The organism is Streptococcus oralis subsp. tigurinus (genome assembly GCF_002093545.1).
Taxonomy (GTDB): Bacteria; Bacillota; Bacilli; order Lactobacillales; family Streptococcaceae; genus Streptococcus; species Streptococcus oralis_C.
The window spans coordinates 1-43,627 of the sequence record NZ_LNVF01000011.1 but is presented as its reverse complement, the minus strand read 5'-3'; the positions used below and the strand labels follow the sequence as shown (position 1 = coordinate 43,627).

General features: G+C 36.3%; 40 protein-coding genes and 3 tRNA genes. 20 read left to right on the top strand and 23 right to left on the bottom strand.

Going from position 1 to position 43,627, the window contains the following annotated elements; translation table 11 throughout:
- Positions 1–159 precede the first annotated feature (159 nt).
- The 12 genes from tsf to yfmF all read right to left on the bottom strand — a co-directional run bounded on the left by tsf (position 160) and on the right by yfmF (position 11,369).
- A complete protein-coding gene (tsf, locus tag ATE34_RS09635) occupies positions 160–1,200 on the bottom strand; it encodes a translation elongation factor Ts (RefSeq protein WP_061599230.1) in 1,041 nt (346 codons plus the stop codon).
- A 78-nt stretch (positions 1,201–1,278) separates the two neighbouring features.
- On the bottom strand, positions 1,279–2,058 hold the full coding sequence (gene rpsB, locus ATE34_RS09630) for a 30S ribosomal protein S2 (protein ID WP_000268477.1): 780 nt from the start codon (positions 2,056–2,058) through the stop codon (positions 1,279–1,281).
- A 224-nt stretch (positions 2,059–2,282) separates the two neighbouring features.
- Entirely contained in the window at positions 2,283–3,524 is a 1,242-nt protein-coding gene (pcsB, locus tag ATE34_RS09625) for a peptidoglycan hydrolase PcsB (RefSeq protein ID WP_084911887.1), read from the bottom strand.
- Between the two features lie 93 nt (positions 3,525–3,617).
- Positions 3,618–4,112, bottom strand: a complete 495-nt coding sequence (gene mreD, locus ATE34_RS09620; RefSeq protein WP_001237923.1) for a rod shape-determining protein MreD — start codon at positions 4,110–4,112, stop codon at positions 3,618–3,620.
- A gap of 2 nt (positions 4,113–4,114) precedes the next feature.
- Entirely contained in the window at positions 4,115–4,930 is an 816-nt protein-coding gene (mreC, locus tag ATE34_RS09615) for a rod shape-determining protein MreC (protein ID WP_061599228.1), read from the bottom strand.
- Positions 4,931–4,990: 60 nt separating this feature from the next.
- A complete protein-coding gene (locus ATE34_RS09610) occupies positions 4,991–5,785 on the bottom strand; it encodes an energy-coupling factor transporter transmembrane component T family protein (protein WP_061599227.1) in 795 nt (264 codons plus the stop codon).
- Positions 5,778–6,617, bottom strand: coding sequence for an energy-coupling factor transporter ATPase (locus ATE34_RS09605; protein ID WP_061599226.1), 840 nt, complete (start codon positions 6,615–6,617; stop codon positions 5,778–5,780). The genes ATE34_RS09610 and ATE34_RS09605 overlap by 8 nt, the downstream gene beginning before the upstream one ends.
- A complete protein-coding gene (locus tag ATE34_RS09600; RefSeq protein ID WP_061599225.1) occupies positions 6,602–7,429 on the bottom strand; it encodes an energy-coupling factor ABC transporter ATP-binding protein in 828 nt (275 codons plus the stop codon). The genes ATE34_RS09605 and ATE34_RS09600 overlap by 16 nt, the downstream gene beginning before the upstream one ends.
- Positions 7,426–7,971 (bottom strand): CDP-diacylglycerol--glycerol-3-phosphate 3-phosphatidyltransferase, encoded by a 546-nt coding sequence (pgsA, locus tag ATE34_RS09595; RefSeq protein WP_061599224.1) that lies wholly within the window; start codon positions 7,969–7,971, stop codon positions 7,426–7,428. The genes ATE34_RS09600 and pgsA overlap by 4 nt, the downstream gene beginning before the upstream one ends.
- 10 nt (positions 7,972–7,981) lie before the next feature.
- Positions 7,982–8,803 carry a cytoskeleton protein RodZ gene (gene rodZ / locus ATE34_RS09590; protein WP_061599223.1) on the bottom strand — a complete coding sequence of 274 codons (822 nt, stop codon included), beginning with the start codon at positions 8,801–8,803 and terminating at the stop codon, positions 7,982–7,984.
- 35 nt (positions 8,804–8,838) lie between these two features.
- Positions 8,839–10,122, bottom strand: coding sequence for an EF-P 5-aminopentanol modification-associated protein YfmH (gene yfmH / locus ATE34_RS09585; RefSeq protein WP_061599222.1), 1,284 nt, complete (start codon positions 10,120–10,122; stop codon positions 8,839–8,841).
- Positions 10,119–11,369: an EF-P 5-aminopentanol modification-associated protein YfmF gene (gene yfmF, locus ATE34_RS09580; RefSeq protein WP_061599221.1), complete on the bottom strand. Its 1,251-nt coding sequence runs from the start codon at positions 11,367–11,369 to the stop codon at positions 10,119–10,121. The genes yfmH and yfmF overlap by 4 nt, the downstream gene beginning before the upstream one ends.
- A 158-nt stretch (positions 11,370–11,527) precedes the next feature.
- Here yfmF and yaaA point away from each other — a divergent pair, with 158 nt between their 5' ends.
- Together yaaA and recF are read left to right on the top strand one after the other, a co-directional pair.
- Positions 11,528–11,896 carry a S4 domain-containing protein YaaA gene (gene yaaA, locus ATE34_RS09575; RefSeq protein WP_000455881.1) on the top strand — a complete coding sequence of 123 codons (369 nt, stop codon included), beginning with the start codon at positions 11,528–11,530 and terminating at the stop codon, positions 11,894–11,896.
- Positions 11,897–11,898: 2 nt separating this feature from the next.
- A complete protein-coding gene (gene recF / locus ATE34_RS09570) occupies positions 11,899–12,990 on the top strand; it encodes a DNA replication/repair protein RecF (protein WP_061599220.1) in 1,092 nt (363 codons plus the stop codon).
- Between the two features lie 53 nt (positions 12,991–13,043).
- Here recF and guaB read toward each other — a convergent pair whose 3' ends face one another.
- Positions 13,044–14,522, bottom strand: a complete 1,479-nt coding sequence (gene guaB, locus ATE34_RS09565; RefSeq protein WP_000073408.1) for an IMP dehydrogenase — start codon at positions 14,520–14,522, stop codon at positions 13,044–13,046.
- Between the two features lie 161 nt (positions 14,523–14,683).
- Positions 14,684–15,709 (bottom strand): tryptophan--tRNA ligase, encoded by a 1,026-nt coding sequence (gene trpS / locus ATE34_RS09560; protein WP_000165468.1) that lies wholly within the window; start codon positions 15,707–15,709, stop codon positions 14,684–14,686.
- Positions 15,710–15,904: 195 nt separating this feature from the next.
- On the opposite strand from trpS, the gene ATE34_RS09555 reads away from it, so the two are divergent.
- Both ATE34_RS09555 and ATE34_RS09550 read left to right on the top strand, forming a co-directional pair.
- Positions 15,905–17,527 (top strand): ATP-binding cassette domain-containing protein, encoded by a 1,623-nt coding sequence (locus ATE34_RS09555; RefSeq protein WP_000958773.1) that lies wholly within the window; start codon positions 15,905–15,907, stop codon positions 17,525–17,527.
- Between the two features lie 61 nt (positions 17,528–17,588).
- Positions 17,589–20,141, top strand: a complete 2,553-nt coding sequence (locus ATE34_RS09550) for a YfhO family protein (protein WP_061599219.1) — start codon at positions 17,589–17,591, stop codon at positions 20,139–20,141.
- 21 nt (positions 20,142–20,162) lie between these two features.
- Here the strand turns inward: ATE34_RS09550 and ATE34_RS09545 are convergent, their stop codons facing one another.
- A complete protein-coding gene (locus tag ATE34_RS09545; protein ID WP_084911885.1) occupies positions 20,163–22,817 on the bottom strand; it encodes a YhgE/Pip domain-containing protein in 2,655 nt (884 codons plus the stop codon).
- A gap of 127 nt (positions 22,818–22,944) precedes the next feature.
- On the opposite strand from ATE34_RS09545, the gene ATE34_RS09540 reads away from it, so the two are divergent.
- The gene (locus ATE34_RS09540; protein WP_000665086.1) at positions 22,945–23,487 is read left to right on the top strand and encodes a TetR/AcrR family transcriptional regulator; all 543 of its coding nucleotides are present in this window, start codon (positions 22,945–22,947) and stop codon (positions 23,485–23,487) included.
- 37 nt (positions 23,488–23,524) lie between these two features.
- On the opposite strand, the gene ATE34_RS09535 is transcribed toward ATE34_RS09540, so the two are convergent.
- The 7 genes from ATE34_RS09535 to rlmH form a co-directional block, all read right to left on the bottom strand.
- Positions 23,525–23,598, bottom strand: a tRNA-Asn gene (locus ATE34_RS09535).
- A gap of 5 nt (positions 23,599–23,603) precedes the next feature.
- Positions 23,604–23,675 (bottom strand) — tRNA-Glu (locus tag ATE34_RS09530).
- 51 nt (positions 23,676–23,726) lie between these two features.
- Complete coding sequence (gene comE / locus ATE34_RS09525; protein ID WP_000866079.1) at positions 23,727–24,479, bottom strand: competence system response regulator transcription factor ComE; 753 nt, start codon at positions 24,477–24,479, stop codon at positions 23,727–23,729.
- Complete coding sequence (comD, locus tag ATE34_RS09520; RefSeq protein WP_084911883.1) at positions 24,476–25,795, bottom strand: competence system sensor histidine kinase ComD; 1,320 nt, start codon at positions 25,793–25,795, stop codon at positions 24,476–24,478. Before comD ends, comE begins: the two co-directional genes overlap by 4 nt.
- Before the next feature lie 20 nt (positions 25,796–25,815).
- On the bottom strand, positions 25,816–25,941 hold the full coding sequence (gene comC / locus ATE34_RS09515; RefSeq protein WP_000799679.1) for a competence-stimulating peptide ComC: 126 nt from the start codon (positions 25,939–25,941) through the stop codon (positions 25,816–25,818).
- Positions 25,942–26,105: 164 nt separating this feature from the next.
- Positions 26,106–26,179 (bottom strand) — tRNA-Arg (locus ATE34_RS09510).
- Between the two features lie 43 nt (positions 26,180–26,222).
- On the bottom strand, positions 26,223–26,702 hold the full coding sequence (rlmH, locus tag ATE34_RS09505) for a 23S rRNA (pseudouridine(1915)-N(3))-methyltransferase RlmH (RefSeq protein WP_084911881.1): 480 nt from the start codon (positions 26,700–26,702) through the stop codon (positions 26,223–26,225).
- Between the two features lie 184 nt (positions 26,703–26,886).
- On the opposite strand from rlmH, the gene ATE34_RS09500 reads away from it, so the two are divergent.
- From ATE34_RS09500 to ftsH, 15 genes are all read left to right on the top strand, one after another.
- Positions 26,887–28,077, top strand: a complete 1,191-nt coding sequence (locus ATE34_RS09500) for a S1C family serine protease (protein WP_084911880.1) — start codon at positions 26,887–26,889, stop codon at positions 28,075–28,077.
- Between the two features lie 57 nt (positions 28,078–28,134).
- A complete protein-coding gene (locus ATE34_RS09495) occupies positions 28,135–28,893 on the top strand; it encodes a ParB/RepB/Spo0J family partition protein (protein WP_002883005.1) in 759 nt (252 codons plus the stop codon).
- A gap of 216 nt (positions 28,894–29,109) precedes the next feature.
- Entirely contained in the window at positions 29,110–30,471 is a 1,362-nt protein-coding gene (gene dnaA, locus ATE34_RS09490; protein WP_000660630.1) for a chromosomal replication initiator protein DnaA, read from the top strand.
- 158 nt (positions 30,472–30,629) lie between these two features.
- Positions 30,630–31,766 (top strand): DNA polymerase III subunit beta, encoded by a 1,137-nt coding sequence (gene dnaN / locus ATE34_RS09485; RefSeq protein ID WP_061599213.1) that lies wholly within the window; start codon positions 30,630–30,632, stop codon positions 31,764–31,766.
- Positions 31,767–31,830: 64 nt separating this feature from the next.
- The gene (locus ATE34_RS09480) at positions 31,831–32,025 is read left to right on the top strand and encodes a DUF951 domain-containing protein (RefSeq protein WP_000285184.1); all 195 of its coding nucleotides are present in this window, start codon (positions 31,831–31,833) and stop codon (positions 32,023–32,025) included.
- An 84-nt stretch (positions 32,026–32,109) separates the two neighbouring features.
- Complete coding sequence (gene ychF, locus ATE34_RS09475; RefSeq protein WP_061599212.1) at positions 32,110–33,225, top strand: redox-regulated ATPase YchF; 1,116 nt, start codon at positions 32,110–32,112, stop codon at positions 33,223–33,225.
- Between the two features lie 72 nt (positions 33,226–33,297).
- On the top strand, positions 33,298–33,867 hold the full coding sequence (gene pth / locus ATE34_RS09470; protein WP_061599211.1) for an aminoacyl-tRNA hydrolase: 570 nt from the start codon (positions 33,298–33,300) through the stop codon (positions 33,865–33,867).
- Entirely contained in the window at positions 33,868–37,371 is a 3,504-nt protein-coding gene (gene mfd, locus ATE34_RS09465) for a transcription-repair coupling factor (RefSeq protein WP_084911878.1), read from the top strand.
- A 57-nt stretch (positions 37,372–37,428) separates the two neighbouring features.
- Positions 37,429–37,695, top strand: coding sequence for an RNA-binding S4 domain-containing protein (locus ATE34_RS09460; RefSeq protein ID WP_009729555.1), 267 nt, complete (start codon positions 37,429–37,431; stop codon positions 37,693–37,695).
- Positions 37,688–38,056: a septum formation initiator family protein gene (locus tag ATE34_RS09455; RefSeq protein ID WP_000041924.1), complete on the top strand. Its 369-nt coding sequence runs from the start codon at positions 37,688–37,690 to the stop codon at positions 38,054–38,056. The genes ATE34_RS09460 and ATE34_RS09455 overlap by 8 nt, the downstream gene beginning before the upstream one ends.
- Before the next feature lie 4 nt (positions 38,057–38,060).
- Positions 38,061–38,183 carry an SP_0009 family protein gene (locus ATE34_RS11310; RefSeq protein WP_000429343.1) on the top strand — a complete coding sequence of 41 codons (123 nt, stop codon included), beginning with the start codon at positions 38,061–38,063 and terminating at the stop codon, positions 38,181–38,183.
- Positions 38,176–39,444, top strand: coding sequence for a serine hydrolase (locus ATE34_RS09450; protein ID WP_084911876.1), 1,269 nt, complete (start codon positions 38,176–38,178; stop codon positions 39,442–39,444). The genes ATE34_RS11310 and ATE34_RS09450 overlap by 8 nt, the downstream gene beginning before the upstream one ends.
- The gene (tilS, locus tag ATE34_RS09445; RefSeq protein WP_084911874.1) at positions 39,441–40,718 is read left to right on the top strand and encodes a tRNA lysidine(34) synthetase TilS; all 1,278 of its coding nucleotides are present in this window, start codon (positions 39,441–39,443) and stop codon (positions 40,716–40,718) included. Before ATE34_RS09450 ends, tilS begins: the two co-directional genes overlap by 4 nt.
- 4 nt (positions 40,719–40,722) lie before the next feature.
- Positions 40,723–41,265 carry a hypoxanthine phosphoribosyltransferase gene (gene hpt / locus ATE34_RS09440; RefSeq protein ID WP_084911873.1) on the top strand — a complete coding sequence of 181 codons (543 nt, stop codon included), beginning with the start codon at positions 40,723–40,725 and terminating at the stop codon, positions 41,263–41,265.
- 15 nt (positions 41,266–41,280) lie between these two features.
- Entirely contained in the window at positions 41,281–43,239 is a 1,959-nt protein-coding gene (ftsH, locus tag ATE34_RS09435; protein ID WP_084911870.1) for an ATP-dependent zinc metalloprotease FtsH, read from the top strand.
- Positions 43,240–43,361: 122 nt separating this feature from the next.
- Here the strand turns inward: ftsH and ATE34_RS09430 are convergent.
- Positions 43,362–43,627: IS3 family transposase (locus tag ATE34_RS09430; RefSeq protein ID WP_142357492.1), on the bottom strand; the 266-nt coding region annotated here is incomplete at its 5' end.

The following is a 43,627-nucleotide window of genomic DNA, read 5'->3' as shown; positions in this document are numbered from 1 at the left end:
TAAGTTCATAGATCTGAACTTTATCATCATAAGTTAATTTCATAGTAAAAACACCCCAAAAGTTAGATTTTTTCTGTCTAACTTTTGGGGTGCAGTTCAGTTTCTCAATTGGAAACCTCTAGCTTTTTTGTGGCTGAGAACTATTTTGTTTCAGATTCTTTAGTTATTCAAAGCTGCTGCCATTGTAGCTGCAACTTCAGCTTCAAAATCATTTGCAGCTTTTTCGATACCTTCACCAACTTCAAAGCGAGCGAACTCAACTACTAAAGCGTTAACTGAATCAAGGTAGGCTTCAACCGTCTTGCTGTCATCCATGATGTATACTTGTGCAAGAAGTGTGTATGCTTGGTCAACTTTAGTGTTGTCAAGCATGAAGCGATCCATTTTACCTGGGATGATTTTGTCCCAGATTTTTTCTGGTTTGCCTTCTGCAACCAATTCAGCTTTGATATCTTCTTCAGCTTGAGCAATCACTTCATCAGTCAATTGAGCTTTTGATCCATATTTCAAGTGTGGAAGAGCTGGTTTACCAACCATTGCACGGCTATCATTATCTTGGTCAATCACGTGGTTCAATTGTGCCAACTCATCTTTAACGAACTGCTCATCCAATTCTTTGTAAGAAAGAACTGTTGGTTTCATCGCAGCGATATGCATTGAGATTTGTTTAGCAAGTGCCTCATCTCCACCTTCGATGACAGAGATAACACCGATACGTCCACCATTGTGTTGGTATGCTCCAAAGTGTTGTGCATCAGTTTTTTCAAGCAAAGCAAAACGACGGAATGAGATTTTTTCACCGATTGTAGCTGTTGCAGATACATAGGCTGCTTCAAGAGTTTCACCTGAAGGCATTGTCAAGGCAAGAGCTTCTTCGTTGTTAGCTGGTTTTCCTTCAGCAATTACTTTAGCTGTAGCATTTACCAAGTCAACGAATTGAGCATTTTTTGCAACGAAGTCAGTTTCAGCATTTACTTCAACTACTGCTGCAACGTTACCGTTAACAAATACACCAGTCAAACCTTCAGCTGCAACACGGTCAGCTTTCTTAGCTGCCTTAGCCATACCTTTTTCGCGAAGCAATTCGATTGCTTTTTCGATATCACCTTCAACTTCAACCAATGCTTTCTTAGCGTCCATAACACCAGCACCAGATTTTTCACGCAACTCTTTAACAAGTTTAGCTGTAATTTCTGCCATTTTGATTCTCCTATATTTTTTAAAAATAGGAGAGCCGGGCTAAGCCCCGCCCTCCTAGGTAATGATTACTTATTTTAATTAAGCGTTGTCGCCTTCTACAACTTCAACGATTTCTTCGATTGAGTCTGCTTGAGCTTCTGAAGCTGCAAATTCAGCTTCAACTGCTGTTGCGTCTTCGCCTTGACGTCCTTCGATGATAGCGTCAGCCAATTTAGCTGTAATCAATTTAACCGCGCGGATAGCGTCATCGTTAGCTGGGATGATTACATCGATATCGTCTGGATCAGTGTTTGTGTCAACCATCGCTACAACTGGGATACCCAATTTTTTAGCTTCTTTAACAGCGATTTGTTCTTTATGTGGGTCAACTACGTACATTACATCTGGGATACGAGGCATATCTTCGATACCACCCAAGAATTTTTCAAGACGTGCACGTTGTTTGTTAAGAAGTGCAACTTCTTTCTTAGGAAGAACATCAAAGATTCCTTCTTCTTCCATACGTTTGATTTCTTTCAAACGAGCGATACGTTTTTGGATAGTTCCCCAGTTAGTAAGAGTTCCACCCAACCAACGGTGGTTGATGTAGTATTGACCTGAACGTTCTGCTTCCTCTTTAACAGCGTCAGCAGCTTGTTTTTTTGTACCAACAAACAATACAACTGCATCGTTAGCTGCCGCATCACGCATGAAGTCGTATGCTTGGTCAGCGTATTTTACAGTTTGTTGCAAGTCGATAACATGGATTCCGTTACGCTCAGTGAAGATGTACTTAGCCATCTTAGGGTTCCAGCGACGAGTTTGGTGACCAAAGTGTACACCAGCCTCAAGAAGTTGTTTCATTGAAATTACTGCCATGAGTATTTCTCCTTTTTGTTTTTTTCCTCTTCTCGATTTCAACTTGCAAAACGACCCGAGGGCAACAGTTTCACAATTCATCAAGAATGAGTATTATCGTTTACACGACAAGTTTCATTCTACCACATTTTAGCCATATTTTCAAGTGATTTTGATAGATTTCGGCCTTGCTTTCGATAAAAAATAATAAAAGAGACTCAAATCGAGCCTCTTTGTTTCATTCATTAGTTTGGATAGATATAAGTAACATAACCTTCAGAAGTTGTTGTTGGGTTGAACCATCCACGTTTGTTACCGATTGTACGATCTCCACCATAGTTTGATTCTGATACTTGAATGCTAGTTGTTGATGAAACTGCTGTAACAACCGCTACGTGTCCATATCCACCGTCATTCCAACATGCAATCGCACCAACTTGTGGAGTTGATCCAGTACGGAATCCTGCAGCCGCTGCACTTGTAGCCCACTGCGCTCCGTTACCCCAGTAATCTCCAGCCCAAGGTGCTAATGTTTTAGCTCCCCAAGTACATTCACCAGTTGGATAACTTGAAGCATTTGTACTGTATGTTGGACGCTGTCTAGTAGGAGTAGGTGCTGGAGTAGGTGCTGGAGTGTAGCTTGAGTCCTCGTCGTCAGATGCTGACGCTGATGCTGACGCTGACGCTGATGTAGATGTTGCTTGCACTTGAGCTGAGAAACTTGTGTTTCCAGAAGCAACAACTGATTGTTGTTGACTTGTTTGACGTGCTTTATAAGCTGCCTCTGCTTCAGCTGCTGCTTTCGCTTCTGCCTCTGCTGCTGCTTTTTGTTCCAACAAGGTAGCTTTCTCGCCTTCTGCAGTAGCTTTCTCTGCAGCAAGGTTCAACTCAGCAACTTTTAACTCCGCCTGTTTTGTTGTCAATGTTTGTGCATCGTCAGCAAGCTTTTGTTGGTTCGCAATTACAGTATTGATTGCTTCATTATTTGCAACTTGTTTTTCCGAGATTGATTTTTTATCAGCTTTTTGTTGCTCTAACATTTTGTTGTTAGCTGATACAATCTCGCTCATAGCCGCAACACGGGAAATAGCTTCTGTAATTGATTTTGAATTTACAATTGTATTGATATAGCTAGTTGCAGCACCGTTTGTTTGTGCGCTACGTGCTTGTTTTTCCAAAGATTCATTACGAGCAACAATGTTCTTAGAAAGCTCTGTAATTTCTCCTTCAAGTTTTTTAGATTCCGCCTGTAGTGTTTCATTTTCAGCTTGCAAGTTTGTTTGCTGTGTTTGAATAGCTGTAACTTGCGTTTGGATTTCATCTACCTGTTTTTGAGCTTCTTTTTGTTGGGCTGTCAAGTCACTAATCTTACTATCTTGAGCAGCAATTTTTTCATCAGTTGTTTCAGCGTGAACAGTTGTTAACACCGACACTTGAGACACTAATACTGTACTTAATAAAAGTGACGCTAAGATTTTTTTCTTCATATTGTGTAGATACTCCTTCTATTTAAGACATTACTAGTATACCAAAAAAAGACATAATAAATATTACGCCTTTGTTACATTTTTATTTCTTTCTTATAGATAATATTTTTCAAAAATATACTGGAAAATCACCATCCACAAAAAGTTTAAAATCATTGATGGGACAAGACTGTAGACAATGAAAACTGGCATTGATTCTACTGTCAGTCCCATAGCAAGGGCCAGGAGATAACTACCCATATCAAATAGGAAGCTCATCACAACTATTGTTAACATTCTCGTCCAACGGTTCAACAAAGTCACACTATTAAACTTGTGAAGTGAGGCACCTATCAAGATAAATAAAAGTGTCGCAATTCCTATCAAGTGGAAAAAATAGATATCGTACACCAAACCTGCTATACAGCAATAAGCTAGATAGAAGTATTCTGATACCTCAATTGTCTCAAACAAGAGAAATAAAAACAGGAAATGACTGGCTAAGTGAAAATGTGGATAAAAGGATTCTACTAATTGGCCAATATGTGCATCAATTAGCACAAGAAAAGGAAGTAAAAAGAAAATACCAACTTGTTTTAACAGTCTCATTGCTAATTCCCCACTAACTCTACCACATGAAGATCTTTAGTATCAGCACTTAACTTTACTGTTACCTCTCGTGTTAGATAATCACTGCTATGAGTTGTAGCAACAACCTCTCCAACAGGAATATCCTTAACATTAAAGTTTCCAAGCCCCCCTGTAGTCACCCTATCTCCAGCACTAATGTCGCTGTTACTGTTTAATTGACTAATTTTAAGAAGTTCGGTTTCTTTGTCATAACCAACGATAATTCCGTAAATTTCAGTAGAACCATGCAAGATTTTAACGGAAATTTTATCCGAATTTTCGGTATTTGTCAATAGGTTGACAGTCGTTGAATGATCCTCCACTTTTGAAACACTGCCAATCAAGCCCCCATTTGCAATGGCCAACATATTTTCAGAAGCACCCTTTGAACTTCCTGCATCTATCGTTAACTCTTGCTTCCAAAATACCGGTGAACGCGTAATTACATCTGCTGCTATGTTTTTTGTAGCCTGCAATTTTGACTTCATATCCAGCAACTGACGTAGTTGTTCATTTTCATTTTTTAAACTTTCTGATTGATTAGATTCTACCTCTAGTTGATAGAGCTGTTTTTTTAGACTTTCGTTTTCATTGTAAGTCCGCGTCAAATGTCCCAAATCTGATTTGAAAGTATCAAACCACTGAAAAGGTTTTTGAACAATTCTATCTACTAAGGAAATCCCATCTCCTAGTTTCATCACAATAGCGCTTGAATAGGTTGTCACTAATAGTACAGAAACTGCCAGAACTGTGACAAAAACGATGATTAGATATTTTGATTTTTTAAAACGGTTCATATTCCTACCTTTATACTAAAAATCTGCTACTGTGAACTTCTTATCAATCCTACAAACCTGCTAAGATTTTAAGAAAAATAAGAAACATCCCAGTACCAAAATCATAAGAATTGCCAGTGTATCCTTTTGACTCCATCTCAACTGTCTATACTGACTTCTACCCTTTCCTCCCTGATAGCCACGTGCTTCCATGGCTATTGCCAATGAATCTGCACGCTTTAAGCTCGTCGCAAAAAGAGGAATTAAAATTGGAATCATAGCCTTTACTTTTTGAACGATGCTTCCCTCGCCAAAGTCAACTCCACGAGCTTTTTGAGCATTCATAATTCTCGTCGTGTCATCCATCAGAGTTGGAACAAAACGCAAACTCATTGATAACATCAGACCAATTTCATGAACGGGAACTTTCACGCGTTTCAACGGTGCTAAAAGAGCTTCAACTGCAGCTGCCAGGCTCAAAGGCATGGTCGTTAAGGTTAGCAAGGTTGAAAAGAAAATAATCAACACAAAACGACAGAAAATGATTCCCGCTTGTTGCAAAGCATAATCCGTTATTCTTATAAAAGAAAACTCAAATAGGACATTTCCACTTGAAATGAAAAAGAGCTGAAAAAGAGTCGTAAAAGCAATCAGGAAGAACATGGATTTTAATCCCTGAACGAAAAATGAGAGAGAAACGCCTGACAAAGCGATAAATATACCTGTCGCTACAAACAGAATGAGATTGGTGAGGGGATTATTGGCCCAAAATACAATCAAAATCAACAGGATCATAGCGAGCAATTTACTACGGGGATCCAAGCGATGAATGATGGAATCTCCTGGTATATAACGTCCTAAAATCATACTATCCATTTAGCGACTCCTTAAACTCCTCTATCTTGATTGGCAGTTTTTTAAAAGCTACACCCCTATCTGCCAAACGTTTACAAAAGGCTGTGATTTTAGGCACACCTAACTGTACTTTTTCCATAGAGGCTACATCTTGGAAAACTTCGCACGGTTTGCCACTTTTGACCAAACGCCCCTTTTCCATAACATAGACCTGATCAGCATATGCAGCTACATCATCCATCAAATGCGTTACCAAGACGATTGTCATTCCAGAAAGGTGGAGTTCTTTAAACAAGGTCATCAATTCTTTTCTGCCCAAAGGATCTAGCCCTGCTGTCGGCTCATCCAAAACCAAGACAGTTGGCTCCATGGCCAGCATACCTGCTATAGCCACACGTCTCATTTGGCCACCCGAAAGTTCAAAAGGACTGCGCTCAAAGAGTGACTCATCGATACCTACCAAGGCTAACTTTTCACGCGCAATTTTCTTGGCTTCTTCCTCAGAAACTCCAAAATTTTGTGGTCCAAACGCAACATCTTTCAAAACAGTTTCTTCGAAAATCTGATTTTCAGCAAATTGAAAAACTAAACCGACTTGCTTTCGAATCTGGCGAATTTCTTTATTGGTTGATGTAGGGGTAATGACGGTATCAAAAACTCGAACAGAACCCTTGCTTGGAAGCAATAGGCCATTTAAAAGCTGTAAGATCGTTGATTTCCCACTACCTGTATGTCCTATCAAAGCAGTATAGGAGCCGTCCTCAATCGTCAAGGAAACATCAGCCAAGGCTGATGAAGATAGGGGAGTCCCCTCTTGATAGGTAAAGCTCACATTTTCTAGAGTAATTCCCATAACTTGTCCTCTAGCTCTCCTTCTGTCAAATAGCCATCCGGCAACTGATAACCAGTCTCTCTCAAAGATTCTCTCAATTGATTAGCAAAAGGCTCATCTAACCCTATCTGGTCAAGGTCATCCCGAGAAAAAAGTTCTCTTGGGCTGCTGGTTGACTCCACTTGGCCTTTTTTCATGACCAAGACACGGTCACTCATCGCAACTTCCTCTAAATCATGTGTAATGGAGACGACTGTCATCTGGTGGTCTTTTCGAATCTCTTGAACCGTCTGAATCAGTTCGCTGCGTCCCTCAGGATCCAACATACTTGTAGCCTCGTCCAAAATCAAAATAGCTGGCCTCAAGGCAACAACTCCTGCAATAGCCACCCGTTGTTTTTGTCCACCAGATAAACGAGCTGGTTCTCTCTTCTTAAAGTCCAGCATACCTACCAACTCCAAAGATTCAGCCACTCTCTTCTTCATTTCTTCTCGAGGAAGTCCCTGATTTTCTAATCCAAAGGCGACATCATCTTCAACAGTTGCCCCCACAAATTGGTTATCTGGATTTTGAAAAACCATACCAATTTGACGGCGTAAGTCCCAAACATTCTCAGAGGACAGCAATTGCCCATCTATCCAGATTTCCCCAGACTCTGCCTCAAGCAATCCATCAATCAAACGGATAGTTGTCGATTTCCCACTTCCATTATGACCTACAATCGAAAGCCATTCTCCCCGTTTCACGTGAAACGAGACATTATTAACATCATAATGATCCTGATCTTCCTTGTAACGAAAAGACAGATCTTTTACTTCAATAATCGATTTCATTTCGAACCAAATGTCCCTTTGAATATATGAGCGCTACCCTTGAAATAATCATAACCAGAGTAGATAGTGAAAAACAAAGCGATATAAAGCAACATTTGCCCAATTAAATTCCAATGTAAGAGCAAAAAGATAATGGCAAACATTTGACTAAAGGTCTTGATTTTCCCAGGCATCGCTGCTGCTAGAACTGTCCCTCCCGTCTCAACAAGCAACAAACGCAGGCCTGTCACCGCAAGTTCACGACAGATGATAATAGCAACAACCCAAGCTGGAGCCATACCCAACTCAATCAACATGATAAAAGCTGACATAACCAACAACTTATCCGCCATTGGATCTGCAAACTTTCCAAAGTTGCTAACCACATTCCATTTACGAGCAAGGTAGCCATCAAGATAATCCGTTATACTAGCAACTGCAAAGATGACTGCTGCTAGCAAATGACTGCCTTGTGAATGGCCCAAAGTCAAAATAAAAATAAAGAGAGGTATAAAGAGAATTCTACCAATTGTTAATACATTAGGGATTTGTTCTTTTTTCATTGGTTCTTCCTTAATCTGTAGTGAATGTAAGTGTTACAGTTCCAGTCTGAGTTGTCAGCTTCGAGGTATCGATTGTTTGATTGTCCACAGTCAAAGTAACTCCCTTTACCACACCCAAAGTAATAGTTACAGAATCTTTCGTTGAGACTGTTGTTTTTGCATTCTTATTGTCTGCGGATAGTGTCACACCACCTTCCAACTCACTTCCCGAAACACTAACCCAACTAGTCGTATCTGAAACTGCCAGCTGAACCGTAGCGGTTTCCTTACTCGTTTTATAGAGAGCTTCAATGCGGTTTCCTTCGCCTGACACTGTAATAGTTGATTCCGTAGTAGAAGATGAGCTAGACGTCTGACCACTAGAAGATGAACTAGTTGAGGTTGTGGAACTAGTTGAGCTAACAACACTATAATTTACAGAAGAAGGACTTGGCTGAGTTTGGATGTAGTTCCAGACATAGTAAGTCACAAAAATTAAAATCGACAAAGCAAATAGAACGAAATAAAACAAGGGGAGATAAGACGTTTTTTTCTTATTTGATCGTCTGCGACCAGACAAGTCTTCTTCATCAACATCGACCTCTTCATAAGTAATCATACTACCCGAATCATAGGCATCCAAGACAATTCTCTCATCCAACTCTACTGCCCAAGCATATTTTCTTAAAAAAGAACGAGCATAGAAGGTACTAGGAAGTTGATCAAAATCATCTGCCTCCATAGCTTCTAGAAAGTTCAACTGAATTTCAGTTTTTTCCTGTAATTCTTCCAGACTCAATCCCTGGTTAATTCTAGCTAAACGTAGAACCTCGCCAATTGTTTTTTTTCTCATACGTACCATTCCTTCTTTCTAGTATTAGTCATCTTTTAAGCTGGAAAGATGGTAAAATCAACTAGATCACCATCATCAATCAAACGATGTCCAGCTTCTAGAACATCCTCCAAAGTAATTTCCTGTAAAATTTTTGGAAAATCAAAAATTGTTTCTCCGCGATCCATAGGATCGTATTGGGTTGCGATAAATTCCAAGGAGTTCATGCTACTGAAAAGCTCCCCAAACATCTCACTCTTAACAAGATCTAAATGTTCCTCTGTAATATCCGTATCACTACTAAACTGACGAATCGCTTTACGAAATTGATGCGACAGAGAAACAGGCTCTTTGGTATCCATTGTCAATATCACAAAATGAAAGCGACTGTTGACTTCAACCTCAAGTGACAATGACGCATCTAACTTCCCAGTCTCATATAACCTTTGAAAACGGTCAGAAGTCCAACCAAACATCATCGTAAATAGTAATTTCAATAAAATATTGTAACGGTAAGACTCAGCTTCTGTTATTTGCCCATTACCTCTAATCGCAACAGCAAGTTTGGGTGAAGAAACTTCCATCCGAAGACTATCTGTTTGCTTCACAGGCTGCAAGGGTAGTTTCTCTTTTGAAACCGTAAACTGTTCTAAAGTTTTCTTTTCCTTTTTCGAAAAGTATTCCTCAACAACTTTTGCATCAATATTTCCAACTAAAAACAGTGACATGTTGACAGGTTTGTAAAAGTCTGTAAAGTTCTCTTTTAAATTTGAAACTTGAATCTCAGAAATTGATTTTTCACTTCCAACAATATCTGTTGCTAAAGGAGTATCAGGATAAAGGTTGGCTAATGTTGCAAAAAATAAACGTGAGTCTGGATCGTCTTGATACATTTCTCGTTCTTGCTGGATAATATCCTGTTCTCTCAAAACAGACTCTTCTGTAAAATGAACATCTCCGACTAACTCATCTAGCAAATCTAAATTCTCTAATAGATGGTCAATTGTTGAAAAAAGATAGCTGGTCTTAGTAAAGCTTGTAAAGGCATTACTGTCCGCACCTAATTGAGTAAAAGCTGCCATCATATCCTCAGAATTTTCTCTTTCAAACAATTTATGTTCAAGAAAATGTGCAATTCCTGCTGGATGATGACGTAAACCTTTGTCTAAACTTGTATAAGTTGCATCTACGGAACCAAATTGAACCGTTACAATCCCATAAACCTCATTGAAATCTTGTTTAGGGAGTAAAGAAACTGTCAATCCATTTGACAATTGTGTTTTGTAGACTGTTTCCTTTACAGCAGGATAGTATTTTTCTTCAAAAGTAACCTTTGTCATTCTACTCCTTCCATAAAGTAAATTGCTTGTAATTTCAAACTGTTGGCAGCTTTACATACCGCTTCTTTATCAACACTCTCTAATTTTGCCACCAATCGATCAATATCAAAGCTTGATTTTCCAAATAGAGCATTCAAATAGGCTCTTTCAACCAGGGTCTGTTGATTATCTTGAGCAATCAATAAAGATCTTCGAATCATCTCCTTGGTTTGTTCAAGTTCAAAATCTGTAAAGTTGCCCTTTTTCAGATCTAGCAATTGATGATTCATCATTTTTCTAGCCTGATTTCGATTTTCTCTATCAATACCCGCATACATCCTTAACAGACCACTAAACAAATCCAATTGACTAGAGACTGAATAGGCTATTCCAGCATTTTCACGAACATTTGTAAAGAGTTTCGAATGTGCAAATTCACCCAACAGACCATTCATAACAAGCATAGGCAAATGCTCATCATCACCATATTTTACAGGAGAATGATAGCCTAATTCCAAAATAGATTGCCCAACATTCCTCTGAACCATTCCCTCTCGTAGGACATTCGAATAAGATTGATAATATTGGATAGGAACACAATTCTCTCTAGCTGTAAGGGATAATGACTTCAGTGATTCTGTAATTTCTACTTCATTAAAATCACCTAAGAAAAAGAAATCAATTCGATCATTTTTCAGAGCATCTTGAAAGCAAGTGTAGCTACTTTCTGGAGACTCATTTGAAATGCTATTTCGTAAATCACTGTATCTCAATTGAAGACGCTCATCATGAAAGAACAAACTATCCAACTCCTTATGAGCAAAATAAAATGAATCATCCATATCAGTAGCTAAACTAGCCAACAACTGTTTTCTTTCAATTTCAAATAGGGCTGGCTCAAAAGCACCATCTTGAGCTAAGGGAGCAAATAAAGTCTGTTTCACCAATTCCAAAATTCGAGAAGTCAAGACATTCTTTTTACTTAAAAAATCATCCTTCACATAAGTAAACGTTAAGTCAAGAATATGTGCCTGTCCCCTACGATAAGCACTTGTGGAAATATCAGTTCCATATAAACTTGCCAAGTATCTGCGAAATACTTGTGATGTTGGGTAAACTTGATTTGCCGTCTCCAACATACTTGCACTTAACATGCGTCCTGCTATCGTCTCAAGAGATAAGGGAGCAGTAAAACGAATAGTGATTTTATTTGTTTTAAACTTTTTGGATTGAACAAAATGTGCTGAAATTCCAGGCACTAACTCCATACCTTACCTCCTTACATATAGAGTTCTATTATATCACGAAAAGGAAAATATTTCTTATTCTCTTTACCGCTTTTAAAATAAAAATCGTTTTCATTTTCAGTGATTTCGCTCACTTAATTCTAAGAAATATGGTATAATACCTTAGATTGAGGTGAATTATGGAATACAAATTATTTGAAGAATTTATTACGCTCCAAGCCCTCCTAAAAGAGCTTGGAATTATACAAAGCGGTGGTGCTATTAAATCTTTTTTGATGGAACATCAAGTTTCCTTTAATGGTGAATTAGAAACTAGACGTGGGAAAAAGATCCGTATAGGAGATGTAATTGACATCCCTGATTTAAAGATTGACATCACCTTGACACAACCAAGTTTAAAAGAGCAAGAAGAATACCAAGCAGATAAGATTGAAAAAGAGCGGATTGCTAAACTTGTCAAAGAGATGAATAAGGGTGTAAAGAAAGAAAAACAAAAAACTGCTTTATCCCCTAAAACCAAACAAGCTCCACGTTTTCCAGGAAGATAATCATGTGGCTCCAACATTTAACAATAAAAACCTTTCGCAACTACAAAGAGACGAAAATTGATTTCAATCCAAAACTAAATGTCTTTTTAGGCCAAAATGCACAAGGAAAGACCAACATTCTAGAAGCAATCTATTTCTTGGCCTTAACACGTAGTCATCGGACTCGGACAGATAAAAATCTCATTCATTTTGATGAAGAACAACTCCATCTTTCTGGCTTGCTACAGAAAAAAACAGGCTCTATCCCTTTAGAAATTGATTTAACACCAAAAGGGCGTGTAACTAAAGTCAATCACTTAAAACAAGCTCGTCTCTCAGACTACATCGGACATATGAATGTGGTTCTCTTCGCACCTGAGGATCTCCAGTTAATTAAAGGAGCCCCCTCCGTTCGTCGAAAGTTTATTGATATAGAGCTGGGACAAATTAAACCAATCTACTTGTCAGACTTGTCAAACTATAACCATATACTCAAGCAAAGAAACACTTACCTAAAATCCAGTCAAAAGATTGACGAAACATTTCTGTCGGTCTTAGATGATCAGTTAGTAGAGTATGGTTGTCGCGTCATAAAGCATCGGATAAAATTCATCAAAGACTTAGAAAAATTTGGTCAAAAAAAACACTTAGAAATTTCAAACCAATCAGAAGAGTTGTCAATTTCTTATCAATCAACTGTCAACTTTACTAATGAACAATTCTTAATGGATTCTTTTAAAATGGCTTTAGAAAAAAGTAGATCAAGAGATTTATTTAAAAAGAATACTGGTGTTGGCCCTCATCGAGATGACATTGCTTTCCATATCAACGGTATGGATGCTAGTTTTGGAAGTCAAGGGCAACATCGTAGTCTTGTTCTCTCTATCAAACTAGCAGAGATCAAGTTAATGGAAAGTATTACCAACGAGTCTCCGATACTCTTGCTTGATGATGTTATGAGCGAACTTGATAACACCCGGCAACTAAAATTACTAGAAACCATTTCTCAATCTATCCAGACCTTTATCACAACAACAAGTTTGGATCACTTACAAAACTTGCCAGAAAACCTTAGTATTTTCAATATTCAAAACGGTCAGATATCTGTAAATTAAATTGACACTGTTGTAAATAAAAGAACCCCTAATTTTCAGGAGTTCTTTTTTGTTTACATAGAGTAGTTTGGTGCTTCATTAGTAATTTGCACATCATGAGGATGACTTTCTTTTAGACCAGCCCCAGACATTTCAATAAATTGAGCATTATCATGTAGTTCTTTAAGGTTAGCTGCACCACAGTAACCCATACCAGAGCGAATACCACCAATCATTTGGAAAACGATATCAGCTACAGCACCTTTATAAGCAACACGACCTTCAATTCCTTCTGGAACGAGTTTGTTTGCTTCATTAACAGAACCTTGGAAGTAACGGTCACTTGAACCTTTCTTCATTGCAGCGATTGATCCCATACCACGGTAAGTCTTAAACTTACGTCCTTGGAAGATTTCCGTTTCACCTGGCGCTTCGTCTGTTCCAGCAAACATTGATCCAAGCATAACAGCATTTCCACCTGCAGCAAGGGCCTTTACAATATCTCCAGAATACTTGATTCCACCATCAGCGATGATTGTTTTGCCATATTCATGCGCAACTGCTGCTGCATCATAGATTGCTGTAACTTGTGGTACACCAACACCTGCAATCACACGAGTGGTACAGATAGAACCTGGTCCAATTCCAACTTTGACAACATCTACACCTGCTTCGTAAAGAGCACGCGCTCCTTCTGCAGTTGCAATATTACCTGCAATCAAAGTACGATCTGGGAAATGAGCACGAATTTCAGCAATTTTACGCAGAACTCCAGCAGAGTGACCATGTGCAGTATCAATAACAATTGCGTCAGCACCTGCTTCAAAAAGGGCTTCAGCACGTTCAAATGTATCTGAAGTGACACCCACCGCACCAGCAACTAGAAGACGACCAAACTCATCTTTAGCAGCATTTGGAAACTCAATAACTTTTTCAATATCTTTGATAGTAATCAAGCCAGAAAGACGGCCTTCCTCGTCAACCAAAGGAAGTTTTTCAATACGGTGTTCTTGAAGAATATGTTCAGCTGTTGCAAGATCTGTACCAACAGGAGCAGTGACAAGATTTTCACTGGTCATATGGTTCGAGATTGGTTGATTGTAATCTGAAATAAAGCGAAGATCTCGGTTTGTTAGAATACCAACCAATTTACGATTTTCAAGTGTTTCTACAACTGGAACACCACTGATACGGTAACGTCCCATCAGTTCGTCTGCCTCAGCAATGGTATGTTCTGGAGTCAAGAAGAATGGATCAATAATAACACCATTTTCAGAACGTTTTACCTTGCGAACTTCATCTGCCTGTTGCGCAATAGACATATTTTTATGGATTACTCCAAGACCACCTGCACGAGCAATGGCAATGGCCATTTGACTCTCTGTGACTGTATCCATGGCGGCTGTTATAATTGGGATATTTAAAGTCAGATTATCTGCCAATTTTGTTGTTAAATCTGCATCATTAGGCAACACATGACTTTCTGCTGGAATGAGCAATACATCATCAAAGGTAAAACCTTTTTTCAAAAATTTAGTGTCCCAATTAGACATTGAAGTTTCCTCTTTTCTTTCTTTTTGAGCTTGACTCTTTTTGTATTGTATCTATCATACCATTCTATGGAAATTTGTCAATTATATTTATAGCAGAAAATATAAAAAACTATCCCTGTTATTCTATGGAAGAGATAGTTTTACGATTCATATTTTATCTATTATTTAAAATAATTTAGTCCCATTGCTCCCTTAACTTCAGATAGAGTTTGCCCTGCAACCTCACGAGCTTTTTCACTACCTTTTTGAAGCATATTGTGCACTTCACCCATATCCTTAGCAAATTCGATACGGCGCTCACGAATAGGACCAAGTTCGCGTTCTAATATTTCAAGTAGATAACGTTTCGTCTTCACATCACCAAGACCACCACGTTGATAATGCTCTTTCATATCCGCAATTTCTTGAGCATCTTCTGGACGACCAAACACATCTAGATAATGGAAAACCATGTTTCCTTCAATCTTACCTGGATCCTCCACTCGAATATGATCCGGATCAGTATACATACTCATGACTTTTTTACGTAAAGTATCCGCATCATCTGCTAAATAAATACCATTATTAAGGGATTTAGACATTTTAGCATTTCCATCTAGACCAGGCAAGCGTCCTGCTCTCTCATTTTCTGGATATATCCCTTCTGGCTCCACTAAGACATCACAGTTATATGCATTATTAAAGGAACGAACAATCTCACGAGTTTGTTCAATCATTGGTTTCTGATCTGTCCCTACAGGAACATAATTAGCCTTGAAGGCAGTAATATCTGCTGCTTGCGCAATTGGATAAACCAAAAATCCTGTCGGAATACTTTCTCCAAACCCTTTCTGAGCAATCTCTGTTTTCACCGTAGGATTGCGCTCCAAGCGAGCTAGTGACACCAAATTCATATAGTACATAGATAGTTCAGCCAACTCTGGGATTTGGCTTTGAATAAAGATAGTTGATTTGCTTGGATCCAATCCAACTGCTAGATAATCCAAGGCAACATTCCCAATAGACTCTACAATTGTTTGAGGATCTTTGGCGTGATCTGTCAAGGCTTGTTGGTCCGCCAAAAAAACAAACATCTCATACTTGTCTTCTTCCTGCAGTAATACTCTATTTTTGAGACTTCCAACATAATGTCCAATATGCAATTTTCCTGTTGGACGATCTCCTGTTAAAATAATGGGTTTCGTCATTTTTTTCTCCTTCAAAATAGTCTCTTCAATTATAGCATTTTTTTGTTAAAATAACAGAAAATTATTTAAATCAAAGAGCCGATTCGCTGTAAATATAACTGTAAACTTAGTTGACATAAAATTGACAAAGAAAAATTTGAATATTTCTCTCTTTTCTAGTAGAATAAATGTATTACATATTATAGGAGAAAAACATTGCTTACAGTATCTGATGTTTCACTACGTTTTAGTGATCGCAAACTTTTTGATGATGTCAACATCAAATTTACAGAAGGAAATACATACGGATTAATTGGTGCTAATGGTGCTGGGAAGTCTACATTCTTAAAAATCTTGGCTGGTGATATTGAGCCAACAACTGGTCACATCTCTCTTGGTCCAGATGAACGTCTCTCTGTTCTTCGTCAAAATCACTTTGACTATGAAGATGAACGTGCAATTGATGTCGTTATCATGGGAAATGAAAAACTTTATAGCATCATGAAGGAAAAAGATGCTATCTACATGAAGGAAGATTTCTCTGATGAGGATGGTGTGCGTGCCGCCGAACTCGAAGGTGAATTTGCCGAACTTGGAGGTTGGGAGGCAGAGAGTGAAGCGTCTCAACTACTTCAAAATCTTAATATTCCAGAAGAATTGCACTATCAAAACATGAGCGAATTGGCCAATGGTGAAAAAGTGAAGGTTCTCCTTGCCAAAGCACTTTTTGGCAAACCAGATGTTCTTCTCTTGGACGAGCCAACCAACGGTTTGGATATCCAGTCTATTACTTGGCTAGAAGACTTCTTGATTGACTTTGACAACACTGTTATCGTGGTATCTCATGACCGCCACTTCTTAAACAAAGTATGTACCCACATGGCCGACCTTGACTTTGGAAAAATCAAACTCTATGTCGGAAACTACGACTTCTGGAAAGAATCTTCTGAGCTCGCTGCTAAATTGCTAGCAGACCGTAATGCCAAGGCAGAAGAGAAAATTAAGCAATTGCAAGAATTCGTTGCTCGCTTCTCTGCCAACGCTTCTAAGTCAAGACAGGCAACGTCTCGTAAAAAAATGCTTGACAAGATTGAATTAGAAGAGATTGTGCCATCTAGTCGTAAATATCCATTTATCAACTTTAAAGCAGAACGTGAGATTGGTAATGATCTCTTGACAGTAGAAAATCTAACTGTAAAGATTGATGGTGAAACTATCCTGGACAATATTAGTTTCATCTTGCGTCCAGGTGATAAGACAGCTCTTATTGGACAAAATGACATTCAAACGACTGCATTAATTCGTGCAATTATGGGTGACATCGACTACGAAGGAACGGTTAAGTGGGGAGTTACTACTAGCCGTTCTTACTTGCCAAAAGACAACTCAGCTGATTTTGCAGGAGGAGAGTCAATCCTTGACTGGTTGCGTCAATTTGCAAGTAAAGAAGAAGATGACAATACCTTCCTACGTGGTTTCCTTGGTCGTATGCTCTTCTCTGGAGACGAGGTTAACAAACCTGTAAACGTCTTGTCAGGGGGAGAAAAAGTACGTGTCATGCTTTCAAAACTCATGCTCTTGAAATCAAATGTCCTTGTACTTGATGATCCAACAAACCACTTGGACTTGGAATCTATCTCAAGCTTGAACGATGGATTGAAAAACTTTAAAGAATCAATCATCTTTGCTAGTCATGATCACGAGTTCATTCAAACTTTAGCAAACCATATTATTGTTTTGTCTAAGAATGGCGTCATTGATCGTATTGATGAAACCTATGATGAATTCCTAGAAAATGCAGAAGTACAAGCAAAAGTTAAAGAACTTTGGGAAGACTAAATAAGACTTCAAAACTCAGTTGGGGTAACCAACTGAGTTTTCTATCATTCTACGAGGTAACATGAAATCATTTTTTAAAACATATTGGACCTATTTTGTTTCTTTCATCATTCCTTTAGTAATTATGACTGGAGTATACCTAACTCAAGGTATCTACTGGAATAGCGATGTATCTCCACTATTAGGAGACGGTTTCCATCAATACGTTATTTTTGATGTAGCTTTACGAAATATTCTACATGGAAATGGCAGTTTATTTTACACCTTTACAAGTGGCCTCGGACTGAATTTCTATGCTCTATCTAGTTATTACTTAGGTAGTTTTCTTTCACCCCTGGTTTACTTTTTTAATCTGTCAAATATGCCAGATGCTGTCTATCTGACCACTCTCTTAAAATTTGGGTTGATTGGTCTGTCAACCTTCTTTAGTTTGAATAGATTATTTAAAGATATCCCAAAATTTTTAAAACTTACCTTATCTACTTCCTATGCTTTAATGAGCTTCACTGTCAGTCAGTTAGAGATAAAAACTTGGCTAGATGTTTTTATCTTGATTCCTTTAATTATAACTGGTTTACACCTACTTATAACACAAAAGAAGCGCCTACTATACTTTACAAGTCTGTCAATCTTGTTTATCCAAAATTATTATTTTGGATATATGACAGCATTGTTTCTTATTTTCTGGTATCTCTGCCAAATTTCTTGGGACTTTAAAACTAGAAAATCATCTTTTCTTGATTTTGTTGTTACCTCCTTTTTAGCAGGAATGGCTAGTTTGATTATGACTCTTCCTACATTGTTTGATTTACAAACTCATGGGGAGAAGTTAACTGCAATCACAAAAATAAAGACAGATAGTAGTTGGTATCTGGATATTTTCGCAAAACAATTCATTGGATCTTTTGATACAACTAAGTATGGATCTATACCAATGATTTTTGTTGGATTGCTTCCTTTTATTTTGACCATTCTATTTTTCACAATAAAATCCATTAAGTTTCACGTGAAACTTACCTATGCAATTTTCTTTACTTTTTTAATAACAAGCTTTTACATAGAAGCCCTCGATTTATTTTGGCAAGGGATGCATACCCCAAATATGTTTTTGCATCGCTATGCTTGGATTTTTTCCACTCTGTTAATTTATACTGCAGCAGAAGTCTTAAATCGTCTGAAAGAACTGAAGCTATGGAATCTATTTGTCTCACTTTTTCTGGTACTAACAGGATTTTTGGCTACTGTCTATTTTAAATCACACTATTCTTTTTTAACTGATTTGAATATCCTACTCACTCTTGAATTTCTTCTAGTTTATGCTCTTTTACTTCTTGCAGTCATTAGAAAATTTATCTCTGTAAATCTATTTGCAATTCTTTTGTCTTTATTTATAATAGCTGAGATAAGCTTAAATGCTTCATCTCAAATGGAAGGAATAGCTAAAGAATGGGCCTTTGCTTCTCGTAGCGCCTATAATAGAGATATCACTGCTATGGAATCCATTCTAAACCAAATTGACAATCCATTTACACGTACTGAAAAACTGCAAATTCAGACTGGAAATGACAGTATGAAATTTAACTACAATGGAATCTCTCAATTCTCATCTGTACGAAATCGTTCAACTAGCACTAGTTTGGACAAACTTGGATTCAAATCCTCTGGAACCAACCTCAATCTCCGTTATGCAAATAATAGTCTTTTAGCAGACAGTTTATTTGGAATCCAGTACAATATTTCTGAAACTTCACTTGATAAGTATGGCTTTCAAGAGATCTATCAAAAGGATCATTTAACCTTATATAAAAATCAACTCTCTTTACCCATTGCCTTTGCCACTCAATCTATTTACACTGATGTAAACTTTAACAATCACACTCTAGATAATCAAGCTTTATTTATAAACCAGCTTGCTAATCTCAACTTAGATTATTTCTCCCAAATAACATATGATAAAACAGATAATTCTGAAGGTTTAACAAGTATCACAGGTTCTACGAATGAAGATGCCCGAATTGATTATCAAATTAAGGTTCCTCAAAATAGCCAAGTCTATCTCTCTTTTTCAAATCTTCATTTTACAAACGATAAGCAAAAGAAAGTTGACATCATTGTCAACGGTGAAAAAAAGTCTTTTACAACTGACAATACCTTTAACTTCTTTAATTTGGGTTATACTGAAGAACAAAAAACTTTCAATATCAGTGTTAGCTTCCCTGGAAATTCTCAGGTATCATTTGAATCTCCAGCCTTCTATCGTTTAGATACTCAGGCCCTAACTGAGGCAATCCAAAAAATTGAAGAACAACCTGTAGAAGTATCCACCTCTAAAAATAAAGTCTTTGCTACATATGAAGTAAAACAAGATACCTCTATTTTCTTCACTATTCCTTATGACAAAGGTTGGTCTGCATACCAAGATGGAAAAAAACTTGAAATTAAGCAGGCTCAAACTGGTTTTATGAAGGTTGATGTTCCAAAGGGAAAAGGTACCATTACACTTTCCTTTATCCCTAATGGTTTTGTTATTGGAGCAGCCTGCTCACTAACTGCCCTTCTTCTTTTTGGAATCTATAATCACAGACGAAATTTATCTAAGACAGAAAAAGATTGACCAATTCCTTGGCCAATCTTTTTAATCTTCTTCCATTTTCTTAGGTTGATAAGCTAGCATACCTAAAGCAGTAAAGAAAGCTAGTGTTATAATAAGGAAAATCACTTGGTGATGAATATTTCCTGTCATAGAGATTGTTTGTCGTAAACCTGATACAGAGTAACTCATTGGTAACCAAGGATTGACACCCTTAAAGAAATCATTTGTCAAAGCAAGTGGATAGGTCCCTGCACTTGATGCTAACTGTAATAAAAGTAAAATAAGAGAGAAGAAAGCTCCTATACGGCTATTCCAAGTTGTTAAAGCTGTAACCATAGACATGAAAGCTAAACTTGTGATTATAATTAGAATCAAGGTCCTCATCTCATGGTTCGCAGTCAATCCAATAAGATGGACACCTCCATAAACTAAAACACCTGCTAAGACAGCTATAATCCCATTTATTTCAGAGCGAGACTTCAACCAAGCCCAGCGGCTCTCTGGATGACGTCCAGAAGGCAACTTAGCAAAAATCATATTAGTAGATATAGCAGCAACAAAAAGAGCAACTGATATCATATAAGGAGCCATGGCAATCCCATTTACAGGAACTTGGTCATTATCTGTTTTTGAGAGAACTAGAGGATTAGATAATGTTTCTGCATTTTCAGATTCTGTTGATGCTGATTTGAGCTGATTATTAGCATTTCCTAATCCTTGTCCTAATGAACCAACTCCTGTCTGTAAATCTTCAAGACCAGAGGTTAAGCTTGTTCCACCATCTGCTAGTTTTCCAGCACCATCTGCAATCTTCATAGCGCCACTTCCTAGTTGAGATGCCGCAGAAAGTAACTGTGTTGATTTATCTGTTAATTGACCAGAGCCAAATTGTAATTTAGTGAGACCTGCTATTAGCTCTGGGCTCTTATTATTCAATTGAGCAGAACCAGATGACAAACTTTCTATACCTGATACTAATTCTGGAGCTTTTCCAGCTAACGCATCTACTCCAGCTGTCAAGGTTGATGTATTTTCTGTCAACTTACTGGATCCAGAAACTAATTGATCTAGACTAGTTGTTAAATTTTCATTCTTTTCACTTAGTTTATTAGCACCTATAGAAATAGTATCTAGTCCCTTAGTGTAGTTTACAACTCCTTTTTCAATTGACTGACTTCCAGGAACTAACTGATTGTCTACAGTAGTTTGTAATTTTGTAAATCCATTTGACAATGTTGTCAAGGAGCTAGATGCTACAGGTAAGAGTTGATTTGCTTTCGTCTGTACATCAGATAGATTGGTTACTTGTTGTTCTGAATTCTCTATACTTTCTTTCAATCCTCCTACTGTCGTTAAAATTGTTTTTGCTGACTCAATAGTAGAATTAGAATTTTTAGAAATAGCTTCTATCAGTTCTTTCTTTTGTTCCTCTGTGAGAGATTGATAAGTAGCTGTTGATTGAAGGTTAGCAATAGTTTTCTCTTGTTCTGTCTGACTTTTGGTCACAATATCCTGAGCAAGAGTTGTTAGATTTTGCAAAGCTTCTGACAATGTACCTTTCAGTTGAGTATTATCTGACATTGTAAGAGCTTGTAGTGTTTTATTTAGTTCTCCTAGACTAGTTGCTAATTGAGTTATTTGTTCATTCTGTTGAGATGAGGAATTCAGTTGATTTGAAATTTCTTTAATACCAGTATTTAATTGCTCCATTCCATCTCTTAGTGCATCTGATTGATTTGATAATTGATTTGTTCCATTAGAAAGTTTTTCTACACTACTTGTATAAGCATTTACACCAACTGAAAATTGATTGAGACCTATATCCAATTGTGAAACCCCACCTGTATAGGACTTTATACCTGTATTCAACTGATTTACACCTGCCACCAATTCAGGAGTTCTTGAGGCCAATTGACCAAGTCCAGTGTCAACCTGTGAAACTGCATTTGTATAACTTTGTAAACCACTATTAAAAGTTCCTAAACCAAGATGTAATTGCTCTATAGCAGATACATAGGCAGACAATCCCTTTGTAAATTGATTAGCTCCATTTGAAAAAGTTACACTTGAGTTAGCTAGAGTATTGAGATTTGTCGTCAATGTTTGACTTCCTTTTGCTAACTGATTAGTTCCATTAGCCAGTTGCTCACTTCCATCAGCTGCTTTATTTATCCCAGACTTCAAGTCACTCATTTTTTGAAATAGTGCCTTGGTGTATGTTTCAGTTACATTCGTAGAGACGGTTTGTTTTAATTGTGTCATTGCAGAATCACTCATCTTACTTGCAATAAAGCTACGGCCACTTGAAGTTTGATAATCAATTTGCATCTGTTCAGGGTGATTTGTTAGGATCGAAGTAGCTTTTTCAGATAGATCACTTGGTAAAGTCACTACCATATAATATTCGCCATCCTCTAGCCCCTTTTTCCCCTCTTCTTCATTGACAAAATGAAAATCTAAAGTCTTATTTTCTTTTAAATTAGACACCATGTCTTTTCCTATGGCCATTGTATTTCCATTATAAGAAGCTTCCTTGTCATTATTAACAACTGCTACAGGTAACTCCGATACTTGACCATATGGATCCCACATAGATGATAAAAAAATGATATTATATAAAGCTGGAATAAGAGAAATTCCTATCATTACAATAATGAATGTCGGTTTTTTAAAAATTGCTTTCCATTCTTTAAACATATTTCCTCCTTTTTTAAACATATTGTCTAAATTTTTGATATAATAGATTATACATTAAAAAATCTAAATTACAAGATAAAAAATATTTTTTTAGACATATAGTCTAAATTGTTCATAAGGAGAAACTATGAAAGAAAGTAACAAACGATTAAAAACAAAGAGAAATATTGAAAATGCCATGGTTCAATTATTGATGGATCAGCCCTTCGATCAAATTACTACAATTAAATTAGCAGAAAAAGCTGGAATTAGTCGTTCTAGCTTCTATACCCATTACAAGGATAAGTATGATATGATTGAACATTATCAAAGTAAGTTATTTCATACATTTGAATATATCTTCCAAAAACATGCTCATCATAAAAAAGATGCTATTTTAGAAGTATTTGACTATTTAGAGTCTGAACCATTATTAGCTGCTCTTTTATCTGAAAATGGTACCAAAGAAATCCAAAATTTCTTAAGAAATAAGCTTCATATCATGCTGAGCACGGACCTTCAGAAGCGCTTTATGCAACTACAACTAAATTCAATTGAATTAGAATATAGTAGCATTTATCTAACAAATGCTCTATTTGGAGTTTGTCAAACTTGGATTGCTCATGGAAAAAAAGAAAGTCCGCAAGAAATGACAGACTTCCTTATGAAAATGCTAGGTGATGTCAACTAAAAGAAAAAGAACACCAGATGGTGTTCTTTTTATCTAACTCCGCCAGTAGGACTCGAACCTACGACATCATGATTAACAGTCATGCGCTACTACCAACTGAGCTATGGCGGATAAAATAGTCCGTACGGGATTCGAACCCGTGTTACCGCCGTGAAAAGGCGGTGTCTTAACCCCTTGACCAACGGACCATCTATCTGTAGCAGATATAACCATTATATCAATTTCTTACTGATTGTCAATCACTTTTTAGATTTTTTCTCTAGAATATCTTTTAGTTTACGAACTTTCAAACGGGTAATGGGACAACGATGATCTTCATAAAAAACAACTTCTAAATTCTTTCGATCAATTTCTCTCACATTTCCCACATTGACAAGGAAAGATTTATGGGAGCAATAAAATCGCTGAGTATGTTTGTCCTTCTCCTGAATATCTGTCATAGTTCCATAAAACTCTTTGGCAAAATTCTTACCAATAATTCGCAATTTATGAGAAACACCTGTTGTTTCGATATACAGAATATCATGGTAAGGAATTTTCAAATCATTTCCCTTATAGTTGTAATCAAAATAGTCTACAACATCTTCGTTTTCAAGCAGCATGCTTTTGGTATAGAAGATACTCTGCTCGATACGTTTTTTGAACAATTCATCATTGATGTCCTTATCTACAAAATCTAAAGCTGATACCTGATACTTATAAGTTAAAGTAGCGAATTCAGATCGACTGGTGATAAAGACAATAATAGCATAAGGATTGTGATGACGAATAAACTGTGCCACTTCAAATCCCTTTTTCTCAATTCCATGAATATCGATATCTAGGAAATAAAGCTGGTTTACTTCATCATTTTCGATATATTCCTTAAACTCACGAACTTTTCCTGTTGTCTTATATGAAATAGGAATATTCGATTCCTCAGAGATTTCATTCAATATTCTCTCAAGTCTCACTTGATGCTCAATAACATCTTCTAAAATTAATACTTTCATTCAAATTCTCTCTTAAATCTAATAATTTGTCTAAATGTGTTGTCTTCCATCTCTGTTTCTAAAATAATGTTGTCATACTTATCTAAAATCTCTTTGACATTATTAAGTCCTAGACCTCTATTTCTTCCTTTGGTAGAGAAACTTAGGGCAAATAAATCCTCTGAAGGCGTCATAGTGATTTTGCATGAATTCTGGATAACTATAACTGTTTCAAAATCCATTTTAATGACTGCAACTTCCATTTGTTTCAAGTAACTATCTGCAGCACCTTCAACAGCATTATTTAATAAAATGCTCATGATACGAACAAGATCAAGTAAATCTATTGACAGTCTAGTAATGATATCCTTTACTTCCAATGTAAACTCTACATCATTTTTTCGTGCATAGACAATCGATTGAGCAATTAAACTTCGTAAAGCAGAATCTTCTATGTTATTTAAATCAAAGTAAGTATATTTGTCTGATCTCAATTTCTGATTTGCTTTTACTAGGACTTCATTGTAAACCCTGTTAATTTCTTGTAAATCTCCACTGTCAATCGCCATTTGCATGCTGACAAGCATCCCTGCATAGTCATGACGAAAACCTCGAATTTCATTATACAACTCCACAATTTCATCAGTATAAGTCTGTAAATGTTTTTGTTCAAATTTCTTTTGTTTTAGAGCAATCTCTTTTTCAATTTGAACCTTGTGAGAATTCATTGCAAAGAAAATCAATAACAAGCAAATAAAAACAATGGTTGATAAAATACTTCCGAAGCTATTTAAATGATGAGTTGTACTTACTATATCTGAAATAAACAATAAGATATGCAGACCAAAGAAAGCAACTATTACTTTTTTTAAAAAAGGGTACAGATAATCTTTATCAAAATATTTAATATCCAGATGAAAATAACGAATTATTATTAGAATAGAAAAATAAGTCATCAACAATACTACTAAAAGAAATGTACTTTTATAGTGTAATACTATTTCATCTCCTGTTATAGAAGATAAGGTTACGGATATAAAAGTATGAGTACTGTGATATAATAAAGACAATAGTAAACTGATAAAAATAGCTTTGTATTTTTCAGACTTTTTTAACTTTCTTAAATAAAGGTACACAACCAAAGGAAATAAAAATTTAGACAAAGCAAAACTATTAGAAAATACTAGTGTAATAATTTCTTCAAGTATAAAAACTGAGATACATGTGTAACAGAAAAAAACAATTTGTTCTTTTCTATTTATTTTACAAATCCATTCATAACTTTTGCTAATGATGAGAAAATAAAAAATAGCTATCCCTAATCCAAATAAATCCATTACTCTCTACCTTTATTTCATTACTTTCTTCTTGGAAAAATAAGATTACGAATTGTTTCTGAAATTCTCCAATCCCCACCCTGAATCTTCTGCAATTCTGCCTCTGTTACTTCTTTAAATTGTTCCAACTTTACTGTATTTTTCATAATGAAATCTCCTGTATTATTTTTTCTTGTAAGTTAACTTACAAAACTATTATACAAAATGAAGATCATGTAAGAAAAAATTTTTCTCAACTGTACATTTTTGCACCTGAAACGCACTTTTTTAAGAAAAAAGCTGGGATTCATCCCAGCTTCGCATCTAACATTGATCCCAGCAGGATTCGAACCTGCGACCGTTCGCTTAGAAGGCGAATGCTCTATCCAGCTGAGCTATGGGACCTAACATGACCATTCTATCAAAAAACAGGAGGTAAGTCAATCTTCTATTTGTGGTAAGGAGAACCCTGTTGAATTGTAAAAGCACGGTAAATTTGTTCAACAAGAACCAATCTCATTAACTGATGTGGTAATGTCAGACGTCCAAAACTGACAGAAAGATTGGCCCTATTTTTTACAATAGGAGCTAGACCTAAACTTCCTCCAATAATAAAAGTAAGAGTTGAGTAACCTTTGATAGAAGCCTGCTCTAGTTGCTTACTAAAATCTTCTGAGGAGAATGTTTTTCCTTCAATTGCTAGTACAACGACAAAGTCTCTTTCTCCAACCTTAGAAAGAATTCTTGCGCCTTCTGTTTCCAAAATTTTTTGATTTTCTAATTCACTGGCTTTGTCAGGTGTCTTCTCATCAGCAAGCTCAATCATTTCTAATTTGGTGAAACGTGAAATTCGTTTGGTATATTCAGCAATACCATCTTTAAGATATTTTTCTTTTAATTTTCCCACTGTTACAATTTTTATTTTCATTCTTCTATTCTACCATATCCACACTTCATTTCACATCTTATACACATAAAAATCATTCTAAATTTCTAGAAAATTCACAGAATAAAGCGAGTTATCCACAACTTGTGTAAAACTTTAAGCTTTTAAGTTTGGATTAAGTTAATAGGTTTATAATCTTGACAAACAATAACAAACGGAGGCGTTTATGAAACACTTACAAAAATTTTACAAAAAAGGAGTTACTTTTCTTGTAATTATTCTAATAGGATTTTTGAGTGGTGCACTAGGAAGTTTTGTAACATTGCAACTTTATCAAAAACAAGGAAATCAAGCTACAAATAATAATTCTGGCACTGTAACTCAAACATCATACAAGAATGAAAACTCAACTACTCAAGCAGTGAATAAAATTAAGGATGCTGTTGTATCAGTCATTACTTACTCTGCTAATAAACAAAGTAGTGTATTTGGAACCGAAGAATCAAATTCTGATACGGATAATCAACAGATTGCAAGTGAAGGATCAGGTGTCATCTATAAAAAGAACGAAAATGATGCTTATATTGTAACAAATACTCACGTTATTAACGGAGCTTCAAAAGTCGATATCCGTTTAGCTGATGGTACAAAAGTCCCTGGTGAAATTATTGGATCGGATACCTTCTCTGATATTGCTGTCGTAAAAATTTCTTCAGAAAAAGTTACAACAGTGGCAGAATTTGGTGATTCAAGCCAACTTAATGTTGGAGAAACAGCGATTGCTATTGGTAGTCCGTTAGGTTCAGAATATGCTAATACAGTTACACAGGGAATCATCTCAAGTCTTAATCGAAATGTTTCTCTAAAATCTGAAGATGGTCAAGCTATTTCAACAAAAGCCATTCAAACAGATACGGCCATTAACCCTGGTAACTCTGGTGGTCCGCTTGTAAATATTCAAGGACAAGTAATTGGTATTACATCAAGTAAGATTGCAAGTAATGGTGGAACATCTGTAGAAGGTCTTGGTTTTGCAATTCCTTCAAACGACGTACAAAATATCATTAAACAGCTTGAAAGTGATGGTAAAGTGACTCGTCCTGCTCTTGGAATCCAAATGGTCAATCTGTCTAACGTTGGAGCTAATGATCTTAGAAAACTAAATATTCCAAGTGGCCTCACTTCAGGTGTAGTTGTTCGATCTGTTCAAAGTAATATGCCTGCAAATGGACATCTTCAAAAATACGATGTCATTACTAAAGTTGACGAAAAAGAGATTACTTCATCAACAGACTTACAACATGCTCTTTACAACCATGCTATTGGAGACACTATAAAAATAACCTATTACCGTAATGGTAAGGAGGAAACAACCTCTATAAAACTAGATAAGAATTCTGGTGATTTGGAACATTAATTGACATCAGTGTAAAGAAAACTTTACAGAAAGTAAAAGATATGTTAGTGTAGAATCATGGAAAAATTTGAAATGATTTCTATCTCTGAAATACAAAAAAATCCTTACCAACCTCGGAAAGAATTTGATGTAGAAAAATTAAAAGAATTAGCTCAGTCAATCAAAGAAAATGGGCTCATCCAACCAATCATCGTTCGTCAATCTCCTGTAATTGGTTATGAAATCCTTGCAGGAGAGAGACGATATCGAGCTTCTCTCTTGGCTGGTCTGACCTCTATTCCAGCCGTTGTGAAACACCTCTCAGATCAAGAAATGATGGTTCAATCAATCATTGAAAATTTGCAGAGAGAAAACTTAAATCCTGTTGAAGAAGCACGCGCCTATGAATCTCTAGTAGAAAAAGGATTTACTCACACTGAGATAGCCGATAAAATGGGGAAATCTCGACCTTATATCACTAATTTTATTCGTTTGCTTTCATTACCAGAATATATCTTAGATGAAGTAGAAAATGGAAAAATTTCTCAAGCTCATGCCCGTTCACTAGTTGGTTTGGACAAAGAGCAACAAGACTATTTCTTCCAACTAATCAAAAATGAAGACATCTCTGTGAGAAAGTTAGAAGCGCTTCTTACAGAGAAAAAACACAAGAAGCAAAAAAAAAGTGATTCTTTCATCAAAGACGAAGAAGATAAATTAAAAAAACTACTCGGTTTAAGTGTAGAAATTAAACTTTCAAAAAAAGATACTGGAAAGATTATTATCTCCTTTTCAAGTCAAGAAGAATACGATAGAATTATTAACAGCCTGAAATAAGGCTGTTCTTTTATTTTCTCAACCCACAAATTTATCCACCAATTTTTTTATCAAAAAGCCTACTAAATCAAGGATTTTTCTATTTATCCCCAACCTGTGGATAAATGCTGCTAACATTGTGGATTCTTTTCCCCAATCTGTGGAAAAATCCTACTATATATGGTAAAATAAGTCTAGCACTAAACTACTAAAATCATAGTAAAGGAGGAAAAATAGTTGAAAGAAAAGCAATTTTGGAATCGTATTTTAGAATTTGCTCAAGAAAGATTGACTCGATCTATGTATGATTTCTATGCTACACCTGCTGAACTCATCAAAGTAGAAGAAAACACAGCTACTATATTTCTACCGAGATCAGAGATGGAAATGGTGTGGGAAAAGCAATTAAAAGATATTATTGTTGCTGCTGGTTTTGAAATTTATGATTCTGAAATCAAACCTCACTATATTTTCACTAAACCTCAGAGTACAGAATCTCCTCAAGTAAATGATACGAATAGTGTCTCTACTTACGATTACACACCTGCACTACCAACGATTCCCTATTCCGAAACAGGGTTAAAAGAAAAATATACCTTTGATAACTTTATTCAAGGTGATGGGAATGTTTGGGCGGTATCCGCTGCATTAGCTGTATCTGAAGATTTAGCTCTTACCTATAATCCTCTTTTCATCTATGGAGGACCTGGTCTTGGAAAGACTCACTTGCTCAATGCGATTGGAAATGAGATTTTGAAAAATATTCCTGATGCGCGTGTCAAATACATTCCTGCCGAAAGCTTTATCAATGACTTTCTTGAACACCTGAGACTTGGGGAAATGGAAAAGTTCAAAAAGACTTACCGTAGCCTTGATCTCTTATTGATTGATGATATTCAATCTCTCAGTGGCAAAAAAGTCGCGACCCAGGAAGAATTTTTCAATACCTTCAATGCTCTTCATGATAAACAGAAACAGATTGTTCTAACCAGTGATCGTAGTCCTAAACACCTAGAAGGCCTTGAAGAGAGACTTGTCACGCGCTTTAGCTGGGGATTAACACAAAATATCACCCCTCCTGACTTTGAAACACGTATCGCCATTCTTCAAAGTAAAACAGAGCATTTGGATTACCATTTCCAAAGTGATACTCTGGAATACTTGGCTGGCCAATTTGATTCAAATGTTCGAGAATTGGAAGGAGCAATCAACGATATCACTTTAATTGCCAGAGTAAAGAAAATTAAGGATATCACTATTGATATTGCTGCAGAAGCTATTAGAGCACGTAAACAAGACGCCCGCCAGATACTTGTTATTCCAATTGAGAAAATCCAAACTGAAGTTGGTAATTTTTATGGAGTGAGTGTTAAAGAAATGAAGGGGACGAGACGAGTTCAAAACATCGTTTTAGCGCGTCAAGTTGCCATGTACCTAGCTAGAGAACTGACAGATAACAGTCTTCCAAAAATCGGAAAAGAATTTGGCGGAAAGGATCACACCACCGTTATTCATGCCCATGCTAAAATCAAATCATTGATTGACGAAGACGATAATTTACGTTTAGAAATAGAAGCAATCAAAAAGAAAATCAAGTAGCTTGTGGATAACTTTTTATTTTTTATCTTTTTTATCCACATTTTTTAAACAAGCTTAAAAGCTTGAATTTACTAAATAGTTTCCAGTTTTCCACAGAATTCACACACCCTATTATTACTATTAACTTTCTAATACTAAAAATAAATAAAGGAGAATCCATGATTCATTTTTCAATCAATAAAAATTTATTTCTACAAGCCTTAAATACTACAAAACGGGCAATTAGCTCAAAAAATGCTATTCCAATTTTATCAACAATTAAAATTGATGTTACAAATGAAGGAATTACTTTAATTGGCTCAAACGGGCAAATTTCTATTGAGAATTTCATTTCTCAAAAGAATGAAGATGCTGGTCTTTTAATTACTTCTTTGGGTTCGATTCTTCTTGAAGCTTCTTTCTTTATCAATGTTGTATCTAGTCTTCCAGATGTAACGCTAGATTTTAAAGAGATTGAACAAAAACAAATTGTCTTAACAAGTGGTAAATCAGAAATTACTCTAAAAGGAAAAGATAGCGAACAGTACCCACGAATCCAAGAAATTTCAGCAAGCACACCTTTGGTTCTTGAAACCAAACTACTCAAGAAAATTATCAATGAAACAGCTTTTGCTGCAAGTACGCAAGAAAGTCGTCCAATTTTAACAGGTGTTCATTTTGTATTGAGCCAACACAAAGAACTAAAAACAGTTGCGACAGACTCACATCGCCTTAGCCAGAAAAAATTGACTCTTGAAAAAAATGGAGATGATTTCGATGTGGTGATTCCTAGTCGCTCTCTACGCGAATTTTCAGCGGTATTTACGGATGATATTGAAACTGTGGAGATTTTCTTTGCAAATAATCAAATCCTCTTTAGAAGCGAAAATATTAGCTTCTATACTCGTCTCCTAGAAGGAAACTATCCTGATACAGATCGTTTGATTCCAACAGACTTTAACACTACAATTACTTTTGATGTGGTTAATTTGCGTCAATCTATGGAGCGTGCTCGTCTCTTATCAAGTGCGACTCAAAATGGTACTGTGAAGCTTGAAATTAAAAGTGGGGTTGTTAGTGCCCATGTTCACTCTCCAGAAGTTGGTAAAGTAAACGAAGAAATCGATACGGAGCAGGTGACTGGTGATGATTTGACTATTAGTTTCAACCCAACTTACTTGATTGATTCTCTCAAGGCTTTAAATAGCGAAAAGGTAACTATTAGCTTTATCTCAGCTGTTCGTCCATTTACTCTTGTGCCAGCAGATACTGACGAAGATTTCATGCAGCTTATCACACCAGTTCGTACAAACTAAGTGAAAGAGGTTGAGCCTAGCTCGCCTCTTTTATGATATAATCAAAAAAGAAAAGGAGAGTAGAATGTATCAAGTTGGAAATTTTGTTGAGATGAAAAAACCACATGCTTGCACAATCAAGTCAACAGGAAAAAAAGCCAATCGTTGGGAAATTACACGTGTTGGGGCAGATATCAAAATCAAATGTAGCAATTGTGACCACCTTGTCATGATGAGTCGCTATGATTTTGAACGAAAAATGAATAAGATTATTGACTAAGAACCCTTAGTTAGAGGGTTAGCAAGTTTTCCCTTTTTGTGTTATAATGTTAGGGATTGAAATGAGAACGGAGAATGAGAAACTATGGCTTTAACAGCAGGTATCGTTGGTTTGCCAAACGTTGGTAAATCAACCCTTTTTAATGCAATTACAAAAGCAGGAGCAGAGGCAGCAAACTACCCATTTGCGACTATTGATCCAAATGTTGGGATGGTAGAAGTTCCAGATGAACGCCTACAAAAACTAACGGAAATGATTACTCCTAAAAAGACAGTTCCAACAACCTTTGAATTTACAGATATTGCAGGGATTGTAAAAGGAGCATCAAAAGGAGAAGGTCTAGGAAATAAATTTTTGGCCAATATTCGTGAAGTAGATGCGATTGTTCACGTAGTTCGTGCTTTTGATGATGAAAATGTGATGCGCGAGCAAGGACGTGAAGACGCCTTTGTGGATCCACTTGCAGATATTGATACCATTAACCTAGAGTTGATTCTTGCTGACTTAGAATCAGTTAATAAACGCTATGCGCGTGTAGAAAAGATGGCACGTACGCAAAAAGATAAAGAATCCGTGGCAGAATTTAATGTTCTTCAAAAGATTAAACCAGTCCTTGAAGATGGAAAATCAGCTCGAACTATTGAATTTACAGATGAGGAACAAAAGGTTGTCAAAGGTCTCTTCCTTTTAACCACTAAACCAGTTCTTTATGTTGCCAATGTAGATGAGGATGTAGTTTCAGATCCAGATTCTATCGATTATGTGAAGCAAATTCGTGAATTTGCAGCGACAGAAAATGCAGAGGTAGTAGTTATTTCAGCGCGTGCTGAGGAAGAAATTTCTGAGTTAGATGATGAAGATAAACAAGAGTTTCTTGAAGCACTTGGTTTGACTGAATCAGGCGTTGACAAGTTGACTCGTGCAGCTTACCACTTGCTTGGACTTGGAACTTACTTTACAGCTGGTGAAAAAGAAGTCCGTGCTTGGACCTTTAAGCGTGGTATGAAAGCTCCTCAAGCAGCTGGTATTATCCACTCAGACTTTGAAAAAGGCTTTATTCGTGCAGTCACCATGTCATATGAGGATCTAGTGAGATATGGATCTGAAAAAGCTGTAAAAGAAGCTGGACGCTTGCGTGAAGAAGGAAAAGAATATATAGTTCAAGATGGCGATATCATGGAATTCCGCTTTAATGTCTAATAATATTTAACAAATAGTGTCAATTAGGTTGGAAAAAAATTCCAACCCTTTTGGCTTTTGAAAGGAAAATAAATGACTAAATTACTTGTTGGATTAGGAAATCCAGGGGATAAATATTTTGAAACCAAGCACAACGTTGGATTTATGTTGATTGACCAAATCGCCAAAAAACAAAATGTCACCTTTACACACGACAAGATATTTCAAGCTGACCTAGCATCTTTTTTCTTCAACGGAGAAAAAATTTATCTTGTCAAACCAACGACGTTTATGAATGAAAGTGGGAAAGCTATTCATGCTCTATTGACATATTATGGTTTGGATATTGAAGATTTACTCGTTATTTACGACGACCTTGACATGGAAGTTGGAAAAATTCGTTTAAGAGCAAAGGGTTCAGCAGGTGGTCATAATGGAATAAAATCTATTATTCAACATATAGGTACTCAGATCTTTAATCGTGTTAAAATAGGTATCGGAAGACCTAAAAAAGGTATGTCAGTGGTTCACCATGTTTTAAGTAAGTTTGATCAGGATGACTATCTAGGTGTTTTACAGTCGATTGACAAGGTTGACGATGCTGTAAACTACTATTTACAAGAGAAAAACTTTGAGAAAACGATGCAGAGGTATAATGGCTAAATGGTGACTTTATTAGATTTATTCTCAGAAAATAATCAGATAGAAAAATGGCATCAAAATCTGATAGATAAGAAAAGACAACTAATACTAGGTCTGTCAACTTCTACCAAGGCTCTTGCAATTGCAAGTAGTCTAAAAAAAGAAAATAAGATTGTATTATTGACATCGACTTATGGAGAAGCAGAACGAATTATCAGTGATCTTCTTTCTATCTTAGGAGAGGAATTAGTCTATCCATTTTTGGTAGATGACTCTCCTATGGTAGAGTTTTTGATGTCTTCACAAGAAAAAATTATTTCGCGAGTTGAATCCTTGCGTTTTTTAACTGATTCATCTAAGAAAGGGATTTTAGTTTGTAATATCGCAGCAAGTCGCTTGATTTTACCTTCTCCAACTGGATTTAAAGAAAGTATTATAAGGATTGCAGTCGGTGAAGAATATGACCAACATGGCCTTCTTCACAAATTAAAGGAAATAGGCTATCGTAAAGTTACGCAAGTACAAACTCAAGGTGAGTTTAGTATTCGAGGAGATATTTTAGATATTTTTGAGATGTCTCAGTTAGAACCTTTCAGAATTGAGTTTTTTGGTGATGAAGTAGATGGAATTCGTACTTTTGAAGTCGAAACACAATTATCAAAAGAAAATCAGACAAACCTCACTATCTTTCCAGCTAGCGACATACTTTTGAGAGAAAAGGATTATCAACGAGGACAGTCAGCTTTAGAAAAGCAAATTTCGAAGACCTTATCACCAATTTTAAAATCATATTTGGAAGAGATTTTGTCAAGTTTTCATCAAAAACAAGTACATTCAGATAGTCGAAAGTTTTTGTCCTTATGTTATGATAAAACATGGACTGTATTTGATTATATTGAAAAAGATACACCAGTATTCTTTGATGACTATCAAAAATTGATGAATCAATATGAAACCTTTGAAAGAGAATTAGCGCAATACTTTACAGAAGATTTACAGAATGGTAAATCATTTTCTGAGATGCAGTATTTTGCAGATACAGAGCAAACCTATAAGAAACAAAGTCCAGTTACCTTTTTCTCAAATCTACAAAAAGGATTAGGAAATCTCAAATTTGATCACATTTATCAATTTAATCAATATCCTATGCAGGAGTTTTTCAATCAATTTTCTTTTCTTAAAGAAGAAATTGAGCGATATAAAAAAATGGACTACACTATTATCTTGCAGTCTAGCAATTCAATGGGAAGTAAAACATTGGAGGATGTTTTAGAGGAATACAAGATTAAATTGGATTCTAGAGATAAGTCAAGTATCTGTAAAGAATCTGTAAATTTGATTGAGGGTAATCTAAGACATGGTTTTCATTTTGTGGATGAGAAAATTCTCTTGATTACTGAACATGAGATTTTTCAAAAGAAATTAAAACGTCGTTTTCGAAGACAACATACGTCAAATGCAGAGCGATTAAAAGATTATAATGAACTTGAAAAAGGGGACTACGTTGTTCACCATATCCATGGAATTGGTCAATATCTAGGGATTGAAACAATTGAAATCAAAGGGATTCATCGTGATTATGTCAGCGTACAGTATCAAAATGGAGATCAAATTTCTATCCCAGTAGAACAGATTCATCTGCTGTCTAAATACGTTTCAAGTGATGGTAAAGCGCCAAAACTTAATAAATTAAATGATGGTCATTTTAAAAAGGCCAAGCAAAAAGTTAAGAATCAAGTAGAGGACATAGCTGACGATTTAATCAAACTCTATTCTGAACGCAGTCAATTGAAAGGCTTTGCTTTTTCAACTGATGATGATGAGCAACATGCTTTTGATGATGCTTTCCCTTATGTTGAAACGGATGATCAACTTCGTAGTATTGAGGAAATCAAGAGAGATATGCAGGATTCTCACCCCATGGATCGACTTTTAGTTGGAGATGTTGGTTTTGGAAAGACTGAAGTTGCAATGCGTGCAGCCTTTAAGGCAGTCAATGATCACAAACAGGTGGTCGTTCTAGTTCCGACAACAGTTTTAGCGCAACAACACTATACGAATTTTAAGGAACGATTTCAAAATTTTGCTGTTAATATTGATGTGTTGAGTCGTTTTAGAAGTAAAAAAGAGCAGGCAGAGACACTTGAAAAACTAAAGAATGGTCAAGTCGATATTTTGATTGGAACGCATCGTGTTTTGTCAAAAGATGTTGTGTTTGCTGATTTAGGATTGATGATTATTGATGAGGAACAACGATTTGGTGTCAAGCATAAGGAAACTTTGAAAGAACTGAAAAAACAAGTAGATGTTCTAACCTTGACAGCAACGCCAATTCCTCGTACTCTCCACATGTCTATGCTGGGAATCCGAGATTTGTCTGTTATTGAAACACCTCCAACCAATCGCTATCCAGTACAAACCTATGTATTGGAGAAGAATCCTAGTGTGATTCGTGATGCAATCTTGCGTGAAATGGAGCGTGGAGGTCAAGTTTACTATCTTTACAACAAAGTTGACACAATTGACCAGAAGGTTTCAGAATTACAGGAGTTGATTTCAGAGGCTGCAATTGGGTATGTTCACGGACAAATGAGTGAAATTCAGTTAGAAAATACTCTACTGGACTTTATTGAAGGTCAGTATGATATTTTGGTGACGACTACCATTATTGAGACAGGGGTAGACATTCCAAATGCCAATACTTTATTTATTGAAAATGCAGACCATATGGGCTTATCAACCTTGTATCAGTTAAGAGGAAGGGTTGGTCGTAGTAATCGCATTGCCTATGCCTATCTCATGTATCGTCCAGAAAAATCAATTAGTGAAGTCTCTGAGAAGAGATTAGAAGCGATTAAGGGATTTACAGAATTAGGCTCAGGATTTAAGATTGCGATGCGAGATCTTTCGATTCGTGGTGCAGGAAATCTCCTAGGAAAATCCCAATCAGGTTTCATTGATTCTGTTGGTTTTGAATTGTATTCACAGTTATTAGAGGAAGCTATTGCTAAACGTAATGGTAATGGGAATAAAAGAATCAAAGGAAATGCTGAGTTGATTTTACAAATTGATGCTTATCTTCCTGATACTTATATTTCTGACCAGCGACATAAGATTGAAATTTACAAGAAAATTCGTCAAATTGACAATCGTGTCAACTATGAAGAATTACAAGAAGAGTTGATGGACCGCTTTGGAGAATATCCAGATGTAGTAGCATACCTTTTAGAGATTGGTTTGGTCAAGTCATATTTTGACAAGGTCTTTGTAGAACGTGTGGAAAGAAAAGAAAATAAGATTACAGTTCAATTTGAAAAAGTCACTCAACGACTGTTCTTGGCTCAAGATTATTTTAAAGCCTTATCCGCAACTAACTTAAAAGCAGCCATAGCTGAGAATAAGGGATTAATGGAAGTTATATTTGATGTCCGGAACAAGAAGAATTATGAAATTTTAGAAGGTTTGCTGATTTTTGGAGAAAGTTTATTAGAGATAAAAGAATCAAAGGAAACAAATCTCATTTGACATTTTTCTTCTATAAAAAAGATAAAAATGGTACAATAATAATTTGAGGTAATAAAAATGAGATTAGACAAGTATTTAAAAGTATCACGAATTATTAAGCGTCGCACAGTCGCAAAAGAAGTAGCAGATAAAGGTAGAATCAAGGTGAATGGAATCTTGGCCAAAAGTTCAACGGATTTGAAAGTTGATGACCAAGTTGAAATTCGCTTTGGAAATAAGTTGTTGCTTGTTAAAGTACTAGAGATGAAAGATAGTACAAAAAAAGAAGATGCAGCAGGCATGTATGAAATTCTCAGTGAAACACGGGTAGAAGGAAATGTCTAAAAATATTGTACAGATGAATAATTCTTTTATTCAAAATGAACACCAACGTCGTCGTTACTTGATGAAGGAGAGACAAAAGAGGAATCGCTTTATGGGTTGGGTTCTGATTTTGATGATTTTATTGTTTATTTTACCGACCTATAATCTGGCCCAAAGCTATAATCAGTTACTGCAACGTCGTCAGCAATTGACAGAATTGAAAGAACAGTATCAAACTCTCAGTGACGAAAAGGATAAAGAATCTGCTTTTGCTGCAAAGTTGAAAGATGAAGACTATGTAGCAAAATATGCACGCGCCAAGTACTATTACTCAAAGAAACGAGAAGCAATTTACACAATTCCTGATTTGCTTCCGAGGTAATGTCATGGAAAATTTATTGGAAGTTGTTGAGCAATTTTTAAGTTTATCAGATGAAAAACTAGAAGAATTAGCAGCTAAAAACCATTTATTACGATTACAAGAAGAAAGGGAAGAGAAGAATGCGTAAGTTCTTAGTAGTTTTATTGCTACCTGCTTTTATCATAACCTCAAGAGTAGTTAGCACAGAAAAACAGCTTCCTTACTCTTCGCAAGAAATTTATTATCTAACCGAGTCTGATTATGGATTCTACTATAAAGAAACTCTGGAATCCCCAATGGTATATGGAGAAACAGCTGTCTATGCTAATGAGGATCTTGTCAAGGAGTCTGGTAAATTGACTCCTGAAACCACCTTTAAAATAGTAGAATGGCGTTTGAATAGAAAAGGTGTTCCTGTTTTTAAATTAGATAATCACCAGTTTATCCTTGCAGATAAGCGGTTGGTCTATGATCAAAGTCAAGTTCAAACTCAAAATATACAAGTATGGTTGGAGCCGGGGTTTGTTATCTATAACAGCCCCTATGATGCGAAAGAAATTTCTTCCTCTCTCTCTCCCTATCAACTTGTAATGGTGGATAGAGCTCTCTTTGCTGAGGGACAAGAATTTCTTCATATTGATCAAGTTGGGTGGGTATCAAAAGAGTTCGTCTCAGAAGAAGACAATCGCATCCAGAAGGTTCAAGAAGTTTTATCAAACAACTATCAGAATGAAAATTATTCTATTTATGTTAAACAATTGAGTACAGGTAAAGAGGCTGGGGTGAATGAAGACAGTAAACTCTATGCAGCTAGCATCTTGAAACTAGCCTACCTTTATTATGCTCAAGATAAGATAAATCAAGGGGAATATACGCTAGACAGTAGCTTCAAGTATATCCCAGAAGTAAATAGTTTCCCTGGGTCCTATAAACCAGAAGGTAGTGGTAGCTTACCTAAAAAAGAAGATAACAAAGAATACAGTCTTCAACAGTTGATTACCAAGGTAACAAAAGAGTCTGACAATGTTGCTCATAATATTTTAGGTTATTATGTGACCAATCAATCTGACGGGGCTTTCAAAGAAAAAATGTCCACCATTATGGGTGAAGATTGGGATGTGAATGACAAATTGACTTCTTCAAAAATGGCTGGAAAACTTATGGAAGCTATTTATAATCAGAATGGTTTTGTCCTAGAGTCTCTAGGTAAGACAGATTTTGACAACCAACGAATCGCAAAAGGTGTTTCGGTTAAGGTAGCTCATAAAATTGGAGATGCCGACGAGTTTAAACATGACACTGCCATTGTCTATACTGATTCTCCTTTCGTTCTTTCCATTTTCACTAAAAATTCTGATTATGACACCATTGCTAAGATAGCCAAGGATGTCTATGAGGTTCTAAAATGAGGGATCAGGATTTTTTAAATCATTTTCTCCAAAAAGAGTATTTCAAAAAACATTCTAAAGTCTTATTGGCTCTGTCTGGCGGACTGGATTCAATGTTTTTATTCCAGTTATTGTCTACTTACCAAAAAGAGTTGGGAATTGAGTTGATTTTAGCACATGTCAATCACAAGCAGAGAAGTGAGTCTGACTGGGAGGAAAATGAACTAAGGAAGTTAGCTGATGCAGCTGAACTTCCTATTTATATCACAAGTTTTTCAGGAGACTTTTCAGAAGTGCGTGCTCGAGAGTTTCGTTATGATTTTTTTAGGAAAATTATGAAAGAGGCTGGAGCGACTGCCTTGGTTACTGCTCACCATGCAGATGATCAAGTTGAAACGATTTTGATGCGCTTGATTCGAGGAAGTCGGCTACGTCATTTAACAGGAATAAAAGAAAGTCAAGTAGTTGATGGAATTGAAATCATCCGTCCCTTATTGCCTTTTCATAAAACAGACTTCCCACCAATTTTTCATTTCGAAGATCAAACAAATCGTGAGAACAACTATTTTCGCAATCGTATTCGAAATAGGTATTTACCAGAACTTGAAAAAGAAAATCCTCGTCTTAAATCCGCCCTTTTAGATTTAGGAAGGGAGATTTCAGATTACCAAGCAACAATAACGGAGCTTTCTAAACAAATTGATGTGGAAGATTTGAATGAGCTATTTTCATACTCTCAACAAACTCAAGGAATCTTGCTCCAGAATTATCTTAATCAATTTCCAGACTTAAATCTGACAAAGGCTCAGTTTGCCGAAGTTCGACAGATTTTAGCAACGAAAAGCCAGTATCGTCACTCTCTTAAAAATGGTTACGAACTGATAAAAGAGTATCAGAATTTTCGAGTTTGTAAAATCAGTCCTCAGGCCGATGAAAAGGAAGATGAACTTGTGTTACACTATCAAAATCAAGTTCGATATATGGGTTATTTATTTTCCTTTGGTATCCCTATTGAAGGGGATTTTGTTCAAAAAGTAACGGTTTCACGGGAAACATCTGTACATATTAGATGTCGAAAACCTGGCGATGTTATTATCCTAAATGGTCATCGAAAGAAACTGAGACGTTTATTTATAGATTTGAAACTCCCTATTGAAAAACGAAAAACAACCCCTATTATTGAGCAATTTGGAGAAATTGTCTCAATTTTAGGAATTGCGACCAGTGATTTGAGTAAAAACACGAAAAATGATATAATGAACACTGTAATTTATATAGAAAAAATAGATAGGTAAAAAGATGTTAGAACACGATATTGAAAAAATCCTCGTTTCACATGATGAAATTACAGAAGCAGCTAAAAAGCTAGGTGCACAACTAACAAAAGAATATGAGGGGAAAAATCCAATTCTTATTGGAATTTTGAAAGGATCAATTCCTTTTATGGCTGAATTGGTTAAACATATTGATACGCATATTGAGATGGACTTCATGATGGTATCTAGCTACCATGGTGGAACAGCAAGTAGTGGTGTGATTAATATCAAGCAAGACGTGACTCAAGATATCAAAGGAAGACATGTTTTATTTGTAGAGGATATCATCGATACAGGTCAAACCTTGAAAAATTTGCGAGATATGTTTATTGAAAGAGAAGCAGCTTCTGTTAAAATCGCGACTTTGTTGGATAAACCAGAGGGACGTGTTGTTGAAATTGAAGCGGATTATACTTGCTTTACTATTCCAAATGAGTTTGTAGTAGGTTATGGTCTGGATTATAAAGAAAATTATCGTAACCTTCCTTATGTCGGAGTATTGAAAGAAGAAGTTTATTCAAATTAGAAAGATCTATCTTTAATGAAAAAACAAAATAATGGTTTAGTTAGAAATCCATTTCTCTACTTGTTAATTATCTTCTTCCTAGTGACAGGATTCCAGTATTTTTACTCTGGAAATACTGCTGGACGAAGCGAAAAAATTAACTATACAGAATTGGTAAAAGAAATTACAGCAGACAATGTAAAAGAATTAACCTATCAGCCAAATGGTAGCATCATTGAAGTGTCTGGTGTTTATAAAAATCCTAAGACTAGTAAAGAGGAAACAGGAATTCAATTTTTTACTCCTACGGCTACAACAGTAGAAAGATTCTCAAGTACTATTCTTCCGTCTGATTCAACAGTTTCAGAATTGCAAAAACTTGCTTCTGAACATCAGGCTGAGGTTACAGTCAAACATGAGAGTTCAAGTGGTATGTGGATCAATATCCTTGTGTCTGTTGTTCCATTTGCTATTCTTTTCTTCTTCCTATTCTCTATGATGGGAAATATGGGAGGAAATAATAGTAGAAATCCAATGAGTTTTGGACGTAGCAAGGCTAAAGCTGCTAATAAAGAAGATATCAAGGTACGTTTCTCAGATGTTGCAGGTGCTGAGGAAGAAAAACAAGAATTAGTCGAAGTTGTTGAATTCCTAAAAGACCCAAAACGATTTACAAAACTTGGTGCGCGTATTCCTGCGGGTGTTCTTTTGGAAGGACCTCCGGGAACAGGTAAGACCTTACTTGCTAAGGCAGTTGCTGGAGAAGCAGGGGTTCCGTTCTTTAGTATCTCAGGATCTGACTTTGTAGAAATGTTTGTCGGAGTTGGTGCAAGTCGTGTTCGTTCTCTTTTTGAGGATGCAAAAAAAGCAGCACCAGCCATTATCTTTATCGATGAAATTGATGCTGTTGGTCGCCAACGTGGAGTTGGTCTCGGTGGAGGAAATGATGAACGTGAGCAAACCTTGAACCAGCTCTTAATTGAAATGGATGGTTTTGAGGGTAATGAAGGAATTATCGTTATCGCTGCGACAAACCGTTCAGATGTTCTTGATCCAGCTCTTCTCCGCCCAGGACGTTTTGATAGAAAAGTCTTGGTTGGTCGCCCTGATGTTAAAGGTCGTGAAGCAATCTTGAAAGTTCACGCTAAAAACAAACCTCTAGCAGAAGATGTTGATTTGAAATTAGTTGCCCAACAAACTCCAGGTTTTGTTGGTGCTGACTTGGAAAACGTTCTAAACGAGGCAGCCTTGGTTGCAGCCCGTCGCAACAAGTCAGTTATTGATGCTTCAGATATTGATGAAGCAGAAGATAGGGTTATTGCTGGACCTTCTAAGAAAGATAAGACAGTTTCACAAAAAGAACGTGAATTGGTTGCCTACCATGAGGCTGGACATACCATTGTTGGTCTAGTTTTATCGAATGCCCGTGTTGTTCATAAAGTGACTATCGTACCACGTGGCCGTGCAGGTGGTTACATGATTGCACTTCCTAAGGAAGATCAAATGCTTCTATCTAAAGAAGATATGAAAGAGCAATTAGCAGGATTGATGGGTGGTCGTGTTGCTGAGGAAATTATCTTTAATGTCCAAACGACAGGAGCTTCAAATGACTTTGAACAGGCTACTCAGATGGCGCGTGCAATGGTCACTGAATACGGTATGAGTGAAAAACTAGGCCCAGTTCAGTATGAGGGTAATCATGCTATGTTTGGTGCACAAAGTCCTCAAAAATCAATTTCAGAACAAACAGCTTATGAGATTGATGAGGAAGTTCGTTCATTATTAAATGAAGCACGGAATAAAGCAGCTGAAATTATTCAATCAAATCGTGAAACTCATAAGTTGATTGCAGAAGCATTGTTGAAATATGAAACATTGGATAGTACTCAAATTAAATCTCTTTACGAAACAGGAAAAATGCCTGAGACTGTAGAAGAGGAATCTCACGCCCTATCTTATGATGAAGTAAAATCAAAGATGAGTGAAGAAAAATAAATTTAGGCTCTTTGTCAACTGTAGTGGGTTGATAAAAAGTTACAACCTGAAACTGGGACAATAGTCCCTTATCTCCAAAAAAAGCAACGGATTGTACTGGCCCCAAAAAGTTGGACAAATAATTATTGAAAGGATTTAGTTCTGTACTGCACAGGACTAAGTCCTTTTAGTTTTACCTTAATTCGTTTGTTGTTGTAATAATCAATATAGTCTACAATGGCTTGTTCCAATTGCTTAAGCGACTGAAACGACTCCTCATAACTGTAAAACATCTCCGACTTCAAAATACCAAAGAACGACTCCATCATGCCGTTGTCTGGGCTGTTGCCCTTGCGTGACATGGAGGCTTGAATTCCCTTACTCTCTAGGAACCGATGATAAGAATCAT

Excerpts from the sequence above, each read along its gene's own strand:
- ATE34_RS09500 (WP_084911880.1), top strand. The coding sequence starts at position 26,887 with ATGAAACACTTACAAAAATTTTACAAAAAAGGAGTTACTTTTCTTGTA.
- comD (WP_084911883.1), bottom strand. The coding sequence starts at position 25,795 with ATGGATTTATTTGGATTAGGGATAGCTATTTTTTATTTTCTCATCATT.
- mreC (WP_061599228.1), bottom strand. The coding sequence starts at position 4,930 with ATGAACCGTTTTAAAAAATCAAAATATCTAATCATCGTTTTTGTCACA.
- pcsB (WP_084911887.1), bottom strand. The coding sequence starts at position 3,524 with ATGAAGAAAAAAATCTTAGCGTCACTTTTATTAAGTACAGTATTAGTG.
- mfd (WP_084911878.1), top strand. The coding sequence starts at position 33,868 with ATGGTGACTTTATTAGATTTATTCTCAGAAAATAATCAGATAGAAAAA.
- ATE34_RS09460 (WP_009729555.1), top strand. The coding sequence starts at position 37,429 with ATGAGATTAGACAAGTATTTAAAAGTATCACGAATTATTAAGCGTCGC.
- yfmF (WP_061599221.1), bottom strand. The coding sequence starts at position 11,369 with ATGGAGTTAGTGCCTGGAATTTCAGCACATTTTGTTCAATCCAAAAAG.
- ATE34_RS09455 (WP_000041924.1), top strand. The coding sequence starts at position 37,688 with ATGTCTAAAAATATTGTACAGATGAATAATTCTTTTATTCAAAATGAA.
- tilS (WP_084911874.1), top strand. The coding sequence starts at position 39,441 with ATGAGGGATCAGGATTTTTTAAATCATTTTCTCCAAAAAGAGTATTTC.
- recF (WP_061599220.1), top strand. The coding sequence starts at position 11,899 with ATGTGGCTCCAACATTTAACAATAAAAACCTTTCGCAACTACAAAGAG.
- yfmH (WP_061599222.1), bottom strand. The coding sequence starts at position 10,122 with ATGACAAAGGTTACTTTTGAAGAAAAATACTATCCTGCTGTAAAGGAA.
- pgsA (WP_061599224.1), bottom strand. The coding sequence starts at position 7,971 with ATGAAAAAAGAACAAATCCCTAATGTATTAACAATTGGTAGAATTCTC.
- mreD (WP_001237923.1), bottom strand. The coding sequence starts at position 4,112 with ATGAGACTGTTAAAACAAGTTGGTATTTTCTTTTTACTTCCTTTTCTT.
- guaB (WP_000073408.1), bottom strand. The coding sequence starts at position 14,522 with ATGTCTAATTGGGACACTAAATTTTTGAAAAAAGGTTTTACCTTTGAT.
- hpt (WP_084911873.1), top strand. The coding sequence starts at position 40,723 with ATGTTAGAACACGATATTGAAAAAATCCTCGTTTCACATGATGAAATT.
- rpsB (WP_000268477.1), bottom strand. The coding sequence starts at position 2,058 with ATGGCAGTAATTTCAATGAAACAACTTCTTGAGGCTGGTGTACACTTT.
- ATE34_RS09610 (WP_061599227.1), bottom strand. The coding sequence starts at position 5,785 with ATGGATAGTATGATTTTAGGACGTTATATACCAGGAGATTCCATCATT.
- ATE34_RS09605 (WP_061599226.1), bottom strand. The coding sequence starts at position 6,617 with ATGGGAATTACTCTAGAAAATGTGAGCTTTACCTATCAAGAGGGGACT.
- ATE34_RS09600 (WP_061599225.1), bottom strand. The coding sequence starts at position 7,429 with ATGAAATCGATTATTGAAGTAAAAGATCTGTCTTTTCGTTACAAGGAA.
- ftsH (WP_084911870.1), top strand. The coding sequence starts at position 41,281 with ATGAAAAAACAAAATAATGGTTTAGTTAGAAATCCATTTCTCTACTTG.
- comC (WP_000799679.1), bottom strand. The coding sequence starts at position 25,941 with ATGAAAAATACAGTAAAGTTGGAACAATTTAAAGAAGTAACAGAGGCA.
- ATE34_RS09480 (WP_000285184.1), top strand. The coding sequence starts at position 31,831 with ATGTATCAAGTTGGAAATTTTGTTGAGATGAAAAAACCACATGCTTGC.
- ATE34_RS09550 (WP_061599219.1), top strand. The coding sequence starts at position 17,589 with ATGAAATCATTTTTTAAAACATATTGGACCTATTTTGTTTCTTTCATC.
- yaaA (WP_000455881.1), top strand. The coding sequence starts at position 11,528 with ATGGAATACAAATTATTTGAAGAATTTATTACGCTCCAAGCCCTCCTA.
- rodZ (WP_061599223.1), bottom strand. The coding sequence starts at position 8,803 with ATGAGAAAAAAAACAATTGGCGAGGTTCTACGTTTAGCTAGAATTAAC.
- ATE34_RS09495 (WP_002883005.1), top strand. The coding sequence starts at position 28,135 with ATGGAAAAATTTGAAATGATTTCTATCTCTGAAATACAAAAAAATCCT.
- rlmH (WP_084911881.1), bottom strand. The coding sequence starts at position 26,702 with ATGAAAATAAAAATTGTAACAGTGGGAAAATTAAAAGAAAAATATCTT.
- tsf (WP_061599230.1), bottom strand. The coding sequence starts at position 1,200 with ATGGCAGAAATTACAGCTAAACTTGTTAAAGAGTTGCGTGAAAAATCT.
- ATE34_RS09545 (WP_084911885.1), bottom strand. The coding sequence starts at position 22,817 with ATGTTTAAAGAATGGAAAGCAATTTTTAAAAAACCGACATTCATTATT.
- ATE34_RS11310 (WP_000429343.1), top strand. The coding sequence starts at position 38,061 with ATGGAAAATTTATTGGAAGTTGTTGAGCAATTTTTAAGTTTATCAGAT.
- trpS (WP_000165468.1), bottom strand. The coding sequence starts at position 15,709 with ATGACGAAACCCATTATTTTAACAGGAGATCGTCCAACAGGAAAATTG.
- pth (WP_061599211.1), top strand. The coding sequence starts at position 33,298 with ATGACTAAATTACTTGTTGGATTAGGAAATCCAGGGGATAAATATTTT.
- ATE34_RS09450 (WP_084911876.1), top strand. The coding sequence starts at position 38,176 with ATGCGTAAGTTCTTAGTAGTTTTATTGCTACCTGCTTTTATCATAACC.
- dnaN (WP_061599213.1), top strand. The coding sequence starts at position 30,630 with ATGATTCATTTTTCAATCAATAAAAATTTATTTCTACAAGCCTTAAAT.
- comE (WP_000866079.1), bottom strand. The coding sequence starts at position 24,479 with ATGAAAGTATTAATTTTAGAAGATGTTATTGAGCATCAAGTGAGACTT.
- ychF (WP_061599212.1), top strand. The coding sequence starts at position 32,110 with ATGGCTTTAACAGCAGGTATCGTTGGTTTGCCAAACGTTGGTAAATCA.
- ATE34_RS09540 (WP_000665086.1), top strand. The coding sequence starts at position 22,945 with ATGAAAGAAAGTAACAAACGATTAAAAACAAAGAGAAATATTGAAAAT.